At 40.7% G+C, this 45,393-nt stretch carries 41 protein-coding genes and 1 pseudogene; 6 read left to right on the top strand and 36 right to left on the bottom strand.

Annotated features, from left to right (window positions below; genetic code table 11):
• A pseudogene (locus tag ADF68_RS10975) lies at positions 1-129 on the top strand (IS110 family transposase); the annotation flags it as partial.
• Positions 130-371: 242 nt separating this feature from the next.
• On the opposite strand, the gene yaaA reads toward ADF68_RS10975, so the two are convergent.
• The 7 genes from yaaA to ADF68_RS07560 form a co-directional block, all read right to left on the bottom strand.
• The gene (gene yaaA / locus ADF68_RS07590) at positions 372-1,094 is read right to left on the bottom strand and encodes a peroxide stress protein YaaA (protein ID WP_049549292.1); all 723 of its coding nucleotides are present in this window, start codon (positions 1,092-1,094) and stop codon (positions 372-374) included.
• 79 nt (positions 1,095-1,173) lie between these two features.
• The gene (locus ADF68_RS11265; protein WP_049494288.1) at positions 1,174-1,338 is read right to left on the bottom strand and encodes a hypothetical protein; all 165 of its coding nucleotides are present in this window, start codon (positions 1,336-1,338) and stop codon (positions 1,174-1,176) included.
• Between the two features lie 134 nt (positions 1,339-1,472).
• Positions 1,473-1,883 (bottom strand): peptide deformylase, encoded by a 411-nt coding sequence (locus ADF68_RS07580; RefSeq protein WP_049549288.1) that lies wholly within the window; start codon positions 1,881-1,883, stop codon positions 1,473-1,475.
• Positions 1,884-1,988: 105 nt separating this feature from the next.
• A complete protein-coding gene (locus tag ADF68_RS07575) occupies positions 1,989-4,673 on the bottom strand; it encodes a cation-translocating P-type ATPase (protein ID WP_049549287.1) in 2,685 nt (894 codons plus the stop codon).
• Between the two features lie 190 nt (positions 4,674-4,863).
• Positions 4,864-5,832 (bottom strand): glycosyltransferase family 2 protein, encoded by a 969-nt coding sequence (locus ADF68_RS07570; protein ID WP_049549286.1) that lies wholly within the window; start codon positions 5,830-5,832, stop codon positions 4,864-4,866.
• A complete protein-coding gene (locus ADF68_RS07565) occupies positions 5,825-6,856 on the bottom strand; it encodes an acyltransferase family protein (RefSeq protein WP_049549285.1) in 1,032 nt (343 codons plus the stop codon). The genes ADF68_RS07570 and ADF68_RS07565 overlap by 8 nt, the downstream gene beginning before the upstream one ends.
• 1 nt (position 6,857) lies before the next feature.
• Positions 6,858-8,468: a hypothetical protein gene (locus ADF68_RS07560; protein ID WP_049549284.1), complete on the bottom strand. Its 1,611-nt coding sequence runs from the start codon at positions 8,466-8,468 to the stop codon at positions 6,858-6,860.
• A 157-nt stretch (positions 8,469-8,625) separates the two neighbouring features.
• Here ADF68_RS07560 and ADF68_RS07555 point away from each other — a divergent pair, with 157 nt between their 5' ends.
• The gene (locus tag ADF68_RS07555) at positions 8,626-9,816 is read left to right on the top strand and encodes a cation diffusion facilitator family transporter (RefSeq protein ID WP_049549283.1); all 1,191 of its coding nucleotides are present in this window, start codon (positions 8,626-8,628) and stop codon (positions 9,814-9,816) included.
• Positions 9,817-9,856: 40 nt separating this feature from the next.
• Here the strand turns inward: ADF68_RS07555 and scrK are convergent, their stop codons facing one another.
• Positions 9,857-10,744 (bottom strand): fructokinase ScrK, encoded by an 888-nt coding sequence (gene scrK, locus ADF68_RS07550; protein WP_049549282.1) that lies wholly within the window; start codon positions 10,742-10,744, stop codon positions 9,857-9,859.
• A gap of 258 nt (positions 10,745-11,002) precedes the next feature.
• On the bottom strand, positions 11,003-12,886 hold the full coding sequence (locus ADF68_RS07545) for a sucrose-specific PTS transporter subunit IIBC (protein ID WP_049549281.1): 1,884 nt from the start codon (positions 12,884-12,886) through the stop codon (positions 11,003-11,005).
• 362 nt (positions 12,887-13,248) lie between these two features.
• Between ADF68_RS07545 and ADF68_RS07540 the strand changes: the two genes are divergently transcribed.
• Together ADF68_RS07540 and ADF68_RS07535 are read left to right on the top strand one after the other, a co-directional pair.
• Entirely contained in the window at positions 13,249-14,703 is a 1,455-nt protein-coding gene (locus tag ADF68_RS07540) for a sucrose-6-phosphate hydrolase (protein WP_049549280.1), read from the top strand.
• Positions 14,684-15,649: a LacI family DNA-binding transcriptional regulator gene (locus ADF68_RS07535; protein ID WP_049549279.1), complete on the top strand. Its 966-nt coding sequence runs from the start codon at positions 14,684-14,686 to the stop codon at positions 15,647-15,649. Before ADF68_RS07540 ends, ADF68_RS07535 begins: the two co-directional genes overlap by 20 nt.
• A gap of 244 nt (positions 15,650-15,893) precedes the next feature.
• Here the strand turns inward: ADF68_RS07535 and ADF68_RS07525 are convergent, their stop codons facing one another.
• From ADF68_RS07525 to ADF68_RS07400, 26 genes are all read right to left on the bottom strand, one after another.
• On the bottom strand, positions 15,894-16,409 hold the full coding sequence (locus ADF68_RS07525; RefSeq protein WP_049549278.1) for a hypothetical protein: 516 nt from the start codon (positions 16,407-16,409) through the stop codon (positions 15,894-15,896).
• Positions 16,410-16,662: 253 nt separating this feature from the next.
• Positions 16,663-17,937, bottom strand: a complete 1,275-nt coding sequence (locus ADF68_RS07520) for a hydroxymethylglutaryl-CoA reductase, degradative (protein ID WP_049549277.1) — start codon at positions 17,935-17,937, stop codon at positions 16,663-16,665.
• Positions 17,937-19,109, bottom strand: coding sequence for a hydroxymethylglutaryl-CoA synthase (locus ADF68_RS07515; RefSeq protein WP_049549276.1), 1,173 nt, complete (start codon positions 19,107-19,109; stop codon positions 17,937-17,939). Before ADF68_RS07515 ends, ADF68_RS07520 begins: the two co-directional genes overlap by 1 nt.
• A 176-nt stretch (positions 19,110-19,285) precedes the next feature.
• Positions 19,286-19,735: a threonine/serine exporter family protein gene (locus ADF68_RS07510; RefSeq protein ID WP_049549275.1), complete on the bottom strand. Its 450-nt coding sequence runs from the start codon at positions 19,733-19,735 to the stop codon at positions 19,286-19,288.
• Position 19,736: 1 nt separating this feature from the next.
• On the bottom strand, positions 19,737-20,495 hold the full coding sequence (locus ADF68_RS07505) for a threonine/serine exporter family protein (RefSeq protein ID WP_049549274.1): 759 nt from the start codon (positions 20,493-20,495) through the stop codon (positions 19,737-19,739).
• A gap of 88 nt (positions 20,496-20,583) precedes the next feature.
• Complete coding sequence (gene pknB / locus ADF68_RS07500; RefSeq protein ID WP_049549273.1) at positions 20,584-22,467, bottom strand: Stk1 family PASTA domain-containing Ser/Thr kinase; 1,884 nt, start codon at positions 22,465-22,467, stop codon at positions 20,584-20,586.
• Complete coding sequence (locus ADF68_RS07495; RefSeq protein WP_049549272.1) at positions 22,464-23,204, bottom strand: Stp1/IreP family PP2C-type Ser/Thr phosphatase; 741 nt, start codon at positions 23,202-23,204, stop codon at positions 22,464-22,466. Before ADF68_RS07495 ends, pknB begins: the two co-directional genes overlap by 4 nt.
• A 15-nt stretch (positions 23,205-23,219) precedes the next feature.
• On the bottom strand, positions 23,220-24,533 hold the full coding sequence (gene rsmB / locus ADF68_RS07490; RefSeq protein ID WP_049549290.1) for a 16S rRNA (cytosine(967)-C(5))-methyltransferase RsmB: 1,314 nt from the start codon (positions 24,531-24,533) through the stop codon (positions 23,220-23,222).
• Positions 24,526-25,461, bottom strand: coding sequence for a methionyl-tRNA formyltransferase (fmt, locus tag ADF68_RS07485; protein WP_049549271.1), 936 nt, complete (start codon positions 25,459-25,461; stop codon positions 24,526-24,528). The genes rsmB and fmt overlap by 8 nt, the downstream gene beginning before the upstream one ends.
• Before the next feature lie 12 nt (positions 25,462-25,473).
• Positions 25,474-27,870 (bottom strand): primosomal protein N', encoded by a 2,397-nt coding sequence (locus ADF68_RS07480; protein ID WP_049549270.1) that lies wholly within the window; start codon positions 27,868-27,870, stop codon positions 25,474-25,476.
• A gap of 84 nt (positions 27,871-27,954) precedes the next feature.
• Positions 27,955-28,269, bottom strand: coding sequence for a DNA-directed RNA polymerase subunit omega (gene rpoZ / locus ADF68_RS07475; RefSeq protein WP_006146546.1), 315 nt, complete (start codon positions 28,267-28,269; stop codon positions 27,955-27,957).
• A 24-nt stretch (positions 28,270-28,293) separates the two neighbouring features.
• Entirely contained in the window at positions 28,294-28,920 is a 627-nt protein-coding gene (gene gmk / locus ADF68_RS07470; RefSeq protein ID WP_000775049.1) for a guanylate kinase, read from the bottom strand.
• Positions 28,921-29,056: 136 nt separating this feature from the next.
• Positions 29,057-30,670 (bottom strand): ribonuclease Y, encoded by a 1,614-nt coding sequence (locus tag ADF68_RS07465; protein WP_049549269.1) that lies wholly within the window; start codon positions 30,668-30,670, stop codon positions 29,057-29,059.
• Positions 30,671-30,884: 214 nt separating this feature from the next.
• The gene (locus ADF68_RS07460; protein ID WP_049549268.1) at positions 30,885-31,139 is read right to left on the bottom strand and encodes a Txe/YoeB family addiction module toxin; all 255 of its coding nucleotides are present in this window, start codon (positions 31,137-31,139) and stop codon (positions 30,885-30,887) included.
• A gap of 3 nt (positions 31,140-31,142) precedes the next feature.
• Positions 31,143-31,397: a type II toxin-antitoxin system Phd/YefM family antitoxin gene (locus tag ADF68_RS07455; RefSeq protein WP_186822552.1), complete on the bottom strand. Its 255-nt coding sequence runs from the start codon at positions 31,395-31,397 to the stop codon at positions 31,143-31,145.
• 130 nt (positions 31,398-31,527) lie between these two features.
• Entirely contained in the window at positions 31,528-32,625 is a 1,098-nt protein-coding gene (locus ADF68_RS07450; RefSeq protein ID WP_049549267.1) for a nucleotidyltransferase, read from the bottom strand.
• Positions 32,626-32,634: 9 nt separating this feature from the next.
• The gene (locus tag ADF68_RS07445; protein WP_049549289.1) at positions 32,635-33,375 is read right to left on the bottom strand and encodes a class I SAM-dependent DNA methyltransferase; all 741 of its coding nucleotides are present in this window, start codon (positions 33,373-33,375) and stop codon (positions 32,635-32,637) included.
• A 110-nt stretch (positions 33,376-33,485) separates the two neighbouring features.
• Entirely contained in the window at positions 33,486-33,839 is a 354-nt protein-coding gene (gene rsfS, locus ADF68_RS07440; protein WP_049529957.1) for a ribosome silencing factor, read from the bottom strand.
• Positions 33,840-33,851: 12 nt separating this feature from the next.
• Positions 33,852-34,352 (bottom strand): cysteine hydrolase family protein, encoded by a 501-nt coding sequence (locus ADF68_RS07435; RefSeq protein WP_049549266.1) that lies wholly within the window; start codon positions 34,350-34,352, stop codon positions 33,852-33,854.
• Positions 34,353-34,946 (bottom strand): bis(5'-nucleosyl)-tetraphosphatase (symmetrical) YqeK, encoded by a 594-nt coding sequence (yqeK, locus tag ADF68_RS07430; protein WP_049549265.1) that lies wholly within the window; start codon positions 34,944-34,946, stop codon positions 34,353-34,355.
• Positions 34,946-35,575, bottom strand: coding sequence for a nicotinate-nucleotide adenylyltransferase (locus tag ADF68_RS07425; RefSeq protein ID WP_036759262.1), 630 nt, complete (start codon positions 35,573-35,575; stop codon positions 34,946-34,948). Before ADF68_RS07425 ends, yqeK begins: the two co-directional genes overlap by 1 nt.
• Before the next feature lie 50 nt (positions 35,576-35,625).
• Positions 35,626-35,937 (bottom strand): ribosome assembly RNA-binding protein YhbY, encoded by a 312-nt coding sequence (yhbY, locus tag ADF68_RS07420; RefSeq protein WP_000060171.1) that lies wholly within the window; start codon positions 35,935-35,937, stop codon positions 35,626-35,628.
• 214 nt (positions 35,938-36,151) lie between these two features.
• Positions 36,152-37,258, bottom strand: coding sequence for a ribosome biogenesis GTPase YqeH (gene yqeH, locus ADF68_RS07415; protein ID WP_049549264.1), 1,107 nt, complete (start codon positions 37,256-37,258; stop codon positions 36,152-36,154).
• A gap of 2 nt (positions 37,259-37,260) precedes the next feature.
• Positions 37,261-37,788 carry a YqeG family HAD IIIA-type phosphatase gene (locus ADF68_RS07410; protein ID WP_049503426.1) on the bottom strand — a complete coding sequence of 176 codons (528 nt, stop codon included), beginning with the start codon at positions 37,786-37,788 and terminating at the stop codon, positions 37,261-37,263.
• Between the two features lie 24 nt (positions 37,789-37,812).
• A complete protein-coding gene (locus tag ADF68_RS07405; protein WP_049508908.1) occupies positions 37,813-38,718 on the bottom strand; it encodes a magnesium transporter CorA family protein in 906 nt (301 codons plus the stop codon).
• A gap of 51 nt (positions 38,719-38,769) precedes the next feature.
• A complete protein-coding gene (locus ADF68_RS07400; RefSeq protein ID WP_049549263.1) occupies positions 38,770-39,336 on the bottom strand; it encodes a mechanosensitive ion channel family protein in 567 nt (188 codons plus the stop codon).
• A gap of 150 nt (positions 39,337-39,486) precedes the next feature.
• On the opposite strand from ADF68_RS07400, the gene sstT reads away from it, so the two are divergent.
• The gene (gene sstT, locus ADF68_RS07395) at positions 39,487-40,692 is read left to right on the top strand and encodes a serine/threonine transporter SstT (protein WP_049549262.1); all 1,206 of its coding nucleotides are present in this window, start codon (positions 39,487-39,489) and stop codon (positions 40,690-40,692) included.
• A gap of 64 nt (positions 40,693-40,756) precedes the next feature.
• Positions 40,757-41,731: an aromatic acid exporter family protein gene (locus ADF68_RS07390; protein ID WP_049549261.1), complete on the top strand. Its 975-nt coding sequence runs from the start codon at positions 40,757-40,759 to the stop codon at positions 41,729-41,731.
• A 130-nt stretch (positions 41,732-41,861) separates the two neighbouring features.
• On the opposite strand, the gene ADF68_RS07385 is transcribed toward ADF68_RS07390, so the two are convergent.
• Positions 41,862-45,393, bottom strand: a 3,532-nt coding sequence (locus ADF68_RS07385; RefSeq protein ID WP_049549260.1) for a ZmpA/ZmpB/ZmpC family metallo-endopeptidase, incomplete at its 5' end; no start/stop codon positions are given.

The raw sequence follows: 45,393 nt of genomic DNA, 5'->3' as shown, positions 1-45,393 counted from the left end.
AAAAGACAATCGCAGATAACTTCAACTAAGCCACATACGATTGCCTCTATACATCGTCTCATTAGGACAATGTATTATCTTATAATGCATAATAAACTTTACGACTATACTTTAGCACAAAGTCATTAAAGTCGCCTATGCCCTATAATTCTAACACCTTGTTTCAAAAAATGCCAGATAAGGTGTCATTTTTCTATGCTCAAATGTCAGAAAAATGGCTCGAACTATCTCTCAAAAAATTCCCTTCATACATTTTCAGGAATAATGTTGAGTCAGAAACCGTATTATACTTGACAAATGGTAGAAAATAGAAGCGTCAAATCATAAAAAAGCCTGCCCTGATTCAATCAAGAGCTGACGCTATTTTCAATCTATTTTACAAAGACCATTTCCTTGTCACTAGACAGGTCTTCTCGATAGTGGAAACCTACAAAGCTGAGCTTTTTGATTTCTTCTACCGAAGTTACCTGATCTTCCATCAAGGCTGTTAAGAAACCACCTCTAGCTTTCTTTGAAATGGTTGAGTGGACTTTAAGTTTTCCATCTCTGTCTTCCATAAACTTAAAGGTCACCATTTTTTCACGGATATCTTTTGGAAAGACAGTTTCAAACTCCGAAGACAAGAGTGAAAAGATTAGTTCTTCACCCTTCACCGACTCTTCATAAGCTGACTGCCAGTGACTTTTCAGGCTTTTCCCAGCGATTTTAAGCTTCATCAAAAAGTCCAGTCTGTGAGGTGCAATCGATGCAAAGGCTGGAATCACACCGTAAAGAGCTGACGTTATCATGAGGTGATTCTCCAGATAGGCTTCTTCAGCCTTGCTTAGATTGTCCCGTTTGATGTTGCGATACATGAGTCCATCAAAGAGGTGCAAGGCTGGATAGTTTATCGCAGTTCCATTTTCTAAGGCCTGGATATGGTCATACTCCTCTTGCGCTTTTTCGGCAGATATTTTGTAAAAGTTCTCCAGCTCTTGGGCAGAATATCTGGCCAATTCATCCAGCACCGCCTGACTTTCAGGACGCAATGGTTTAGCCTCTAAACTAGGGATTTCGGTATTCATTTCTTTTGCAGTTGGGATTAGAATTTTCATAGTGTTAGTGTAGCATATTTTTTTAGGACTACCAAGGATTTGCACCTAAAAACCTCGGTGAATACCGAGGCTTCTTTCCTTATTTTGGCAATCCTAACCAGATTGCAAAGAGAACGAGTGCTGTCCCAAGGCAGCTTGTCAAGATAGATGACAGATTAAACTTTTTCTCCTTTAGGTGAGAAAATCCTATCTTCAAAGCGAAAAGACCAAGCAACATCGAACCAATCATCAGATAAAATCCCATTTGACTGTCCTCCATTTATTATTCTTTCATCCATTATCACAAATTTCAAACAAGAGTGCAAGAAAAACGAATTTTTTTAGTTATTTAGCTTGAAAAATCATCCACTATTCTAGTGAAAGATAATCTGAACCTGCTTATATGATAATCCCTTCTAAATGATCCAGTTCATGCTGACAGATCTGAGCAGGAAATCCTGTCAGGGTAATGGTTTGCTCTTGCCAATGGATATCTCGATAAGCCACGGTAATCTTTTCATACCGAGTTATTGGTCTCACTCCTGTCAAAGACAAACAACCTTCCTCTGTTTCGTATAAGCCTTCAAAAGATTGGAGAACCGGATTAAACATAACCATGGGAATCATTCCGATATTAAAAATAATAACACGTTTTTGTACCCCAATCATATTGGCTGCTAGTCCAACACAGGTTTCTCGGTTAGCCAATAGGGTATCCTGCAAATCCTTTGCTAGGGGTAAATCTTCCTGACTAGCAGGCTGGGATACCTGCGACAAAAACAAGATATCTTTTACAATTTTCTTTTCCAAGTCTTCTTTCCTCCATCTTTTTCTCTACTTGATTATAGCACAAAATCTATTGACATTTATCTTATATAAAAGCAAAAAAGCCATCCGAAGATGACTTTTCAATGCTTAAATAGCGTTTTTATCTTTTCCAAGTGCTCGTTGAACTGCTTTGACAATCTCAACAAGGACTACAATCATAAGCGCTCCTACAGCGACCACCATCCATTGAGTCAAACTCAAATGTGACACGTGGAAGAGATTATTAAATCCAGGAACCAAAATTGTCACCACAAAGAGAACAAAGGCAACTGGGATAGACCAGTTAAAGGTCTTGTTAGTAAAGAGTCCCACTTTAAAGATCGATTGGTAAACCGACTTAACGTTAAAGGCATGGAGCAATTGGATCAAACCGAGAGTTGCAAAAGCCATGGTAAGGGCATCCGCATGGATTTCAGTATGACTTTGGTGCTCTGGGAAAAGAAGAGCCCAACCATAAACACTTAGAACTAGCATGGTTTGGAAGATTCCTTGATATATAATAGCTCCAAAGACACCACCGTCAAAGAAGTTAGATTTACGTCCACGAGGTTTGTGGGTCATAACTCCTGGCTCAGCTGGTTCTACACCAAGAGCAATGGCTGGAAGCGTATCTGTTACCAAGTTAATCCAGAGAAGATGCACTGGTTGCAATACATCCCAACCAAACAAGGTTGCAAAGAAGATCGTGAAGACTTCAGCCATATTAGCAGACAAGAGGTATTGGATTGATTTTTGGATATTTGAGAAGACTTTACGTCCTTCTTCAACCGCTACGATAATGGTTGCAAAGTTATCATCAGCAAGGACCATATCCGAAGCTCCCTTAGAAACTTCTGTACCTGTAATCCCCATACCTATACCAATATCCGCTGTCTTAAGTGATGGTGCATCGTTGACCCCATCACCCGTCATAGCGACAACCTTACCTTCATTTTGCCAAGCTTTCACGATACGAACCTTGTGCTCAGGTGATACACGTGCGTATACAGAGTATTGCTTGAAGACTTTTTGGAATTCTTCATCCGTGAGTTCATTCAACTCAGCACCCGTGAAGACATGGTCTTCTGTGTCATTTGGATCGATGATTCCGAGACGTTTGGCAATAGCTTCCGCTGTATCTTGGTGGTCACCTGTGATCATGATTGGACGGATACCTGCTTCTTTAGCGACACGTACAGCTTCTGCAGCTTCTGGACGCTCAGGGTCAATCATACCGACTAAACCAGAGAAAATAAGGTCAGACTCGACAATTTCAGATTCCAAAGTTGGGATTTCCTTGCTTGTCTTATAAGCCATCATCAAGACACGAAGGGCTTGTTTAGCCAAATCTTTGTTGGTAGCAAGGATAGCTTGTTTGTCTTCTTCTGTGATTGGGCGAACTTCCCCATTGACTTCAATACGAGTCACACGTTTGAGCAATTGGTCAGGCGCACCCTTTACAGCGATAAAATAAGAACCGTCTGCTTCCTTATGGATGGTAGACATGAGCTTACGGTCTGAGTCAAATGGCAATTCAGCCACACGTGGCTCATCTTTCAGAACTTCACGAACATCAAAATTGTGGTCCAAACCAAACTGAACAAGAGCTGTCTCAGTTGGATCCCCAATCAATTTACCAGATGGGTCCACCTTGGTATCATTGGCAAAGTTCATGATACGGAGGGTATTATTGTTAGCAGCAATTTCAGATGCCGAGCTTTGCAATTGACCATTGGTATAAACTTTTTCAACCGTCATTTGGTTCATGGTCAAAGTACCTGTTTTATCAGATGCGATGATTTCTGTTGAACCAAGCGTTTCAACCGCTGGCAATTTACGGACAATCGAATTACGTTTTGCAAGGGTTGTAGTTCCCAAAGATAGAACGATGGTTACAATGGCAGGAAGCCCTTCTGGAATAGCCGCTACTGCAAGAGCAACCGCCACCATCAAGCCTTCTAATGGATGTTCTCCACGAACAAAGACACCAACCAAGAAGGTAATCACTGCAATCACAATGATTAAGTAAGTCAAGGCCTTAGATAATTGTTCCAAGCTTTGCTTCAACGGTGTTTCCGTTTCATCTGCGTTGGCCAACATGTCCGCAATCTTACCAACTTCTGTATACATACCAGTGTTGGTCACGACACCAATACCACGACCGTATGTTACGTTTGAGTTTTGGTAACCCATATTAACACGATCCCCGATACCTGCATCTGCTTCAACAAGTCCTGTCACATCTTTTTCAACTGGGACAGACTCCCCTGTAAGAGCTGCTTCTTCAATTTTAAGGGAAGCTGCTTCAAACAAGCGCATATCTGCAGGCACGACATCTCCAGCTTCAAGCAAGACGATATCTCCAGGTACCAATTCTTTCGAGTCAATCTCAATCACATGACCATCACGACGAACACGAGCCATCGGGCTAGACATGTTTTTCAGAGCTTCAATGGCTGCTTCTGCTTGCCCTTCTTGGTAAACCCCAAAGGCGGCATTCAAGACAACAACGGCCAAGATAATAATGGCGTCAGTTAAACCATCCATCCCTTCTGTAATCACAGAAAGTGCCGCTGCCGCAAGCAAGATGATAATCATCAAATCCTTAAATTGATCAAGGAATTTAGCTAGTAGGCTGCGTTTTTCGCCCTCTTCTAACTCATTTCGACCATAAGTCGCTAAGCGTTCTTGAGCTTGAGTAGTTGACAAACCTTCGATCGATGAGTCCAAGTTCTTTAGGACTTCTTCTGAGGCTTGTGTGTAAAACAAGTCTTTATTTTGTTCTTTTGACAAAACAGTCTCCTCCTTTTTGGCCTCTTTTTACAAAAAAAGAGACCTGTTTTTTAAAAAAACAAGTCTCGCTGTTTAATATAGTGCCGGAAATAATTCGTAATGACGACACTATCGCGGTTAACCGCCAGCTACTCCCTTGAGTAGTTCTATTATATCAGAATTTCAAAAGTTTTCAAGTTTTGAGGTGGGGTTACTCATCACTCTCATCATAGGTGCGATCGCTGATAATATATCTTGGACGTTTTTTCGTTTCTAGATAGATTTTTCCGACATATTCCCCAATTACACCAAGACTAATGAGTTGAACCCCGCCAAGTAAGCTTACAATGGCGTAGGTACTGGCCCATCCAGCTACTACATTACCAGCAAATTTGCTCCACAAAACCCAGATGATCAACAAAAAACTAAAAAGTGAAGTCATAACTCCCAAGCTAGTAATCAAGCGAATAGGTTTAATAGATAGGCTAGTAATACCATCCATTGCTAGACCAAGCATTTTAGAAAGTGGATAGTGACTTTCTCCAGCAATTCGTTCATGACGTTTATAAGTCACGTAGGAATACTTAAATCCTACAAGAGGCATAATGCCTCGAAGAAATAAGTTTACTTCTTTAAATTTAGCAAGTTCATGAATAAAACGTTTGGAGACTAAACGATAGTCAGCATGATTAAAAACGACATCTGCTCCAAATAGTTGCATCACCTTATAGAATCCCTCTGCTGTAATACGTTTAAAAGCCGAATCTGTCTCTCGGTTGTCTCGAACGCCGTAGACAATCTCTGAACCTGACTTATATTCAGCAACCATTTGATCCATACAGTTGATATCATCTTGGCCATCTGCGTCAATGGTAATCACGATATCCGCAAATTCTGCAGCTTCGTACATCCCAGCAAGAACACTACTTTGATGACCACGGTTTCGACTTTGAGAAATACCTACAACAAATGGATTCGATGAAGCGTATTCTTGAATAAGTTCCCAAGTTTTATCCTTACTACCATCATTGACATACATGACCTTGCTATGTGGATGAATCTCTTGACTCTTCACCAATTCCTCGATCTTCCCAACAAACATCGGATTTGTATGAGGTAACACTTGTTCTTCGTTATAACACGGAATAACGATATATAAAATCGGATTATTTCTACTCATTTTTGACTCCTAACCTTTTAATCCCAAAGGGAAAGTTTGTCCCTCTAAATACTCTGACAATCAATTCACACCCTACTAAAGTCAATATTGTCACAACACTTGTTGTAACGTAGCCATTCACAAAAATACCAGTATATCTTGTAGACAGTTGTAAAATTAATTTTTCTACCAACACTAAAACAATCGGGGCATGGACACCATAGTAAATCAAGGTTCTTTGACCGATTAATTTCAAGAGAGTCATTTCAGGAATTGACTTAAAGAATATGAGGGTGGACCATATACCTGAAATTGCAGCAATGTAAAACAAGAGATGGTTTCCAATCTGTTGATAGTAAAGATCAACAATCTGTTTCCCACTCCAATGATAGTTCAACCTACCAACAAATATAGTTAGCAATAAGGCAAGTGGCAAATAATAAATTGCAAAAAACTTTTCCATCTGCGCTAAATATTTTCTCACTCCGACACCTAAGAGTGTAAAGATAATGGCTACAGGGACCAGGTCAATATTCCAGATAAGATAAAAATTCCAAGCATAGATTTTTTGTCCCAAAACGACTAAAAATAAGAGTGATACACTAATCAAAAGCCATTGGATAGTGGTCCATTTTTTTCTGAGAATAAAGTAACTAAAAACATGTGCTAAAAACATGACATTCAGAAACCATAACTGAAAATAAACATGCAAGCGGTCTGACAACAATAACTGTTTAGTAAAATGAATAAGATTAAAACTAAACACTTGTTCAGGATACATGACAAAGAGTTGAAAAAGAAAAACAAAAATATTCAGGCAAAAAAAGGGAACGACCAAACTTTTTATCTTGCTAAGAAAATATTCCTTAAATGATTTGTATTTAGTGACATTTAAAGTAAAACCTGACAAGAAGAAAAATAAGGGGATATGAAAAACATAGAGGAGTATTTTTGCACGAAGAGGCACAAAACTGCTATGCCCTATAATAACAAGTATAATCGCTAGCCCCTTAGCCATATCTAGGTAACCTATGCGCTTTTTCATCCTATCTCCCTTCTCCTGTTCTTAGTCGATAAAGATTCATATCAGAAGTGACCACCTCAACTTCTTCAAAATAAACATCTTTCTGGTAATGTTCTTTCATTATTTTCTTGACTTGATCCATCTTTCCTGAAGAAGGTGACCAAAAGAATAGGATATTCTCCTTATCAATAGCAGAAGAAAGAAGATTACTAGGCTCCTCAACATGATACTTTTTCATTAATTGATAATAATGTGGCGAAAAAGTTTGCCAGTTACCTAAGGTTGTTGTATTTTCAATCAACTGATCTGGCTTCCTTCTAATCGTAGCCAAGCTCGGTTGAGAATTGACAAGTGTTCCATAACCGCCAAAGACAAGCAATTTATCAGAATGTTTTTCCACTACATCATGATACTCTGATACCATGGATGATTGAATGATTGGGAACCAGTAAAGTTCTTGTCCCACACTATTTACCCAGGCCATACTCGCCAGCATTCCTACAAGTTGTAGACTATAAAAAATTCCTCTTTTTTTCAACAGTTTACGCTTATTGTAAAATAAGGGCGCATAGTAGACGAAAAAGATTAAAAAGCTAATGATAATTGGGATATAGACACGTTCTACTACTCTCTGCCTAACAAATAGTGCACCGATTAGTACAAATGGAACAAGCGGGAGTACCCAGCCATAGACTTTCTTTGGCTTGAAGAACAAAAACCAGCCAACCATAACAAAAAGAAAGGTTGTCAAAATAATATTTTGGAAATAATCTTTCACCATCTGAAGTACATTAAAGGAGTACTTTTCAGAGAAAGAACGTACGGATTGAATTTTTGTTAACAGCTCATTGTTCAAAGCATCTTTTTCTGCAAACAACCAGTAGGTTGAAGCAGATAAGTCATTTTCACTGACCCCCAATTCCTGAAATTCCTTGGCATGCTTCTCATACTCAATCGCAGGGAAATCTCTCAAATTGGTACTTAGAGTATTCCAATTTAGGTATTCTTGAACATCTGGTCTCATTAAGGTATAAATTTTATTGGAAGCAAAGATAAGTAAAATGACAGCAGATAACAAGAATAATTCTTTTTTCTTTTTTCCTTTGATGACTTCAAAAGCTAGGAAGGGGAGTAAAAGCAATAATAAACTGGCAATAATTTGCGGCCTAATCGATAAACCTATTACAGACAAAAGCATTCCCGTTAGGTATTTTCTATCAAATAATAATAGTATAGCTACTGTCGATAACAAGTAAGCAATTACTGAAAACGAGAAATACTTCATTAAAACCATTTGAAGCAACATTACTAAGGGAAGTAAGAAATAATATTTCTTTCTAAAAAAGAACTCCAAATAGATGCTAAAACTCAAGCAAAAACTGAGAGCTAAAAAAATAAAATAAATATTCCAATTTGTAAATAATTGTTGAAGAAATACTAAAGCAGATGATAACAAAATTCCAATATAGGGAAGCAACATATTATCACCAGATAATATGGTTTGATTAACCATGATATCATCAACCACTGGATAATCAAATCCCTTAATCAATCTATATCCATAAAAAATAAGAAATGGTAGCAACAGCAAACCAATTCGAATCACTCTATCAATGATTTGTTTATGATTCATTAAAAACTCTTTCTAAAATAAATATTACCTTATCATTCTATCATATTTCAAAATAAAAATCTGTTGAATCAGTATAAATGTCCCGTCCCCTCTATTTGAATTTTCCTTACAAAACCAGTATAATGATAGAATACAAAAATTCTAGGAAGAGAGTCAGATGAATCAATCAGTTTCAAACTTGAAATTAGCTGAACGAGGTGCTATTATAAGCATCTTGACCTACCTTTTCTTGTCAGCAGCTAAGTTAGCAGCAGGCCACCTCCTTCACTCGTCCAGTTTAGTGGCAGATGGTTTCAACAACGTTTCTGATATCATCGGAAATGTTGCCCTCCTCATTGGGATTCGTTTGGCCCGCCAACCAGCAGATAGAGACCATCGTTTCGGTCACTGGAAAATCGAGGACTTAGCAAGCCTCATCACTTCAATCATCATGTTCTATGTTGGTTTTGATGTCTTGCGAGATACGATTCAAAAGATTATTAGTCGCGAAGAAACAGTGATTGACCCACTGGGAGCGATTCTAGGAATGATCTCTGCTGTGATTATGTTTGCTGTTTATCTCTACAACACCCACCTCAGCAAGCAGTCCAAATCTAAGGCGCTTAAAGCGGCTGCCAAGGACAATCTATCAGATGCAGTCACTTCACTCGGAACCACGATCGCCATCCTAGCCAGCAGTTTTAACTTCCCTCTCGTGGATAAATTGGTTGCCATCGTCATTACCTTCTTTATCCTCAAGACTGCCTATGATATCTTTATCGAGTCGTCTTTCAGTCTTTCAGATGGTTTTGATGAACACTTGCTAGAAGATTATCAAAAGGCTATCATGGAAATCCCTAAAATTAGCAAGGTCAAATCACAACGCGGTCGTACTTACGGAAGTAATATCTATCTGGACATCACTCTCGAGATGAATCCAGATCTCTCCGTTTTCGAAAGCCACGAAATTGCGGACCAGGTTGAATCTATGTTATCAGAACGCTTTGGTGTCTTTGATACAGACATTCATATCGAACCAGCACCAATCCCTGAGGATGAAATCCTAGATAATGTCTATAAAAAATTGCTCATGAGAGAGCAACTGATTGACCAAGGAAATCAACTGGAAGAGTTACTTGCAGAAGACTTCATTTATATCCGTCAGGACGGACAAGAACTGGACAAGGATGCCTATAAGTCCGAAAAAGAACTGACATCTGCCATTAAAGAGCTTCATCTAACCTCGATCAGTCAGAAAACAAAACTGATCCGCTATCAGATTGGTGATACCATCCACACAAGCATCTGGCGCCGCCACGAAACTTGGCAAAATATTTTCCATCAGGAAACAAAGATAGAAAAAGACTAAAAAATGAGGCCGGGATAATTCCCGACCTCATTTTTCATGTTTATTTTGCAACGCTCTTAGCAAGAACGAAGTTTCCTAATGTAGCTGAACCATTGCCAGCAACAGCTGGAGTCACGATATAGTCACGTACATCTGGAACTGGTAGGTAGCCATTTAGTAGGGATGTGAATTTCTCACGTACACGGTCAAGCATATGTTGTTGAGCCATAACCCCACCACCAAAGACGATGACATCTGGACGGAAAGTTACAGTCGCATTCACTGCGGCTTGAGCAATGTAGTAAGCTTGAACATCCCAGACAGAGTTGTTGAGTTCAATGTTTTCCCCACGAACACCTGTACGAGCTTCCAAACTTGGACCAGCTGCATAACCTTCCAAACATCCATTATGGAAAGGACAAACACCTTTAAATTCTTTTTCAATATCCATTGGGTGTCTAGCCACATAATAATGACCCATCTCAGGGTGACCAACACCGCCAATAAACTCGCCACGTTGGATAACGCCTGCACCGATACCTGTACCGATTGTATAGTAAACCAAGTTTTCGATACGGCCACCAGCATTATTACGAGCAACTACCTCACCGTAGGCAGAACTGTTTACGTCTGTTGTGAAGTACATTGGCACGTTTAGAGCGCGACGAAGAGCACCAAGCAAGTCAACATTTGCCCAGTGAGGTTTCGGTGTAGTTGTAATAAAACCATAAGTCTTTGAATTTTTGTCGATATCAATTGGACCAAATGATCCAATCGCAAGTCCTGCAAGATTATCAAATTTTGAAAAGAACTCGATAGTTTTATCGATTGTCTCGATTGGAGTTGTTGTTGGAAATTGTGTTTTTTCTACAACGTTAAAGTTTTCATCACCGACAGCACAGACAAACTTTGTACCGCCCGCTTCCAAGCTTCCATATAATTTTGTCATGATAAACCTCTTGTTTTTATTTTCTTTATTATAGCATATTTCGAAAGTCTAAATTTCTCTATTTTTTAGATTTTCCTCTGTAAATCTTACGATTCAAGCAAAAACGAACAAACATGTCATTTGTTCGTTTTTTGATCTATTAAATCGAAAGTAGTGTACTCAATGAAAATCAAAGAACAAACTAGGAATCGAGCTGCAGACAGTACTTGAGTACGGCAAAGCACGTATGACGCAGTTTGAAGAGATTTTCGAAGAGTATTAAGCTTTAACTTCAATGACTGCGTCACCCTTAGCAACTGATCCAGAAGCAACTGGATTTACTGAAGCAAAGTCTGCAGTGTTTGTCACGATAACCATAGTTGTGTTGTCAAGACCTGCAGCAACAATCTTAGCTGAGTCAAATGTTCCAAGAACATCTCCAGCTTTAACCTTGTCACCTTGGGCAACTTTTTGGTCAAATCCTTCACCGTTCATTGAAACAGTGTCGATACCAACGTGAATCAAGATTTCAGCTCCGTTTGCTGTTTTCAAACCATAAGCATGCCCTGTTGGGAAGACGATTGTCACTTCAGCATCAGCTGGTGCATAGACAACATCTTGGCTAGGTTTCACAGCGATACCTTGTCCCATAGCTCCACTTGAGAAGACTGGGTCATTAACGTCTGAAAGGGCAACTACGTCACCAACGATTGGTGTTTGGATGACACCTTCGCTAGGTGCAACAACAGTACCAGTTACTGCTTCGTCAGCCAAACGTTCAGTTGTAGCTTCTGAAGCCACTTCTGCTTCATCTTCATAACCAAACATGTAAGTAAGAGCAAAACCAAGAGCGAATGATACAGCTACCATAAGAAGGTATTGTGGAAGTTGTCCGTTACCAATGTAGAGCATTGTACCTGGGATGATTGTGATACCATTACCAGTACCAGCAAGACCAAGGATAGATGCCAATCCACCACCGATTGCACCAGCGATCAATGAAAGGAAGAATGGTTTACGGAAACGCAAGTTAACCCCAAAGATAGCAGGCTCAGTAATACCTAGGAAGGCAGAAAGAGCAGCTGGGAAAGCAAGTGTTTTAAGTTTTGGATTTTTAGTTTTCACACCAACGGCTACTGTTGCAGCACCTTGAGCAGTCATGGCAGCTGTGATGATAGCGTTGAATGGGTTAACATGGTCAGCAGCAAGCAATTGAACTTCAAGCAAGTTGAAGATGTGGTGAACACCTGATACGACGATAACTTGGTGAACTCCACCAATCAAGAAACCACCAAGACCAAATGGCAAGTTAAGGATAGCTTTTGTTCCAAGAAGGATATAGTTTTCAACAACGTGGAAGACTGGTCCGATAACAAACAAACCAAGAATTGACATTACGAGGAGTGTTACGAATGGTGTTACCAAGAGGTCAAGAACATCTGGAACAACCTTACGAACAGCTTTTTCAAATTTAGCTCCGACAACCCCGATGATGAAGGCTGGAAGAACTGAACCTTGCAAACCAACAACTGGGATAAATCCGAAGAAGTTCATAGCAGTTACTTCTCCACCAGAAGCAACAGCCCAGGCATTTGGAAGTGAACCTGAAACGAGCATCATACCAAGAACGATACCAACGGCTGGGTTACCACCGAATACACGGAAGGTTGACCAAACAACCAAACCTGGCAAGATGATGAAGGCTGTGTCAGTCAAGATTTGAGTGTAAGTTGTCACATCTTCTGGAAGTGTCATTCCAAGAGCATTCAAGAGACCACGCACACCCATGAAGAGACCAGTTGCTACGATAACTGGAATGATTGGAACAAAGACGTCACCAAAAGTACGGATGGCACGTTGGAACCAATTTCCTTGTTTAGCAGCTTCTGCCTTCATCTCATCCTTAGATGTCGTTGGCAAACCAAGAGCTACGACTTCGTCGTACATCTTGTTTACTGTACCTGTACCAAAAATGATTTGGTATTGACCTGAGTTAAAGAAAGCACCTTGAACTTTTTCCAAGTTCTCGATAGCATCTTTGTTGATCTTCGCTTCATCTTTCACCATAACACGAAGGCGAGTCGCACAGTGGGCTACACTGTTAACGTTCTCACGTCCACCCAAGGCTTCGATGACTTTTTTTGCAATTTCTGTATTGGTCATTTGCAAAAATCTCCTTATAAAAAAATTTGTTCTTGTTTGAAAGCGATTTTACTCGCCTCACGAATATTATTCTATCACGTTTAAAAAATATGTCAAGCGTTTTGCAGAAAAAAATTGCTATTTTTTATTTTTTGATTGTTTTTGCTATTTTTTTCATCAACACAGCCATAACACCCTCTAAAATCAAGGTTTTTACTTTAAAGTTTTCAAAAACTTCCATATTTTCATCATTTTTCATAAAATTACGTTCCTAGATTCTGTCAATCGTTTGACATTTTTTTCTTTAATTTAGTGTAAAAGACTTGCTTTTTTATAAGGAAACGTTTACTATTAAGATAGTAGAATTTATGGAGGAAATAGAAATGGAATGGACTACTGAACGTCGTTACAGACCTTATGAAGATTGGACACAAGAAAAAAGAAAAGAAATCCAAAAAAAGATGGCACAATCCCCATGGCATGTCAGCTATCACATTGAGCCAAAGGAAGGTCTCCTCAACGACCCAAACGGCTTTTCTTATTTTGATGGCAAGTGGGTTGTTTTTTACCAAAACTTCCCCTTTGGTGCAGCTCATGGTTTAAAATCTTGGGTTCAACTTGAAAGCGACGATTTGGTGCACTTTACTGAAACAGGTGTAAAAATCTTACCTGATACTCCTCTGGATAGCCACGGTGCTTACTCTGGATCTGCTATGCAGTTTGGCGATCAATTGTTCCTATTCTATACAGGAAATGTCCGTGATGAAAATTGGGTTCGCCACCCTTATCAGATCGGTGCCTTAGTGGACAAGAATGGAAAGATTGAAAAGATTGACAAAATCTTGATTGACCAACCTGCTGATGCTACTGACCACTTCCGCGATCCGCAAATTTTTAACTTTAAAGGTCAATACTATGCTATCGTTGGTGGTCAAGATTTGGACAAAAAAGGGTTTGTCCGTCTCTATAAGGCTATCGAAAATGATTATACAAACTGGCAAGAAGTCGGAGACCTTGACTTCAACAATGACCGTACTGCTTATATGATGGAGTGCCCAAATCTAGTCTTTGTCGGAGAACAACCTGTCCTTCTTTACTGCCCACAAGGTTTGGATAAAAAAGTTCTTGAATACGACAATATCTATCCAAACATGTATAAAATCGGCACTTCCTTTGATCCAGAAAATGCTCGTATGGTAGATGTATCTGAACTACACAACCTCGATTATGGATTTGAAGCCTATGCTACTCAAGCCTTTAATGCTCCTGATGGTCGCGCCCTGGCAGTCAGCTGGCTTGGGTTACCAGATGTTTCTTATCCATCTGACCGTTTCGATCATCAAGGAACCTTCTCATTAGTCAAGGAACTTACAATCAAGGATGGCAAACTCTATCAGTACCCTGTAGCAGCTATCCAGGACCTCCGAGCTTCAAAAGAGGAATTTTCAAATCGTTCTGAAACCAAAAACACCTACGAACTTGAGCTTAACTTAGAAGCCGATAGTCAAAGTGAAATCGTCCTTCTTGCTGATAAAGACGGCAAGGGGCTATCTATCAATTTTGACCTTGTCAATGCTCAAGTAACCGTTGATCGTAGTCAAGCAGGTGAGCAATATGCTCAAGAATTTGGAACTACTCGCTCTTGCTCAGTTACTAATCAAGCAACTACTGTTAATATCTTCATCGACAACTCAGTCTTTGAAATTTTCATCAATAAAGGAGAAAAGGTATTTTCTGGTCGTGTCTTCCCTCATGCGGATCAAAATGGAATCTTCATTAAATCTGGAAACCCAACTGGAACATACTACGAATTAGAATATGGTCGCAAAACTAACTGATGTCGCAAAATTAGCTGGCGTCAGCCCTACTACTGTTTCACGTGTCATCAACAAAAAGGGTTATCTTTCAGAAAAAACCATTCAAAAGGTTAATGATGCTATGCGTGAGCTGGGCTATAAGCCCAACAACCTAGCTCGCAGTCTTCAAGGAAAATCAGCCAAGTTAATCGGTTTGATTTTCCCTAAAATCAGCCATGTTTTCTATGCTGAATTGATTGACAAATTAGAACACGAACTCTTCAAAAAAGGTTACAAGACCATCATCTGTAATAGTGAACACGATTCGGAAAAAGAACGCGAATACATCGAAATGTTAGAAGCCAACCAGGTGGACGGCATCATCTCGGGAAGTCACAACCTTGGGATTGAGGATTACAATCGCGTAACCGCTCCGATCATTTCATTTGACCGTAACCTATCACCAGATATCCCTGTCGTTTCTTCTGATAACTATGCTGGCGGAGTCCTAGCCGCTCAGACTCTGGCTAAAACCGGAGCCAAATCTATCATTATGATTACAGGTAATGACAACTCCAATTCACCAACTGGACTTCGTCATGCTGGTTTTGCTTCTATCTTACCAAAGGCTCCTATTATCAATGTTTCCAGTGACTTTTCACCCCTTCGTAAGGAAATGGAAATTAAAAATATCTTGACCAAACAAAAACCAGATGCGATTTTCGCCTCTGATGATTTGACTGCTATTTTGGTTATTAAAATTGCTCAGGAGCTTGGTCTCTCTGTTCCTGAACAACTCAAGGTGATCGGCTATGACGGAACTTATTTCATTGAAAATTTCTATCCTCACCTCACTACCATTAAACAACCCTTGGAAGAAATTGCTCGCCTAACAGTTGATTTGCTCTTACAAAAAATTGAAGGCAAAGAGGTTGCTACTACTGGTTATTTCTTACCAGTTAGTCTCTTACCAGGTAAAAGTATTTAGACAAAAAGAGTCTGAGACAAAATAGTTCTCAGACTCTTAATTTAGTATACTATCAATAAATAATATTATAGAAGCAATAATAACTATAATTTTACCTATTTGGATAAGCTTATTTTGAGATTTAAATATATTTTCTAACAAAAATATTTGGATCACACACATTATAGGAATTAAATTTTTTGAAATCGAGAAGTATCCAAACAAATAGACTATAAATAATAAAAATAAAACTACATTGTATTTCTTATTCAAAACAGTTATCACCAATTTCCTTAATTCCCAAAATAGTAGACCCCATGTCAACTACAGCATATCCAAATTTTGTAATATTTTCGTAATTAGCTCCAGATTCAGCAATGGATATTAAAGCAGAAGCGGCTGCCTTGATACCTCCTACTGCTGCTATAAATTGTTTAATTTTAACAAGCATACCAATACCAACAGCAGCAGATCCTACCGCCCAAGCAACTGCACCGACACATCCCCAAAAGTCCCTGAACTGTACTTCATTATCAAATTTTAAATCTATACCTTTACTAAGCATATATTTATCAATTTCTTCCTGATTTCCTCTTTCCAACATTCCTTGTGGCATTTCATCTACTGCTTTTAAAATTAATAAAATAGATTCTTCCGATAAATCTTTAAAAGTATTTCCAAGTTTTGTAGCTGAAGCCACCTCATTAGCATGAACAACTGAAACACCTTCTGTAAGTGCTATATTCAATATTACTGTACTAAGTAATGCAACACTCAGCATTTTAATTTTTTATTCCTAATCAAAAATCCTCCTCTCTATATTTTTTTGATTAGGAATCTTAATAATTTACAGTTATATTATAATAAAAATCAAAGCGTCATCAATGCATACATCTTGTTTTTTTGAACAAAAACAGAAAAACTGTCAAATAATGTCATTGAATTAAGAAACTCAAATACGATTCTGTATTTGAGTTTCTTTTATTTGAAAAAACAGTAAAAAGCGCAAAAAATCAAACCAGTCTGAGTTTTTCTTATGATCTTAAGTTTTTCAAAAGAGTTTGGGCTTTTTCTAAATTAAAAGTTTTTTCAGCAATCAAGCTTTCTACTAGCTTAGGTACTTCTTTCTCTGTAGCTCCTGCTAAAAGTGCTAGAGATTTTGCTTGAAGTTTCATGTGTCCATGCTGGATCCCTGTGCTGACCAGAGCTTTAAGTGCTGCAAAGTTTTGAGCGAGACCAATCGAAACGATAATTTGAGCCAATTCTTTGGCAGATGGATGACCAAGCAACTCATGGCTGAGAACGACTCTAGGATTGAGACCAATTGATCCACCCTTGGTAGCAACCGGCATCGGCATGGTCAGCTCTCCTATTAGCTCTTCTGTTTCCAAATCCATCGTCCAACGACTGAGACCTCGATAGGAACCATCATGACTGGCATAGGCATGCGCTCCCGCTTCGATAGCCCGCCAATCATTTCCAGTAGCAATCAAGAGAGCATCGATTCCATTAAATATTCCCTTATTGTGAGTAGCTGCTCGATAAGGATCTGCCTGAGCAAACTGGCTGGCTAAAACCATTTTTTCAGCTAGTTCACGCGCTTCATCCTTCTGGCGACTCAAATAACGAAAGGCAATCCGACAAGTTGCAGTTACTAGAGAATCTGTTGCGTAGTTGGATAAAATGCCCATTAAACTTTGCCCTTGACTTAGAGCCTCTAAGCTAGGTTTTAAAGCTTCAAGCATGGTATTGAGCATATTAGCTCCCATGGCTTCCTGAGTATCCACATGGAGATAAACCACTAAAAAATCAGCCTCACCAGAAATTTTCTCAACTGTTAGCTCTCTGGCTCCACCACCACGTTTGACAATAGATGGATAGGCTTGGTTTGCTTGTTCGAGCAGCTCTGCTTTCTGACTCAAAATAGCCTGACATGCTTTATCCCTATCTGGAACCTGATAAAGAGCTACCTGACCAATCATTTGGCGTTGATGAACCTGAGCAGTAAAACCACCCGCACGTTTGATAATCTTACTAGCAAAACTAGCTGCAGCAACAACAGATGGCTCTTCGGTCACATAAGGAACGGTGTACTCTTGACCGTTTACCAGTACTTCTGGAACTATTGAGTATGGAAGCGAGAAGGTCCCCACCACATTCTCACTCAGCTGGTCCGCAACTGCTAGACTAAGATTTTCATTTTGCTCAAGACTGTCTTGGGCTTCCATAGAAGTAAGCGCCTGAGACTTAACGAACTCAAGGCGCTCTTGAATTGATTTTTTAGCAAATCCATTCCAATTTTTTTTCATTATTTTTCAACCTTGCTGTAGCGACGTTGGTGTTCTACAATCTCAACCAGAGCATAGTCCTGTCCTTCATAGCCTGACATGGTTGCAGAACCAGACTCATCAAAGTTTGCTTCCTCAAAGAAGATTCGTTCATAATCAGCTACGCTCAATGCTTGACGCTGGTCTAGCAAGTCTAAGCGATTTTTCTGCAATTGCTGTTCATAGCCTTCGACCAATTCCACACTGAAGAACTCAGATACAGCACCACTACCATAGCTGTAGAGGGCAATCTTATCCCCAGCTTTCAGACTATCAGAATTTTCAAGAAGAGACAAGAGTCCTAAAAAGAGTGAACCCGTATAGATATTTCCAACTTTTTGACTATAAATAATGGATTCATCAAAGTGCTTTTGAAGTAAATCCTTTTTCTCTTGAGGTAGAGATTTATCGAGGATTTTTTTCAATCCCTTGAGAGCTAGTTTTGGATATGGCAAATGGAAACAAATAGCTTCAAAATCATTCAAGTCGCAATCATAACGCTTTTGGTACTCTTCCCAAGTCGTTTTTAAGCTATCAAGATACTGCTGTGTTGAGTAAACCCCATTTACAAATGGTGTCGTTGAATAATTTGGACGCCAAAAGTCCATAATGTCACGAGTCTGCGCAACGTTATCGTTGTTGAAGACCATAACGCGTGGATTTTGGCTAATCAACATGGCAACACAGCCTGCACCTTGAGTTGGTTCTCCAGGAGTTTCAACACCATACCTTGCAATATCACTGGCTAGTACCAAAACTTTTGATTTTGGAGAATTTTCTACGTGTAACTTAGCATAGTGAAGTGCTGCAGTTGCACCATAGCAAGCCTCCTTGATTTCAAAACTACGAGCAAAAGGTTGAATTCCAAGCAAACCGTGTACAAAGACAGCTGCAGCTTTACTCTGGTCAATCCCAGACTCTGTCGCAACGATAACCATATCAATCTCTTGCTTCTCTTCTTCAGTCAGGATAGAATTTCCTGCACTAGCAGCCAAAGTAACAATATCCTCTGTTAAAGGAGCGATACTCAATTCTTTTAAAAGGAGTCCTTTACTCAATTTTTCAGGATCAATTCCTCGGGTTTCTGCTAAATCTTGTAATTTCAAAACGTATTGACTGGTCGCAAAACCAATCTTATCAATACCGATTGTCATATTTACCTCTATTTTTATCATTCATTGTAAAAATTCGTTCACCTCTATTTTATCACAATTGAAGTCAAAAGCGCTAAAAAAGACTTGATTCCCCAAATCAAGTTCATTTTCAAAACCTTATCTCATTTTTAGGCTAGTCCAACAAACAGAACTTTAGGGCTACAAAAAATCGAGTCTTAGCTAGCTCGATTCTTTTTGAGATAATGATACAATTTCAACAAAACTGTTCCACTGGCCATTCCAATGGAGATAACGAGAGCCGACATCATGACTAACATGGCACTAGAAATGGCATGACTGTAGTCACCTGTAACGAAGAAGGAAGTGGTTCGATAGGACAGATAACCTGGTACTAGTGGTGCCAATATAGCCAGAGCAAAAACAACTGCTGGTGTCTTATAGAGGATACTCATAATCTGGCTGACACAAGAACCAATCACCGCAGCAATAAAGGTTGCCAAAATAACATTGGTTGGTTCCTTGAGTATCAGATAGAGTAGCCAGATAGACATTCCCAAAACACCACCAGGTATGAGCATGGAACGCTGGACATTTAAGACGATTAAAAAGGTGATAATAGCAAGCAGACTTGCCAGAGCTTGCAATAAAAATGTTGTTAGTGTCATATTAGTTCATGAGTACGAGGGCAACTGATGTTCCAGCCCCTAAGGCAAGGGTAATCAGCAAGGATTCAAACATCTTGCTCATACCAGAGTTAATGTGATTGGTCATAATATCTCGAACAGCATTGGTCAGGGCAATTCCAGGCACAAAGGGCATAACCGCACCTGCAATCACTAAATCCGCCGTCGATGGTAAACCAGAATAGCGCGCCCAAAATTGTGCAATCAAACCAAAGACAAGAGCACCTGCAAAAGCTGTCATAAAAGGAATACGAATAAACTTCTCTACATAGAGAGAGCAAGTAAAGGCAAACAAGGTCGCTACTCCTGCTCCGATTGCATCGTAGACATTCCCACCAAACATGATTGAAAAGAAAGGAGCACTGAGGGTCGCTGCAGCAGTTAATTGAACATTGGTATAGGGAGATGCCTTGGCATTCAATTCCTTTAGTTGGATAAAAGCTGTATCCAGATCAAGCTGTCCTGCTACAAGTTGTCGTGAAATCTGGTTAACATCACATACCTTCTCAATATTATAAGAGGAGGAGGTCACTCGCTTCATACGAGAGATATTTGTATTTTCAATGGAGAAAAAAATGGCGGCAGGCATGGCCAAAACATTACAATCCATAATACCCTGTGAATGAGCAATCCGAATCATGGTATCTTCAACACGATAAATCTCAGAACCATTGCGAAGCAGAATTGTTCCAGCTAGCATGATGACATCAATAACTGCATTCAGTTTTTTTGATTCTTCCATGTTTCCCTCCTTTTTCAAACTCCATTTTATTTTATCATAATTTCGGAGGAAAAAAAATCTTTGCCACAAAAACTGTGACAAAGATTATTTAGTTATCCGTGTTATGTTCGTCCACATGAGTTGGTGTAGACGAAGATGGTGTCGATGGTCTTTGAGACGGCACCGTATTATCTGTCCTGTTAGAGTTACGCTGGCTCGAAGATGGAACAGAAGAAGATGATGGTGGGGTTTTTGGTTTATAAATAGAAATCTTTATACGGGTCGTAGCTAAATCAACTTTCTCACCTAGTTTTGGACTTTGATCCACAACAGTTCCTTCAGCAGTACCCTCAGGAGCTGTCGATACCTCTACTACTTCGATATTGGCTTCTTTGACACCAACAATTTGAATTAAGTTATTCTTTGTAAATTCAAGACTTGAGCCAATATAACTTGGCATGGTCACGGTTGTCACCTTTTTAGCAACAGTCAAAACGATAGAAGTTGCCTTGCTAAGATCATAGGTTGTACCTTCTGCTAGACTCTGTTTTAAAATCACACCTGATTCTGATTCACTGGACTCTTCTTCTTCAATCTTAATCAGATTTTCAGGAACCTTTTTCCCTTTCAATTCTGCAATAACATCAGTAGATTTGCGTCCAATATAGTTTCCAATCTTAAATGATTGTTTACCTGAAGATATGATTAGATTAACTTTAGACCCTTCTTTGCGAGCTGAGCCAGCATCTGGATCTGTACGAATAACTCTCCCTTCTTCTACCGTATCACTCGCTTCCGTTTTCTCATCACCGACTTCAAAGTTGGCTTTTTTCAAGGTTTCCTTAGCTTCAGCGACTGTTTGTCCTGCAACTTTTGGAATCTCAACAGTAGCTGGTGTTCTGGATAAAATCCACACCAAAGAAGCGGCAACCAATACGAAACTTGCTAGTAGAACTAGATAACGTGCTTTAAAACGACGGTTTTTCACTGGTTTTTCCACAGATTTTTTAGTACTTACTTCTGAGCTAGCTTTAGTTGCCTGATGGCTATCTGTCTGTGGTTGAACCTTAGGAATAGAGGTCAAGGTTGTTTGAGAAACCTTTGGCAATGTCTTTGTGTCCGCCTTAGTAGCATCATCAAAAACAAGTTTAGGTTCATTTCTACGGTTATAAGATAGACTGCTAGATAAATCAACATACATCTCTGAAACCGACTGGTATCGATCTGTTAGCTTTTTAGCAGTTGCTTTGATAACCACATTCTCCAAAGCTTGGGGAACAGATGGGTTTTCAGCGATAACTGACGGCAGTGGTTTCTGGAAATGCTGGAGAGCGATGGTTACTGCACTATCGCCATCATAAGGGATATGCCCTGTCAGCATTTCATAGAAAATAATCCCCATGGCATAGATGTCACTTTGGAACGTTGCTTTAGAACCACGAGCCTGCTCAGGTGACAAATAATGCACAGAACCCAACATAGAGTTGGTCTGAGTCAGACTGGTCTCTGCAAAGGCTACGGCAATCCCAAAGTCCGTTACCTTGGCCGTCCCATCCGGAGTTAAAAGAATGTTTTGAGGTTTTAAGTCACGATGGACAATACCTTTAGTGTGCGCTAAGCGCATAGCTAAGAGAATCTGACCCATGATACGGACAGCTTCTTCATTTGATAGGGGATAGTGTTCTTTGATATAGCGCTTGAGATCAAGACCGGCTACATATTCCATAGCCAGGTACTGTTGACCGTCCTCTTCGCCGATATCCGTTATCCGAACGATATGGGGATGATCTAAGTCAGCCATTGCACGCGCTTCACGCTGAAAACGAGCAACAGCAATCGGGTCAGTCTGGTAGTTAGTCCTCAAGACCTTTACAGCTACCTCTTCCCCGTCTAAAATCAAATCCTTGGCCAGGTAGACATCTGCCATACCTCCACGGCCAATTTGTTTGACAATCCGATACCGCCCGGCAAAAATCTTGCCGATCTGGATCATAGTGCCGCCTCCTCCTCAATTGAAACAAGGGCAACTGTAATGTTATCAAGCCCTCCGGCATTGTTTGCAAAACGAATCAAGGTCGCTGCTTTATCATCAAGCGAGATATCACTTGTGACAATATCACAGATTTCACTAGGTGAAATCATATTTGTCAGACCATCGCTATTGAGCAAGAGATAGTCTCCAGCTTCCAAGCTGACAATTCCCAAGTCAGGTTGAATTTCGTCTTTTTGTCCGATAGATTGGGTGATAATATTTTTTTGTGGATGCGCTTCTGCCTCTTCTGGTGTCAGTTGACCTGCCTTGAGCAATTCGTTAACCAAGGAATGATCACTTGTCAGTTGACGGTACTCTTCCCCTCGAATGAGACCGATTCTAGAATCTCCGATATGGGCATAAATTGCCTGATTTCCGATAACCGCAAGAGCTTCGAGGGTTGTCCCCATTCCCTTGTAGGCTTCATCTCGTCCTAGTTGATAAATCTTTTGATTTTCAACTTCTAGATGGTGGGCAAACCATTCGCGAACTTCATTAACGGTGTCGATCTGGGTATCTACCCATGACACACCCAAGTCAGTCACAGCCATTTCGCTAGCAATATTTCCTGCGCGATGACCTCCCATTCCGTCAGCCAAGAGAATCATTGTACAACCTGCTCGATTGACAAAAAGATTGACATAGTCTTGATTATTTGTACGTTTCTGACCCACATCTGTTAATAATGAAATCTCCATTGTGTCAGTTCCTTCCTAATTGGACATCTTACGAAATTGGCTGATGAAGAATCCATCACTTCCGTATAATTCCGGAGTAATAAGGATACAGCCATCTTTTAGAATATCCTTGCATTCGTGTTCTAGTTTAACCTGCTCGAACTCGGGATGACTTTCTAAAAATGCTTGAACCACTTTAAAGTTCTCTTCCGAGACAATAGTGCAGGTACTATAGGTTATTATACCACCTTTTCGTAGTGTTTGACAAACACTACCTAATATTTCCAGCTGAATTTCCTGTAATGACGCGAAATCTGATGTTTCTTTATTGTATTTGATATCTGGTTTCCGACGCAATAGACCAATCCCTGAGCAAGGGGCATCAACAAGAATCTTATCAAATTGATCCTTACCAAAAAACTCGTGAACCTTTCGGGCATCCAATTTTTGTGTTTGAACACGGTCTGCTACGCCTAAACGCTGAGCATTTTCTTGAATCAAGTCTAACTTGTGGTCATACAAGTCTAGAGCTATTACTTGACCGGTCGTGAGGTAAGAGGCTATATGAGCTGTCTTACCACCTGGGGCTGCACAGGCATCCAAAACCTGCTCAGTGCCTTGTAAATCAAGAGTTGGAGCAACCAGTTGACTAGACTCGTCCTGAATAGTAATAGCACCTTCAGCAAATAAATCATGGCCTGCAAAATGCCCCTGCTCCTTGACCAGACCAGAAGCTGATAAAGCAGAATCACTTGCACCGAGCAGAGCTTTGATTTCCTCTTTTCGGTTCAAATCTGTTACGCGAATACTGGCTTTATTCCGTTGCAAAAGACTCTCAAAAATCGCTTGCGCTCGCTCCTCCCCGTACTCTTCCTTGAGTTTCGAAATCAACCAAACTGGTAAAGAATAGGCAATAGAATCACGCTTATTTTTACGCTTGATAGAGGCAATATCTGGCAAACCTTCTCGCAGGATACGGCGCAAAACTGCATTGACCAATTTTTCGCTACCCTTTTTGCGAAGTTTAGCCAGTTCCACCGCTTCATTGACCACTGCATGATCAGGAAGCTTATCCAAGTATTGGAGTTGGTAGACACTCATGAGAAGCAAAACATAGAGCCAGCTGTCTAGCTTGTCTCTATCCTCAATAAAGTGAGACAAATACCATTCTAAAGTTAGTTTACGAGCTACGGTTCCATAAACAAGCTCTGTCACTAAGCCCTTGTCTGCTGCTGACAGTTGACTTCCCTTAAGGTGTTTATTTAAGGCGATATTGGAGTAGGCTTGATTGACAAAGACATCCTCTAGCACCTTTAAGGCTAAGTTTCTAGCCGTTTCTACTTTAGTCACCAAATCGTTCTCCTACAGCCAAACTTCGTCCAACACCGTTGAGGAAGGAAGCAATGTCCATCTTAGGTTTTCCTGCTGGTTGAACCTGTTTGAGAGATAGAGCTCCTTCTGCTGTTGCGACAATCAATTCTTTCTTACCGATGGAGAGTATCTCACCCGGATTACCCTTCCCTTCTACAGGCAGAGCTTCATAGATTTTGAAGCGTTCTCCCTTGAGGAAGGTATGAGCAACTGGCCATGGATTCATCCCACGGATTTGATTAAAGAGTTGACGGTTGGTCTTGTTCCAGTCCAACTTTTCTTCCTCAGGTTTGATATTAGGCGAAAATGTAACCTGGCTTGGATCTTGCGGTTGAGGCTGAATTTCACCAGCTATATAAGCAGGAAGGGTCTCTAAAAGTAAATCACGACCCACTATAGCCAATTTTTCAAATAAGGTGCCGACATTGTCCTCATCAGTAATTGGAATACTACGACGAGAAATCATATCTCCTGCATCCATTTCCTTGACCATTTCCATAATGGTTACTCCTGCCTCCTCATCACCCTGAATCAAGGCATAATGGATAGGAGCACCACCACGGTGTTTAGGAAGGAGCGAAGCATGAACATTGACTGCAAAATCCATGCTATCAAGGAGTTTACTTGGGAGGAATTGTCCAAAAGCTGCTGTTACAATCCCATCAGCTCCCAAATTCATGATGGCTTCCATTTCTGGACTACCCGATAATTTTTCAGGTTGGTAAATAGGAAGTCCTGCCTCTTTGGCAACTTGTTTCACTGGGGTTTCTTGGATGACTTTTTTACGTCCAACTGCACGGTCTGGCTGAGTTACAACTGCTAGAATCTCATAGCGATCATCTGTCAAAAGTCCCTTTAAAACAGTCGCTGAAAATTCAGGCGTTCCCATAAATATTAGTTTTGTCATATCTTCTCCTTCTTATAAAAATTGTTGCGGTTCGTGGTCAATACTGAGACGAAGTTCGCTATTTTCCCGTTCTTGTGTCAAGGCCAAGACCTGGTTAAGGGTTGGACCAAGATCATCTTCTAAACGGTATTTGATTAAAATCTGGTAATGATAGAGGTTGTGGGTTCGAGCAATAGGTTTTGGCGTTGGACCAAGAATTATACTAGCATCCGACAAACCTGACCGCAATATTTCCATGACTTGATAAGCACGTTTAAGAACCTCTTCTTCTTTCTTATGAGACAAGGTAATTCCAATTGTGAAATAATAAGGTGGATAACCCAACTGACGTCTGATGCCCATTTCATAGGCATAAAAGCCTTCATAGTCCTGATCCTTGGCAAAGCGAATAGCATAGTGCTGAGGATTGTAAGACTGGATCAAGACCTGCCCAGCTTTTTCAGCCCTTCCTGCTCGTCCTGCCACCTGGGTCAAGAGTTGGAAAGTTCTCTCAGAAGAACGGAAATCAGGCAGGTTCAAGGCTGTGTCCGCATTGAGAACACCAACCAAGGTCACATTTGGAAAATCCAATCCCTTAGCAATCATCTGGGTCCCCAGTAAAATATCTGCCTCTCCTTTTCCGAACTGGTCTAGTAGAGCTTGGTGACTGCCCTTCTTACGAGTTGTATCCACATCCATGCGCAGAATACGTGCCTCTGGAAAGAGTTCTGTTAGCTCATCATAGGCTTTCTGAGTTCCTGTTCCATAGTAACGAATACTGCGACTTTGACAGTTTGGACAGACATGAGGAATTTCCTTAGAAAAACCACAATAATGACAATTCATAGTCTTAGTATCCATGTGCAAGGTCAAGGAAATATCGCAGTTAGGACAGGTATCGACGGTCCCACATTCCCGGCACATGACAAAACTGGAATAACCACGACGATTGAGCATGAGAACAACCTGCTCTTTTTTGTCCAGTCGATCTTGAATTGCCTCAATGAGAGGAGGTGTAAAGTTTGATGTTTCATTCTGCCCGATGTAATCACGGAAGTCAATGAGTTGAACTTCAGGAATACTTGCTAAAGGATTGGCCCGTTGAGTCAGACGCAGATGCTGATAGACACCCTTGCCAGCACGTGCACGGCTTTCTAAACTCGGTGTTGCAGAACCAAGGACTAATGCTGCTTGATTGTACTGGGCTCGTAAAAGAGCCACATCCCTAGCATGATAACGCGGATTGCTATCTTGCTTGTAGCTGGCCTCATGCTCTTCATCGATAATGATAACACCTAGATTTTTTAAAGGCGCAAAAATAGCAGATCTGGCCCCTACAACTACCTGAGCATCTCCACGCTCCACCTTGCGCCATTCATCGTACTTTTCACCATTGGACAAACCCGAATGGAGAATGGCTACTTGTTCACCAAAACGAGCAATAAATCGCTCTGTCATTTGAGGTGTCAGAGAGATCTCTGGTACAAGAACAATCGCTGTTTTTCCCATATCCAAGGCACCTTGGATAATCTGCAAGTAAACCTCAGTTTTCCCACTTCCTGTAATTCCTTGAAGGAGAAAGGGAGAGTGTTGCTTCCCTATCGCGCCAGCAACCGCCTCACAGGCTACTTTTTGCTCTGGGTTTAACTCTAAGGCTTGATTTGACTCGATTCCTTCAAAGTAAGCAGCTGAACGTTGAACTTCCTTCTGAAGAATCGTCAAAGCACCCTGTTCCACAAAGAAATTGACTTGTTCCCGTGAGTAATTTTCTAATAAGGCTGACAAAGGAGTACTTTCTGGATGAGCTAATAAATAATCTCGCAGTTCCAATTTCTTCTTGGCACGATTTGAGATTTCTAGTTTTTCTAAATGATTAAGATTCACTTGAATCCAAGACTGCGTCTTAACTTTCTTCTGATCCACAGCCTGATACTCTAGCTTCAAGATTCCTTTTCGGGTCAAACGCATCATCTCAGCTTGCTTTCCCAGGTCAAGAGATGAAAATGCTAGAGACTCCTGCGAACCAAACAATCGCTCTTTATCTTCCTGACTCAAGCCTTCCAGAGGATAGAGGATTTTATCATAACTAGAGTTCAAAAATCCAGGAAGCATGGCTTTAAGAATAGAGATTTTGTATGAGAAGACTGATTTACGTAGTTCTTCAGCTAGCCAGAGTTGTTCCTCCGTTAAGACAGGAGAAAAGTCCAGTACCTCGGCAATTTCTTTTAAGTCCTCGTCTGCCACATCTGCATCAGATTGAGACTCCAACCCAAGAACAATTCCCTGAATCAAGCGATTGGCCTTCCCAAAAGGCACATGAACTCGCATGCCAACTTCCAGCATCTCTTCAAATTCCTCTGGAATCTTGTAGCTATATGGCTGGTCTGTCTGCATCAAGGGAACATCCACAATGATTTTTGCAATAGCCATATCCTCACCTCCTTCTTTGCTTAAATCCTTTTAATTGATTGAGTATTCTTACAATAGAAAAAATAAGATTGAGTCCCCCCAACCTTAAATTTTTTCACCTTCTTCTTTTTCTTTCGCGATTTGCTCTTTAATTTTCTTTTCTTCTTCTTCTTTCAATCGTCTTTCTTCTTCGATACGACGACGAACAGCTTCGCGTTTCCCTTCTGGATCTGGGTGGATGGTTACATTCCCAGATTCAATTTCTTCCAGGGCACGAAGAGTAGATTTTTCAGATTTAAATTCTTGAGTAGCAGGTGCTCCAGCTTCTAATTCATGAGCACGCTTTGCTTCCAAGATGACGAGTGAATATTTTGATGGTACCTTGTCAAGTAAGGTATCAATAGAGGGTTTAAGCATCATTTGTTTGTACCTGTTTTCTAAATTTTATCGAATAGTCGGAGACTTTGGTAGCATATCCTGATAATGACCAATCACGCGGTCTACACGGAAATGTTCTGCTTCAATCACACGTTTGACACGTTCTGCGGCAAGAGGAACATGATCATTTACAATAGCGTAGTCATACTCACGCATCAAAGCAATTTCTTCCTTGGCTTTTTCGATACGCTGAGCAATTACTTCTGCACTATCGGTACCACGGCCTACGAGACGGTCTTGCAATTCTTCCAGATCTGGTGGTGTCAAAAAGATAAAGACAGCATCTGGAACTTTTTTCTTAACCTGAAGAGCTCCCTGCACTTCAATTTCAAGAAAGACATCGATTCCCTTATCAAGCGTTTCGTTGACATAGGTCAGAGGAGTTCCGTAGTAGTTGCCTACATACTCTGCATACTCTAACATTTGCCCTTGACGGATCAATTCTTCAAATTCTTCCCGTGTACGGAAGAAATAATCAACACCATCTACTTCACCTGGACGTTGTGCCCGCGTTGTCATAGATACAGAATATTGAAATTGGTTTTCAGAACTCTCAAAAATTTCTCGTCTAACCGTTCCTTTTCCAACTCCTGAAGGACCTGAAAAAACGATTAGTAAGCCTCGGTCTGCCATTATGTCTCCTTTAGATAGTTTGTGAAATGACTTGAAAATTTCTGTAAGATTATATGTCTAAAGCCATTTCTGCACACTACAATCTTTCTATCTAGTGTAACAAAAAAGCAGTAATTTTTCAACTGCTCTTTCTTATTTATTTTGCATAATCAACTGCACGAAGTTCACGAATCACGGTTACCTTGATATTTCCTGGATAATCGAGATTGTTTTCGATTTTCTCACGAACTTTATGAGCCAAGATTGTGACTTTGTCATCTTTGATTTGACCTGGATTTACCATGATACGGATTTCGCGACCTGCTTGAAGGGCAAAGCTATTTTGAACACCTTCAAAGCTATTAGCAATTTCCTCTAAATCATGGAGACGTTTGATGTAGCTTTCAAGTGATTCACTACGAGCTCCTGGACGGGCAGCACTCAAGGCATCCGCCGCAGCAACGATGACTGCGATCACACTTTCAGGTTCTACATCTCCGTGGTGACTGGCAATAGTATTGACCACAACTGGGTGTTCCTTGTACTTGCGAGCCAATTCAGTACCAATCTCAACGTGGCTACCCTCTACCTCACGGTCAATGGCTTTACCAATATCGTGAAGGAATCCCGCGCGACGAGCAAGGGTAGCATTTTCACCAAGTTCACTAGCCATGATACCAGCCAACTTAGCCACTTCAATCGAGTGACGCAAGACGTTTTGTCCGTATGAAGTACGGAACTGCAAGCGACCCATAATCTTCATCAAGTCTGGGTGAAGATTCGGTGCACCAATTTCATAGGCTGCAGCTTCACCATATTCACGAATCTTGTTATCAATCTCTTGACGATTTTTCTCAACCAACTCTTCGATACGAGCTGGGTGAATACGTCCATCCTTAAGCAAGGTTTCCATAGTCATACGGGCAATCTCGCGACGGATAGGATCAAAACCTGACAAGGTTACCACTTCTGGCGTATCATCAATGATGACATCAACCCCTGTCAAACTTTCAAAAGTACGGATGTTACGCCCTTCACGACCAATGATGCGACCTTTCATGGTATCATCAGGCAGATGAACCGTAGAGTTAGTAGACTCAGCCACATACTCACCAGCAATTCTCTGCATAGCTTGGGACAAGATATCCTTAGCCAATTTGTCTGAACGTTCCTTGACTTCTTGCTCAGCCTCACGAATACGACCAGCAATTTCCTTAGTTAAGTTTTCCTCTGTCTGAGCCAAGATAATGTCTTTTGCTTCCGACTGAGTCAGAGTTCCGATACGTTCTAGTTCAGCTTGCTTTTGTTTCTCAATTTCTTCTAGTTGCTCTTCACGTACATCAAGGTTTTTTGCTCTATCAGAAATACTTTGTTCTTTTTGTTCAAGTGTTTTTTCTTTGTTCGTCAAATTGTCATCTTTACGATCAAGACTGCTAGCACGTTCGGTCAAACGACTTTCGATTTGCTTGAGTTCTTGACGTTCTGATTTAAATTCAGCGTCCACTTCTTCACGGTATTTTCTGGCTTCTTCTTTGGCCTCCAATAGTGCTTCTTTTTTAAGAGACTTGCTTTCGCTCTTAGCTTCATTGAGTAATAAATCCGCTTCGCGCTCAGCTTGTCCTCGTAAATTAGTTGCTTCTTGTTCAGCATTTAAAAGCATCAGCTCTGCAGCCTCTTGTGATGATTTCATCTTGACTGAGATGCTGACATATCCAATGACTAAACCAATGATGACGGCAAAAACAACGATAACAATCGCCATAATTTCCATGTTTTTACCTCAATTTATTTGTTTATCCGAATGATATGCATTCTTATATATTTTACCATAAAAAATCATTTTTAACAAACCTTAATTTGAAGTTGTTTTGGTCATTTCAAGGCTAAAAATCCTTATTTTCCCTAATAAACTAGGCTATTGTTACTAAGAAAATTTTTAAAGATTTTTTACACACAAATTATAAAAAGTCCACCTCTCAGTAGACTTAGTAGTAATCTTTAAAGGACAAGAAAGCGATGCTATCTCCATCCATCATATATATCAAGCGATTTTCTGCATCAATACGACGTGACCAAGCTCCTTGGTAATCATACTTGAGCGGTTTTGGTTTACCAATTCCTGTAAAAGGATCGCGTTGAATATCCTTGATTAGTTTATTGATTCTTTTTAGTGTTTTCTTATCTTGGTTCTGCCAATAGCAATAATCCGCCCAGACGTCTTCTGTAAACTTGAGTAGCATCCATCACTCCTCAATCACATGCACCTGAGTGTGTCCCGCACGAACTTGGGACATTCCTCGCAAGACCTTGTCAGAAAGTTCCTTATTCTGAGCAATTCTCAAGGTTTCTTGAATACTATCCCACTCGCTCTTTGAAAGGACTACAATGTCCTCGTCTGGATTTTTGTTGACAACTGTCAAAGGTTCAAATTCATCGTTTACCTTCTTCATATAGTCCTTTAAATGATTTCGGAAAGTTGAGTAAAGAACTGCTTCCATAACCATACCTCGTTTTACCTCTTTTCCACTATTATACACGAAAAGAAAGAAATTGTCAGGAACTTGTACAAGTTTTTCCATTTCTATCTATTTATTCGAAAAAACTTAAAAAGCCTACCTCTCAGTAGACTTAGTTCGATTCGATTTTAATCGGTACTCTACCAAAATTCTGCTCTGAGAAATTTGGATTCCCCAATTGATAGATTTGATCTGCCTTTTGGGTCATGACATCCCAGGGCTCTTTACCAATTCGGCTGACTAGATGGACTTGTTCTTTCAGAGATTTGAGGTGGTTCCTGCCTTTTTCGGTAAAACCGAGAACATGAATACCTTCTGGCGAATCACTTTCTCTAGCCTGCACCAAGATATAGGTCAAGAGGCGTCTAACACGCGCCTTGGTGTAACGCTTGGTCGCAACCACCTCAACCAAGTCTTCCACAGACTTGGCTGTTTTAATAGCCTCTTTAATGCGCACTGCCATTTCCTGATTGACCTGATAGATAGTGGTTAGGTCTGGATTGGACAAGATTTGATAGCGGAGCAAGGGAAAATAGTCTTCCCAGCTCACCTTACTGGCCTGCTCAAATATGGCAACAGAAGACATAAAGCGTTCTAAGAAATCTTTGTCCCTTTGGTGCTGACGGAGGGCTGTCGCCGAGGCGAAGTCCACATCCTGGTCCACAGAATGGTAACCAGCCCCCTGACGCTGAATCGGATGAAGTCTGATGTTTCGTCCTGCAACCGCCTTGGCATAAGCGAGAGCAAGGACATGATTAGGCGTATTGCCTGAAAAATCAAGACCTGCAAACTCCTTCCACATAGCTTGCGTTTTCTGAGGATAAGAGAGAGAATCAGGCAGATTTTCCACAAATTTCTCCATCTCAACTCCTTTCTCTGTGTATAAGTCAGCGATTTTCTGATAATCTCGAACTTCCTCTGTCCCAAAAACTAGACTATCAATGCCCAAGCGAGCCAAGATACCCACAGCTCCTTGACCGAAAAAATCTGCTGCTTGGACACTGACTAAAAAGGGCAATTCTACCACTAAGTCCGCCCCATTTTCCAGCGCCATCTGAGCCCGTGTCCACTTATCCACGATAGCAGGCTCCCCACGCTGTATGAAATTCCCAGACATGGCAACAATTTTCAGTCCCTCCGCCTGGTCCAGCAGGTATTTGTGGCCATTATGAAAAGGATTGAACTCCGCGATAATACCTGTAATGGTCATGATATTCTCCTACTTTTGTGCCACAAAAAACCAACGGGTGCTAGTTTCTGTAGGCTCCTTGTCTTCAAAGTCCGCAAAGAGTTTGAAGGATTTGAAACCAGCCTGTTCCAGCAAGATATCATAGGTCAAGACCTCGTAAGTTCGTTCCTCATGTACCTCATCATGACGGCTAAAGGAACCATCTGCCTCCTTGACAAAGAAGGTCAGTTCATGCACGATGGAGTGAGGAGCATCGTCCTCATAGGTATCCCAAAGCATGGCAAAGTCTTCGGCGTTTTCATGGTAGGAATAGCCTGGGAAGACCTCATCTGTCTGGTAAGTCGAATGCACATCAAAGATAAAGACCCCATCCTCATTGAGAGCATTATAGACTTCTTTAAAGACATCCCCTACTTCCACTTCATCCTGCATGTAACAGATTGAGTCCGAGTAACACGTGACAAAGTCGTATTGACCAGCCTTGGATAAATCCAGCATATTGCCTTCAATGAAATCAATCTTTTGCTTGGCTGAAGCCGCTCTCTTTTCGGCAATCTTCAACATATCCGCACTCAAATCAAGTCCAGTCACATCAAAACCCGCTTGAGAAAAGCGCACAGACTGGATCCCTGTCCCGCAAGCAAGCTCCAAGAGTTTCTTTCTGTCCTTGGTTTTAGGTAAATGACGCAGAGAAAAGTCCGTCCATTTGTCGTATAAACTATCATCCATAACCGCATCATAGACCGCCGCAAAAGTTTCATAAGTTGCCATAATCATGATACCAAGAGCCCCATGGTAAACACCACTAGCCCTTACCTTTCTAACAATTTTCTTCTAACATAAGCAAATAAAACCCAGTTGATTACAACTGAGTTCATCTTCTATGCTAAGGCTTCTGAAATGTCTACAGAATTTGCCTCATGCCATAGTTTTTCGAGGTTATAGTGGGCACGCATTTCTTCTGAGAAGATATGCACTACGACACTACCGAGGTCTAATAGGACCCAGCCTCCAGCTGCATCGCCTTCAACATGACTACCTTTAAAGCCAGCTTCAGCTACTTTTTCACGGATATTGTCAGCGATAGCATCCAACTGACGGCTATTCATAGAGCTAGTAATAACAAAATAGTCTGTCACACTGGTCAAATCTTGTACGTCAAGTGCGAGGATATCCTCCGCACGTTTCTCATCAGCCGCTTTCACGACTAGTTCTAGTAATTCTTTTTCGTTCATTTAGTCCTCTTTCTAGAAAATATATTTGTAATCTAGGACATCTGCAAAGCGCTCCTCCCAAATGTCCTCATAAAATTCATTTATCGTTTCAGCTGGAATGTCATCCCCATCAAACGTTGTGCAAGTTCCTTCTGGAATAATAAGCTTATAGCCATATTCAAAAGCAACCTTGACAGAGGTATCCACACAATATTCTGTCTGCATACCACATAAAACTAATTTTTTAATCCCCTGTTTATCCAAGTATTCTTTTAAACCAGTTTCTTTGAAAATACTATTATACTTCTTCTGAAAGACCTTTTCATCAGGTTTTCGATTTAAAAGCGCAGATAACTGCCAATCTTCTGATGTTTGGGCTTCAGGGTTCTCAATATGTTGAACATAGATAATTTCGATATTCTTACTTCTAGCTTGGTTTTGTAAATAAGAAATTTTTTCCAATAGACCTTTTGTCTGAAACCCCGTTTTCACTAAAATATTTTGTACATCAATAATGATAAAAGCCGTCTTCATTTAATCCTCTTTTAAATAGTGCACATAGGCGTTATAGGTTTCAAGGGTTTGGGGATAGATGGGGAATCCCTGATGAGCTAGATGCTCCACAGTGCGAGCTGTTTCGTAGGCCACTGCCTTATTGAGCGATAGCTCAGCAATCTCACGTGCAATATCTACTCCAGGAAAGGCACGATTATGCTCTATATAGTCTGCGACATAGATAACCTTATCAAGATCAGTCATCTGGTCAGCCCCGACTGTATGGATTTCAATAGCTCGTAGGATTTCAGCATTTTGTAAATCCAAATCTTCCTGAATCTTGTAAATGCCGACCATGCCATGCCAGACATTATTGCCCCAGTTTTTAAGATCAGAGTCAAGTTGATAACGATCTATCAAGTCTAAAAATTCTTGATCTGATAGCTTTTTAGCATAGTCATGAAGGAGACCTGCCAAACCAGCTTTCTCAACATCCACACCAAAGCGCTGAGCCAATTCTATGGCCGCACGCTCTACACCCAAACAATGGGTTAGACGTTTTTCAGGTAGGAGCTCTGCCATTTTTTCCAACAATTCTTCACGCGAACAGTTGATATAGTCTTGATATGCCATCAGTAAAGCCCTTCTTTCTCAATATAGTCTAGCACTGGTTTGGGTAGGAGAAAGTTGGGTGTGCGTCCTTGGGCGATGAAATCACGCACCATACTAGATGAAATATCCATGAGGGGCACATCCACCCAGATGACTGGATAAGAAGTCCCAGCCTTGTAGCGTGGTCGCTGAACTCCTACAAACTGAACGAGGTCGACCAGTTCATCAATTCTATACCATTTGGGTAAATAGTCTACCATGTCAGCACCGATGATAAAGTAATAATCGGTATCTGGATTCTTCTCTGTCAGAATCTTCATGGTGTCGTAGGTGTAGGAAATGCCCTTGCGCTCTAGCTCAATGGTTTCAATAGCTAAACCTTCAATTCCGTCAATTGCCAATTCAAGCATCTTGAGACGATGGTGCTCAGGGATGGTTTCCTTTTTGTCTACGTGAGGCGGTTGATACTCAGGCATGAGCAGAACTTGATCCAATCCCAACTGCTGGCGCACTTGGTCTGCCACGATAAGATGGGCATTGTGAACAGGGTTAAAATTTCCACCCAAGATACCGACTTGTTTGCGTTTTTTATCCTTTATTTCTGGCTCTAACTCCACTTTTGTAAAGGGAGTTAATAGTTCGATTGCCATAGGCTAATCTCCTTTAGTCTTCTGTAAAAACAGTTTTTTGGAGTATATTTTTAAATTTCTTTAACTTTTTTAGAAATCTTACGATTTTCTTTCTTGCTTGATTGCTTATACAAAATCAAGATACGACCGATTTTTTGGACTGTATCCACACCAATTTCTTCTTCCAAGATTTCAGCTACTTCGTGGATGTTTTCATCTGTGTTTTGCAAGAGAGTGACCTTGATCAATTCACGGGCATCAAGTGCCTGACGAACGCTGGTTTTGATTTGGTCGTTGAGTCCATTTTTCCCGATTTGGATGATAGGTTTGAGGGTGTGTGCCTGGCTGTTGAGGAAGGCACGTTGTTTCGATGTTAATGACATATTCTTAAATAAAGGAGTTTCTTTTTATACTTTTCTGAAGTGGTGACGGACGTCAGCAAAGTCCTTCGGACTTTCATGACTAAAATTTGAGCCTAAGGTCTCAAATTTTCCGCAGTTGGTACAATCACTTGTACCAACTAACACCACGCGAAAAGTATTCTTTATGGGGCTCGCCATGCTCGCCCAAATTTAGACAACTCTTTCCTTTCTGTGTTTAAATAATTGCTTTTCGTGTGACGACGGCAACGCCTTCTGGGGCCCAGACGGCGACTTTGGCGGTGCCTGTTACGCGGATCCAGCCTAGACCTGAGATGACTAGGTCTGTCTTCTCCTTAATGGTAAATACATGTTGGACTAGTTTTGGAAAGTCTTCTTTTTCCTTGCTATTTGGTGGTGTTAGAAGGGTTCCAAGGTGCTTGTCGTAGAAAGCACTAGCCCCTTCAAGCTTGGTACGATGAAGTTTGAGTTCATTGTCAAAGAAAGCTGTAAATCCTTGCTTTTCTCCTGCAATGAAGTCAAAGCGTCCCAAGCCACCTAAAAATAGGGTTTGCTCTGGATTGAGCTGGTAGGTTTTAGGTTTGATTTCCTTTTTAGGACTGACATACTTGAGATTTTTAGCCGTCAAGTAGTGAGCCATCTGGTGACGATGGATAATTCCAGGCGTATCGTAGATATAAGAACCATCATCGAGCGGAATCTCAATCTTGTCCAAGGTTGTTCCTGGGAAGCGTGAAGTTGTGATGACGTTCTGGTCACCCGTGATCTCCTGGATAATGGCATTGATAAGGGTTGATTTCCCGACATTGGTCACACCAACTACGTAAACATCACGTCCCTTACGGTAGTGCTCGATCTTGTCAATGACTTCCTTAATGGCATGCTTATTTTGCGCTGAAGTTAGGACGACATCGACTGGACGAAGACCCTCCTCATGGGCACGTTCCATGAGCCATTGGCTAATTTTACCAGGCTTAACAGACTTAGGAAGGATGTCTTTTTTATTTCCAACCAAGAGCACATCATTACCTGACACAAAGCGTGGCAATCCTGGGATAACAGAGCCATTGAAATCAAAGATATCAATCACATTGACCACCAAGGCATCGCTATCTCCAACCTCGTGCAAGAGTTTGAGGAAATCATCATCTGTCAACTGAACATCAGTGATTTCATTGTAGTGACGAAGACGGAAACAACGTTGGCAATAAACTTCTCCAGTTTCCAAACCTTTTTCAAGTGCTGACTGAGGTGTAAAACCTAAACCAGTCTTATCTTCCGTCTGAATGGTTGCTCCACAACCAATACAGAGAATTTCTTCCATAATTAGATTCCTTTTTTATAAGTGATAGGGCCGTACTTTTCAGCGATTTTTCTCATGACACGACGCTCACGCGCTCGGTTAATCTGAGTCTTAATAGAGTCGTGCTGGACCAAGGGTTTAACCAAAATCGAGCGAATGCCGGCTCGGTGGGCTGCTCGAATATCCGTCATCAGCTGGTCGCCTACCATGACCACTTGGTCTTTTTCATAGTGGAAATGTTTCATGGCACGGTTAATTCCTAAAGTAAAGGGCTTCAGTGCCCAATAAACATAGTCAATATCAAATTTTTCAACTGCTCGTTTGACACGTTTGGGTGTGTTATTGGATACTACAATGATACGAATCCCAGCATCTCGCAAATCATGCAACCATTGCTTCATCTCTACTGTTCCATCTGGATTATTCCAAGCAATCAGGGTATTGTCCAAATCAACCAAAACAGCCTTGATCCCCTGCTCCTGCAGGCTTTGGACTGTCAGATCATAAACTGCTTCCACAGCAAAATCTGGCATATAATTTTCAATCGCCATTCTGGCTCCTTTTCTTTCTATTTTTTAGTTTCTAGCAATTTTCTTTAGATACTGAGCCAAGATTGCCCATAAAATTAAACTAGCAATCAAAATATATATCCAGGCATTAGGCTCTTCTGTAAATGGCAGAGGGACATTCATTCCGAAAAATCCTGTAATGACTGCAAGAATGGCTAGCAAAACTGAGATAATGGTCAAGGTTGTCAAATTATCATTCAGATTGTTGTTTAGGATATTATTGTAAGATCCTGAGAGTTGTTGTAAAACCTGGGAAATCAAATCTGTCATGGACACCAACTGATGAGCTTCAATCATAGCATCGTCAAACTGCTCTCTTTCCACTTCGTTAAAGTTCCGATAAAGCGCATGTCCCTGGATATGCTCCAAGAGGAGGCGATTTTGTTTAGCCGCTGCCGTTAGATAAACCATACCAGTTTCCAAGTCAGAGAGGGCAAAGAGATTTTTTTTAGTGGTTGTTTGACGCAACAAGGCACTGATTTCATCCTTACTTTTATCCATCTGTTCAATGACAGGATAATAAGCATTGCTGATAAGCTCTAAACCGGCAAATAGAAACTTGTAGATTGAAATGATTTCATGATTTTCAAGATAGCCTAGCATCTGATCAATGACATAAGCATTCTTGTGATTGCTGATGGTAATCATTCGTTGTTTTTCCACGATAAAGGTCATAGGAATGGCTTCATAGTATTCCTTGTCCCTTTCTAAGTCAAGAACGTTGTAGATGAAGGTGACTGTCCCGTTTTCACGATTATAATCCATGTGGGCTCGTTCGTTTCTATCCAGCGCATATTCGATGGTTTCTTTATCCAATCCATAGATTTCTGATAGGTCTTCAAGATTTTTGATGATTTCCACATCTAGATTAATCCAGGTACAACCATTCCCTAACTGCTTATCTAAAAACATCGTTTCTCCTTTACCAAACTCTTTCTATTGTACCATAAATCAAGTAAAATTTCAGTTCTCTTCTTTTCTTGAAAAATTGCTAACCACAGTAATATTGCGGTTAGGAACAAAGTGAAGGGCTTGGTCGTCACTTCTCAGTTGAGTCGTTCGAATTCCGACACTAACTACTTTTCCTGATACAGTAATAGGCCCATTGGTCAAAATAACTTCATCTCCTACATCCAACTGACGTTCAAAGAGAATAAAGAAGCCGTTGATGACGTCTGATAGAAAACCTTGTGCCCCCATACCGATAGCCACCCCAGCAATTCCTGCACCTGCAAGCAAGCTAGAAACAGGTAACCCTAAGATAGACAAGATACAGTAAATCAAGAAGAAATAAAGGATATAGTTAAAAATATTTTCAAGCAAACGAGAGATAGTCTTTTGTCTACCAGCATCTCGATTTGAAAATTTAAGTGATGGTTTGACAATCTTTCGTACAGCAACATGGAGGAACTTTTTAGCTATATAAGATAGAAGGATAAGAAGTAGAAGAGAAATCACCTTGGTCAAGAGATTTTCTAAAACAGTTGTTAGATCTAATTTATCCAGATAACGTTGAAAAAATTCTTGCATATAAAACTCCTTTTCTATCCATTATACCATAAATCCTTCCCAGCCATCCTTTTCATAAATATTCATTTATTCTAATAAAATCTATGAGACACTTGCTTTTCAAGTATATTTATACTATAATCATAAACAATACACAAAAAGGAGACCTTTATGAAAAGAATTATTCGTGCTTGGAACAAAACAAATCTGATCAAACGGATCGGAATCGGAATGACCTTGGGGGCTATTCTAGGTCTACTCGTTCCTAATCTAACTGGCATCGGTTTATTGGGAGATTTATTTGTAGGAGGACTAAAGGCCATCGCCCCTATCCTGGTTTTTGCTTTAGTCGCTAACGCCCTTTCCCAACACCAGAAAGGTCAAGATAGCAATATGAAAAAAGTCATTTTCCTCTATTTGCTGGGGACCTTTGCTGCGGCTCTTATAGCAGTTTTGGCTAGCTTTCTCTTCCCTGTTCAGATGGTCTTGAGTAGCGCTAGCACAGAAGTTACTCCTCCAGACGGTATCGGACAAGTGCTCAGCAATCTTCTGCTAAAAATAGTAGATAATCCTGTCAATGCCATCATCGAAGCTAACTATATCGGAATTTTGTCTTGGGCTATCGTCTTTGGGATTGCCATGCGAGAAGCTAGCAAAAATAGCAAGGAGCTACTCAAAACAATGGCCAGTGTGACTTCAAAAATCGTCGAATGGATCATCAACCTTGCGCCCTTTGGTATCCTGGGCTTGGTCTTCAAAACCATCTCAGACCAAGGTATCGCTAGTTTAGCAAATTACGGAATCCTACTCGGACTTTTGATTGCTACTATGGTTTTCGTTGCCCTAGTGATCAATCCTCTGATAGCTTTTCTCTTTATCAAGAAAAATCCATATCCCTTGGTGTGGAAATGTTTGCGTATCAGCGGAGTCACAGCCTTTTTCACCCGAAGTTCCGCTGCTAATATCCCTGTTAATATGAAACTCTGTGAGGATCTAGGTCTTAATCCAGATACCTATTCTGTCTCTATCCCACTTGGATCAACTATCAATATGGCTGGAGCTGCTGTTACCATCAACATCTTAACCCTAGCTGCTGTCAATACCCTTGGAATCTCAGTTGATTTTGCAACAGCCTTTGTACTCAGTATCGTTGCAGCCATCTCTGCCTGCGGTGCTTCAGGAATTGCTGGAGGTTCTCTCCTACTTATCCCAGTTGCTTGCAGTCTCTTTGGGATTACCAATGATATCGCTATGCAGGTTGTGGGTGTCGGATTTGTCATCGGTGTTATCCAAGACTCTTGCGAAACAGCCCTCAACTCCTCAACAGATGTCCTCTTTACAGCAGTAGCTGAATTTTCCTCTGCTCGCAATAAATAATCAAGGCAAGCCTATTTAGGGCTTGTTTTGTCTGGTTTCTATCATTCATTTTAGGAAATGTCTCATGTCTATCACCCAACGTACTTTTAAACTCGTTCTGGCAACCTGTTTGGCCTGTGTTCTAGCCTACTTTCTGGATTTATCTTCAGCAGTGTCCGCTGGTATCATTGCTCTATTGAGCTTATCGGATACCCGTCGAAGCACCATTAAGCTAGCTCGTAATCGTTTATTTTCAACTCTTCTTGCTCTTTTCATTGGTGTCCTTTCCTTTCACCTGACTGGCTACCATATCTGGAGTTTCGGTCTCTATTTGGCCCTCTATGTTCCTCTTGCCTACAAATTCGGCTGGGAAATTGGGATTACCCCAAGTAGTGTCTTGGTCAGTCATCTCTTGGTTCAGAAGTCTACATCACCAGAACTTCTTGTGAATGAACTCCTCCTATTTCTTATTGGTACGGGATTTGCCTTGACTGTCAATCTCTATATGCCTTCTCGACAAGAAGAAATCCATCTCTATCATCTCAAGGTAGAAGAAAAACTCAAACACATTTTACAACGTTTTGAATATTATCTTGGAAAGGGCGATGGTCGTAACCGTGCCCAACTCGTTGAAGAACTGGATCAGCTTCTTGAAGAAGCTCTCAAACTGGTCTATCTTGATCACTCTGACCACCTCTTTCATCAGACCGACTATCATATCCACTATTTCGAAATGAGACAGAGACAGAGTCGCATTCTTCGTAATATGGCCCAGCAAATCAACACCTGTAATCTAGCCGCAAGCGAAAGCCTGATCCTTGCCCAGCTATTTGCTAAAATTGCGGATCAACTCAGTCAGACCAATCCTGCCAACGATTTATTAAAGGATATTGAAAGCTACCTGCAGGTATTTCGCAATCGTAGCCTCCCTAAAACAAGGGAAGAATTTGAAACACGCGCAACCTTGCTCCAACTCCTGCGCGAATTGGAAAACTTTATCCAACTGAAAGTTGACTTCTATCAACGCTATTCTGAAGAAAAAAGCAGTCTATCATCATAAACAAAATACCTTTTGAACTGCGAAAACTTGCAATTCAAAAGGTGTTTTTCTGTCTCGAACCTAGCTAACTAGTTAATCTTACCGAGTAGCAAAATTGCTATGAACTCCTAATGATAGACTTATCTTTCCCTTAAGAAGTATAGATGGAATTTCTAAACTCATTTGATTCCTTGAGATATGCCTTGTATATAGCTTTTTTCAACTTCTGAACAGGAGTTTCAATGAAACGGTATTGTTTTTGGCTGATATTTCCTGCTTTAATCTGAGCAAGTTCTTCTTTTACAGCTTCTTCCATCAATTGCTTCATTCGTTCAGGACTGGCAATCACTTCTTGCTTACCTTTATAGTCAATGGTAATCGATTTCAACTTACTGATATTTGCAATCCTTTCATCCATTTGTTCCTTCTTGAATTGAGCATAGGTTTTACCAACTAAGATCTTTTCAAAGATGTACTGGTCTGACAAAGGACGATTCTCTTTTTCAGCATCTTGCTTGTACTGATTAGAGACATAAGGAACGAAACCTTCGTAGTAACCAAGACCTGCCATGAGTTCAAAGGCTTGTTTTCTAAAGCTAATATCGCCACTCATCCCCTTGTCATTTTCGTTGACACCATAAATCGTATCAAACATATCAACGGTATAATAGCCATTGGCATCTACTTTACCTGTAGCCGTGAACCCCTTGATAATATAGCGATTTACTACGATGTGATTATCAATCAAACTATGAACATCGCCTAGCATGCTAGCATCTGCCTCTGTCAAGGCCTTGATTTCCTCACTCTGGTGAGTTGGTTTGACAGATGGATTTGGATAAGAAACAGGAGTTCTTGAACCACTTGTCGCACACGGCAAGAGTTGCTTAAAGTAGACTGCCTTATCCGCTGCTGACATTCCTCGACTTGCCTCAGCTTCTAGATAATCCAAAGTATAGAGAACATCGAAACTACCGTGCATATATTCTTTCAAATCTGCGGCTGATTTAAAGCGTTCTGGTGTTTTGTTGTAGAAACTTTCTTTGTCACTCTCATCATAAACAAAGTTCAAGTTAAAGTAGCTATCCGTTTCAGGAGTGTAGGAGTTTTCAAAGATTCCACGTGCATAGAATTCTGCTCCTGTACCATCTCGTCGACCATAATTGTTAAAGAGGACTGTGCGATCCAACAAATGAGTCATTTCATGAGAATAGGTTGCTGACCCTCGATCGTCCAAAACCCTATCAATAAAGTAGCGAACACCAGTCCCATTAGCCTCAGCACCTACTGATTGAGGCGGAGAATACATGCCTAGCGGAGACATGAAGTCCTTGACTCCCTTATCCGCCTCTGGACCAAACTCCTTAGACCAGGTTTCCTTGATGCCTGCATTTTGCTTGCTAGTATACTTTTTCATAGTATCCACAATCAAACGGTTGGTTACTAGTTTTGATTGATTGTCTTTTTTAGTGATTCTATAAAGCGTATCAACATAAGCTGCCTGACGCTCAGCTGTCAATTCAACCAGAGCCTTCACTTTTTCCAATTCAGTCTTATATTGGGTAGGATTGCTCTGAGCCAGTGAGCTATCCATATAAGTTCCGATATTCCCGTAAGAAACGGTTGCCATATTTGTAATGGCATAGATGCTTGGTTCCTTGATATTCACTAGGCCTAGAAGGGTTGCCATGTTATATTGTTTGCGATTATCAATCTGTTGAGGTTCTGCCCCATACTTGGCAGGATCAGAGGTTAATTTCGTGTAGAGACTTACATTTTCATCTGTTTTTTCTTTAGATTTCTTCTCAACAACGATAGCTTTTGTAGCATCCTTCAACCAAGTATCGCCATCCATATTTGTAAAGGTAGTTCGGTTATAGTCAAGGAAGTCTAATAGGCTTGACTTATCTGTTACTTTTCCAAAGTATGTTTCAAATGTTCGAGGACTATTAACCAGCTTCATCTCATCATAGCTCATTGAACCTAGAGATGTTAGCCATTCTAATGACGTAACCTTCTTGCCAAAAGAGCTTGGATTGTAGGCAAGAATATCACGGATATTGGTCTTGCCAAAGTCAATATTGTAGAAACGATTGATATAGGTCAAGCCTAAGAGTATTTTTTCCTTATTAGCTTCTAGATCTGCCTGAACCTTAGCTCTGGTTTCCGCTGTATTTCTGAGCACACTCAAGCTATAGGCTACAACTTTTTTAAGGTCTGTATCTAAGGTCTTTTTCGTTTCTTCAAGCGCATCTTTAATAGATAATCTCTCTAGATATTCTTTACGAAGGACTTCTCTAACCTCATCATCTGTAATAGTAGGATTTGTCTTTTTGAGTTCAATCTTCTTACTAATCACATCTCGACCCAGAATATTTGGTCTGAGAACATTTGTCACGTAAGGATTGGAAAGCAAATCCACAGCCTTCATTCCTTGGCTAGCAGGTCGTACATCGATAGCATTTTCTAACTCCGTATTCACTGGAAGAAGATGAGGTTTGTTTTCTTTGGTTCCCACCAAGATGACCTTTGGCTTCATTGCTTTTGTCACAGCACTTGTTTCCGTGTGTGATAGCAATTCACCTGTTTGAGAATTTACTTCATAAACTCTGGTAGTGGTGGTCTCGCCAGGATCGCCCTGGCTTTCTACTTTTTCAAGGTCCTTATCAAGTCTTGGATCCTGACGGCGTTCCTCCTTGATTGGAATTGGTGTCACGACGGTTTCGACATTTCCGACTTTCATAACTTTATCAATCGGAGCTGTTACTTCTTTTTGGTGATCTCTTTCTGTAACCTGACCTGTCTGAGTATCTACTTGGTAGCTGGTAGTCGTTTTTTCGATTCCTTCCTTACCTGAAATAGCAACTTTTTCTGTTTGATAAGGAAGTGTCGGATCCGCTTCATATATCGTATTATTTGCGATGACCTTTGTTTCTACACTTGGTTTGGTCCCAACTAGAACAACCTCATCTACCTTTTCCACCAAGTTTTTTGATGTACTAGACTCTATAATCTGGCCACTTGTTTGATCTCTTGTATATCGGGTAGTAGTTTCTACTTGTCCATTGACTCCATGAATTTTCGTCTTCCTAGTTCCGACATCTTGACTGTCATCTGCTTGATAAATTGTTTTGTAGAGGATTGTTTGGGTTTCAACTTTTGGTTGTGGTAAAGGCAGAGGCTCTTTTTTGGTCCCTACAAGGATGATTTCTGGAATCGGGGCTGTTGTTATTTCATTAGAAACCAGTTTGCGAGTTTCCTTGCCATCGAAAGTCGTCACCTCGGTTAAGATGGTACGCTCACCGGCTACTCCTGCTCTGATGACACGAGTTTGACCCTTAAGCAAGTCTGGGTCTTCCTTTTGAATAGTATCATAAGGAACTGGCTCTCTTGTTACTTCCAATTCTGGTTTTTCTTCAACAAGACTTGGTGCACCTTCACTTGGGATTGAGGTAGATTCTACCTTAGTGCCTACTGCGATAATTTCTGATACAGGGGAGGTGGTGACTTCATTGGAAACTACTTTACGAGTTTCCTTACCATCAACCTTGGTGACCTCGGTTAAGATAGTGCGTTCGCCTGTTACGCCTGATTGGATAAGGCGGATTTGACCCTTAAGTAAGTCTGGATCGTCCTGATGAAGAGTGTCATAGGCAACGGTTTCTGTCGTCACCTCTAACTCT

The organism is Streptococcus pseudopneumoniae, from assembly GCF_001068775.1.
GTDB classification, from domain to species: domain Bacteria; phylum Bacillota; class Bacilli; order Lactobacillales; family Streptococcaceae; genus Streptococcus; species Streptococcus pseudopneumoniae_N.
Note: the sequence above shows the minus strand (reverse complement) of the source record. Positions and strands in the feature narration are given on the sequence as shown.

What these genes read in the sequence shown, in the direction of transcription:
- yaaA (WP_049549292.1), bottom strand. Translation starts at nt 1,094, where the DNA reads ATGAAAATTCTAATCCCAACTGCAAAAGAAATGAATACCGAAATCCCT.
- ADF68_RS11265 (WP_049494288.1), bottom strand. Translation starts at nt 1,338, where the DNA reads ATGGGATTTTATCTGATGATTGGTTCGATGTTGCTTGGTCTTTTCGCT.
- ADF68_RS07570 (WP_049549286.1), bottom strand. Translation starts at nt 5,832, where the DNA reads ATGAGTAGAAATAATCCGATTTTATATATCGTTATTCCGTGTTATAAC.
- ADF68_RS07565 (WP_049549285.1), bottom strand. Translation starts at nt 6,856, where the DNA reads ATGAAAAAGCGCATAGGTTACCTAGATATGGCTAAGGGGCTAGCGATT.
- ADF68_RS07560 (WP_049549284.1), bottom strand. Translation starts at nt 8,468, where the DNA reads ATGAATCATAAACAAATCATTGATAGAGTGATTCGAATTGGTTTGCTG.
- ADF68_RS07555 (WP_049549283.1), top strand. Translation starts at nt 8,626, where the DNA reads ATGAATCAATCAGTTTCAAACTTGAAATTAGCTGAACGAGGTGCTATT.
- scrK (WP_049549282.1), bottom strand. Translation starts at nt 10,744, where the DNA reads ATGACAAAATTATATGGAAGCTTGGAAGCGGGCGGTACAAAGTTTGTC.
- ADF68_RS07545 (WP_049549281.1), bottom strand. Translation starts at nt 12,886, where the DNA reads ATGACCAATACAGAAATTGCAAAAAAAGTCATCGAAGCCTTGGGTGGA.
- ADF68_RS07540 (WP_049549280.1), top strand. Translation starts at nt 13,249, where the DNA reads ATGGAATGGACTACTGAACGTCGTTACAGACCTTATGAAGATTGGACA.
- ADF68_RS07535 (WP_049549279.1), top strand. Translation starts at nt 14,684, where the DNA reads ATGGTCGCAAAACTAACTGATGTCGCAAAATTAGCTGGCGTCAGCCCT.
- ADF68_RS07525 (WP_049549278.1), bottom strand. Translation starts at nt 16,409, where the DNA reads ATGCTGAGTGTTGCATTACTTAGTACAGTAATATTGAATATAGCACTT.
- ADF68_RS07520 (WP_049549277.1), bottom strand. Translation starts at nt 17,937, where the DNA reads ATGAAAAAAAATTGGAATGGATTTGCTAAAAAATCAATTCAAGAGCGC.
- ADF68_RS07515 (WP_049549276.1), bottom strand. Translation starts at nt 19,109, where the DNA reads ATGACAATCGGTATTGATAAGATTGGTTTTGCGACCAGTCAATACGTT.
- ADF68_RS07510 (WP_049549275.1), bottom strand. Translation starts at nt 19,735, where the DNA reads ATGACACTAACAACATTTTTATTGCAAGCTCTGGCAAGTCTGCTTGCT.
- ADF68_RS07505 (WP_049549274.1), bottom strand. Translation starts at nt 20,495, where the DNA reads ATGGAAGAATCAAAAAAACTGAATGCAGTTATTGATGTCATCATGCTA.
- pknB (WP_049549273.1), bottom strand. Translation starts at nt 22,467, where the DNA reads ATGATCCAGATCGGCAAGATTTTTGCCGGGCGGTATCGGATTGTCAAA.
- ADF68_RS07495 (WP_049549272.1), bottom strand. Translation starts at nt 23,204, where the DNA reads ATGGAGATTTCATTATTAACAGATGTGGGTCAGAAACGTACAAATAAT.
- fmt (WP_049549271.1), bottom strand. Translation starts at nt 25,461, where the DNA reads ATGACAAAACTAATATTTATGGGAACGCCTGAATTTTCAGCGACTGTT.
- ADF68_RS07480 (WP_049549270.1), bottom strand. Translation starts at nt 27,870, where the DNA reads ATGGCTATTGCAAAAATCATTGTGGATGTTCCCTTGATGCAGACAGAC.
- rpoZ (WP_006146546.1), bottom strand. Translation starts at nt 28,269, where the DNA reads ATGATGCTTAAACCCTCTATTGATACCTTACTTGACAAGGTACCATCA.
- gmk (WP_000775049.1), bottom strand. Translation starts at nt 28,920, where the DNA reads ATGGCAGACCGAGGCTTACTAATCGTTTTTTCAGGTCCTTCAGGAGTT.
- ADF68_RS07465 (WP_049549269.1), bottom strand. Translation starts at nt 30,670, where the DNA reads ATGGAAATTATGGCGATTGTTATCGTTGTTTTTGCCGTCATCATTGGT.
- ADF68_RS07460 (WP_049549268.1), bottom strand. Translation starts at nt 31,139, where the DNA reads ATGCTACTCAAGTTTACAGAAGACGTCTGGGCGGATTATTGCTATTGG.
- ADF68_RS07455 (WP_186822552.1), bottom strand. Translation starts at nt 31,397, where the DNA reads ATGGAAGCAGTTCTTTACTCAACTTTCCGAAATCATTTAAAGGACTAT.
- ADF68_RS07450 (WP_049549267.1), bottom strand. Translation starts at nt 32,625, where the DNA reads ATGACCATTACAGGTATTATCGCGGAGTTCAATCCTTTTCATAATGGC.
- ADF68_RS07445 (WP_049549289.1), bottom strand. Translation starts at nt 33,375, where the DNA reads ATGGCAACTTATGAAACTTTTGCGGCGGTCTATGATGCGGTTATGGAT.
- rsfS (WP_049529957.1), bottom strand. Translation starts at nt 33,839, where the DNA reads ATGAACGAAAAAGAATTACTAGAACTAGTCGTGAAAGCGGCTGATGAG.
- ADF68_RS07435 (WP_049549266.1), bottom strand. Translation starts at nt 34,352, where the DNA reads ATGAAGACGGCTTTTATCATTATTGATGTACAAAATATTTTAGTGAAA.
- yqeK (WP_049549265.1), bottom strand. Translation starts at nt 34,946, where the DNA reads ATGGCATATCAAGACTATATCAACTGTTCGCGTGAAGAATTGTTGGAA.
- ADF68_RS07425 (WP_036759262.1), bottom strand. Translation starts at nt 35,575, where the DNA reads ATGGCAATCGAACTATTAACTCCCTTTACAAAAGTGGAGTTAGAGCCA.
- yhbY (WP_000060171.1), bottom strand. Translation starts at nt 35,937, where the DNA reads ATGTCATTAACATCGAAACAACGTGCCTTCCTCAACAGCCAGGCACAC.
- yqeH (WP_049549264.1), bottom strand. Translation starts at nt 37,258, where the DNA reads ATGGAAGAAATTCTCTGTATTGGTTGTGGAGCAACCATTCAGACGGAA.
- ADF68_RS07410 (WP_049503426.1), bottom strand. Translation starts at nt 37,788, where the DNA reads ATGGCGATTGAAAATTATATGCCAGATTTTGCTGTGGAAGCAGTTTAT.
- ADF68_RS07405 (WP_049508908.1), bottom strand. Translation starts at nt 38,718, where the DNA reads ATGTTTTTAGATAAGCAGTTAGGGAATGGTTGTACCTGGATTAATCTA.
- ADF68_RS07400 (WP_049549263.1), bottom strand. Translation starts at nt 39,336, where the DNA reads ATGCAAGAATTTTTTCAACGTTATCTGGATAAATTAGATCTAACAACT.
- sstT (WP_049549262.1), top strand. Translation starts at nt 39,487, where the DNA reads ATGAAAAGAATTATTCGTGCTTGGAACAAAACAAATCTGATCAAACGG.
- ADF68_RS07390 (WP_049549261.1), top strand. Translation starts at nt 40,757, where the DNA reads ATGTCTATCACCCAACGTACTTTTAAACTCGTTCTGGCAACCTGTTTG.